Genomic DNA, 48,806 nt, shown 5'->3' with positions numbered 1-48,806 from the left:
GGGCTTCGATGATCTGAAGCTACTCGCTGTCGAAACCTACATAACTCTTTGTTTACCAAGGAGTTTTCCGTTTCGACTGCGCCGGAAGTGGGGCGAATTATAGACTTCCAGAATCTGCCGTCAACACCTTTTTTCACAATACTGTCATATCGGTCAAAAAAGCCCTGAAAAGCAAAGGCCGGCCCCAAGGGGCCGGCCTTCTACTTACCGAACCTACAAGCTAGGAAAGGCAAACTGCGACGCCTCATGACTGGCCCGTTGCGGCCAGCGCTGGGTAATCGCCTTGCGACGCGTATAGAACCGCACCCCATCCGGCCCATAGGCATGCAAGTCGCCAAACAGCGAGCGCTTCCAGCCACCAAAGCTGTGATAAGCCACCGGCACCGGCAACGGCACGTTGACGCCAACCATACCCACTTCAATTTCGTCACAGAACAACCGCGCCGCCTCACCGTCACGGGTGAAGATACAGGTGCCGTTGCCGTACTCGTGATCGTTGATCAACTGCATGGCCGCTTCCAGGCTGTTCACCCGAACCACACACAGCACCGGCCCGAAGATCTCTTCTTTATAGATGCGCATCTGCGGGGTCACGCGGTCGAACAAACTGCCCCCCAGGAAGAAGCCATCTTCATTACCGGCAATACTCAGGCCACGACCATCGACGACCAACTCAGCACCCGAAGAAACGCCGTCCTCTATATAGCCACTGACTTTATCGCGCGCCTGGCCAGTGACCAGCGGCCCCATGTCCAATCCACACGTGGTGCCCGCACCAATCTTCAGCGCCTTGATCTGCGGCACCAGCTTGGCGACCAATGCGTCAGCCACCTGGTCGCCGACACACACGGCAACAGAGATCGCCATGCAACGCTCACCGCACGAACCATACGCCGCGCCCATCAAGGCACTGACAGCGTTATCGAGATCCGCATCCGGCATCAGCACCGCATGGTTCTTCGCCCCGCCCAACGCCTGTACACGCTTGCCGCGCTTGGTGGCTTCGGAATAGATGTACTCGGCGATCGGCGTCGAGCCGACAAAGCTCAACGCCTTGACTTCCGGCGCTTCGATCAACGCATCCACCGCGCCTTTATCGCCATGCACCACACTCAGCACGCCTTTAGGCAAGCCAGCTTCCTGCAACAGTTGTGCAATCAGCAGCGTCGAGCTTGGATCACGCTCCGACGGCTTGAGGATGAAGCAGTTACCGCAGACGATCGCCAGCGGATACATCCACAACGGCACCATCGCCGGGAAGTTGAACGGCGTAATACCGGCCACCACACCCAACGGCTGGAAGTCAGACCAGGCATCGATATTCGGGCCAACGTTACGGCTGTACTCGCCCTTGAGGATTTCCGGCGCCGAGCACGCGTACTCCACGTTCTCGATCCCGCGCTTGAGCTCACCGGCCGCATCTTCCAGGGTCTTGCCATGCTCTTCGCTGATCAGCTGGGAGATACGCGCTTCGTTCTGCTCAAGCAATTGCTTGAAACGAAACATCACCTGGGCACGCTTGGCCGGTGGCGTGTTACGCCAGGCCGGGAAAGCTGCCTTGGCCGAATCGATGGCGCTTTGAATGGTTTCACGGCTGGCCAACGGCACCTGGTGAATCACCTGGCCAGTCGACGGGTTGTACACGTCGGCAGTGCGACCGTTTTCGGTGACCAATTGGCCGTTGATCAAATGCTGGATGAGGCTCATGCAGGGCTCCTGAAAAGTTGTTCTATATAGAAGGAGGAATCAGTCGATCTTGTTCAGCACTTCGCCGACCGCATCGAACAAGCGATCCAGGTCCTGCGGCTTGCTGTTGAAGGTTGGGCCGAACTGCAGGGTGTCGCCGCCAAAGCGCACGTAGAAGCCGGCTTTCCACAAGGCCATGCCCGCTTCGAACGGACGCACGATGGCATCACCATCACGCGGGGCAATCTGGATCGCACCGGCCAGGCCATAGTTACGAATGTCGATCACGTTCTTGCTGCCCTTCAGGCCGTGCAGGGCATTCTCGAAATGCGGTGCGACTTCGGCCACGCTCTGCACCAGGTTTTCCTCCTGCAGCAGGTCGAGTGCCGCCAAGCCAGCCGCGCAGGCAACCGGGTGGGCCGAGTAGGTGTAGCCGTGTGGGAATTCCACCGCGTACTCAGGCGTCGCCTGATTCATGAACGTCTGATAAATCTCGGTGCTGGCAATCACCGCGCCCATCGGGATCGCGCCGTTGGTGACTTGCTTGGCAATGCACATCAGGTCCGGGGTCACACCGAAGCTGTCAGCACCAAACATCGAACCGGTACGACCGAAGCCGGTGATCACTTCATCGAACACCAACAGGATGTTGTGCTGATCGCAGATCTCACGCAGACGCTTCAGGTAACCCTGCGGCGGAACCAGCACGCCGGCAGAGCCCGCCATCGGTTCAACAAACACCGCAGCGATGTTCGACGCATCGTGCAACTCGATCAGCTTGAGCAGCTCGTCCGCCAAGGCAATCCCGCCCAGCTCCGGCATGCCACGGGAGAACGCATTGCTCGCCAGCAGGGTGTGAGGCAGATGGTCAACATCCATCAGCCCCTGACCAAAAATCTTACGGTTACCGTTCACGCCGCCCAGGCTGGTACCTGCGATGTTCACGCCGTGATAACCACGGGCACGGCCGATCATCTTGGTCTTGGTCGCCTGGCCTTTCAGGCGCCAGTACGCACGCACCATCTTCACCGCGGTATCGGCACACTCGGAGCCGGAGTCGGTGAAGAACACATGGTTCAGGTTACCCGGGGTCAGGTCGGTAATCTTTTCTGCCAGCTGGAACGACAACGGATGACCGTATTGGAAGCCCGGCGAGTAGTCCAACGTACCCAACTGCTTGGAGACCGCTTCCTGGATTTCCTTACGGGTGTGCCCGGCGCCGCAGGTCCACAGACCCGACAGCGAGTCATACACCTTGCGCCCCTTGTCATCGGTCAACCAGCTGCCTTCGGCCGCCACGATCAGGCGCGGGTCACGATGGAAGTTACGGTTGGCGGTGTACGGCATCCAGTGCGCGTCCAGCTTCAGTTGGCTGGCCAGGGTGGACGGAGCGTTTTCGGGCATGTTCATGAGCAAAACCTCGCAAGGCAAAAGGCAGCGTCGGGATTGAAAAGCGTTGTTGCAGCTAAATTGCCACGGGGATAAAGTCGGTGAAATCCAACTCTTCTAACCTTCAGTCAGGCCTTCACTAAACTATGAGCAGCCGTCGACCCGACCCTCTGGCCCAAGTCAGCGACTTCGATATCCGACTGTTGCGCATCTTTCGCAGCGTGGTGGAGTGCGGTGGCTTCTCGGCGGCGGAAACCGTACTGGGGATTGGCCGCTCGGCCATCAGCCAGCAAATGAGTGATCTTGAACAGCGCCTTGGCCTGCGCCTGTGCCAACGCGGGCGGGCGGGGTTTTCCCTGACCGAGGAGGGACGCGAGGTGTACCAGTCGGCGTTGCAGCTGCTCAGCGCCCTGGAAAGTTTTCGCACCGAGGTCAACGGCCTGCACCAACACTTGCGCGGCGAACTGATCATCGGCCTGACCGACAACCTGGTCACCCTGCCCCACATGCGTATCACCCACGCCCTGGCACAGTTGAAGGAACGCGGCCCGGACGTACAGATCCAGATCCGCATGATCGCCCCCAATGAAGTCGAACAAGGGGTGCTCGACGGCCGCCTGCATGTCGGCGTAGTCCCCCAGGCCAGCGCCTTGTCGGGACTTGAATACCAGCCGCTGTACAGCGAACGCTCGCTGCTCTATTGCGCAGTGGGCCACCCGCTGTTTTACGCCGACGACAAGCAACTGGACGACGACCGCGTCAACAGCCAGGACGCCATCGCCCCAACCTTCCGCCTGCCCGCGGATATCCAGGCGCACTACCAGGCACTCAATTGCACCGCCAGCGCCTCGGACCGCGAAGGCATGGCCTTCCTGATCCTCACCGGCCGCTACATCGGCTACCTGCCCGACCACTACGCCAGCCTGTGGGTACAACAAGGCCGACTGCGCGCGCTGAAACCGGCTACACGTTTTTACGATTTGAGCCTCGCTTCGGTCACGCGCAAGGGCCGTCGCCCTCATTTGGTGCTGGAAAGCTTCCTCGAAAGCCTGGCCGCAACGCGCTAACACGGGCCTTACAGAAAAACCTGAGCAACTGGACAGCTTTTTGCAAGACAAGGGGATCTCGAACCGTCAGCCATGAGTTCCCCGCCATGCCGCCAGAATCCAACACCTCCAGCGACCTGATCTACGGCCTCAACGATAGGCCCAAACCTTTGCCTGCATTGCTTGCCGCGTTGCAGCATGTGTTGGCTGCCTTCGTCGGCATCATCACCCCGCCGCTGATCATCGGCTCTACCCTGGGCCTGACCGCCCACCTGCCCTACCTGATCAGCATGGCATTGATGGTTTCCGGTGTGGGCACCTTCATCCAGGCGCGCAGGCCGTTTGGCATTGGCGCCGGGATGATCTGCCTGCAGGGCACCAGCTTCGCGTTTCTCGGCGCCGTATTGTCGGCCGGGTTTCTGGTCAAGCAACGCGGCGGCAGCCCGGAAGACATCCTGGCGATGATTTTCGGTATCTGCTTCTTCGGCGCCGCAGTGCAGGTCGTGTTGAGCCGTTTCATCGGTCAGCTCAAAAGGGTAATCACGCCGCTGGTGACCGGCATCGTCATCACACTGATCGGCATCAGCCTGATCAAGGTCGGCATCACTGACCTTGGAGGCGGCTTCAATGCCCCGGACTTCGGCGCGCCAACCAACCTGGCACTCGGCCTGTTCGTGGTACTGACCATCATCCTGCTCAACCGCTCGAACACACCATGGGTACGGCTCTCCGCCATCATCATCGGCCTCGCACTGGGCAGCCTCGCCGCCTGGTTCAGCGGCAAGTTGGTGCCCCAAGCCTTGCCTGATTTGCCATTGATCAGCCTGCCTACACCGTTCCACTTCGGTTTCAATTTCGATTGGAGCGCTTTCCTGCCGGTAGCGCTGATTTATCTGATCAGCACCATCGAAACCGTCGGCGACCTCACTGCCAATTGCATGATCGCCCGCCAGCCCATCAGCGGCCCTTCCTATATAAGCCGACTCAAGGGTGGCGTACTGGGAGATGGCATCAGTTGCATGATCGCCGCCACCTTCAGTGCCTTTCCCAACACCACATTCGCCCAGAACAACGGCGTGATCCAGCTGACCGGCGTGGCCAGCCGTTACGTCGGCTTGTACATCGGCGCGGTACTGTTTTGCCTCGGGCTGTTTCCGTTGATTGGTGCGGTGCTGCAGCAAATCCCCAAGCCGGTGCTGGGCGGCGCAACCCTGGTGATGTTCGGCAGCGTAGCGGCGGCCGGCGTGCGCATTCTCGCCCAGGCCCCGCTGGATCGGCGCAGCATGCTGATCATCGCCACCTCGTTCGGCGTCGGCCTGGGGATCGCGGCGCAACCGAACCTGCTGCACCTGATGCCAACCCTGGTGCAGAACCTGTTCGACTCGGCCATCACCAGCGGCGGCCTGACCGCCATCGTATTGTGCCTGCTGCTACCTGAAGCCAAGGCTCCCGTGGATGCCGCAAACCGGACCCTGGAAAGCGACACTCTGGAGCCGCTTTAAGGGTTTTATCGTATCGGGACTTGTCTGGGGCTTGAGGGTGGGTTATCTGTGCACACGTCGCATTCATCGATCTGCACGGAAACCTCCATGAGCCTCGAAGTTCCTGCCCACAGCAACCACGCCGGAAAACCTGCAAGCCGCATTCGCCAAAAGAACGAACAAGCGATTTTGCAGGCCGCCGAAGACGAGTTCGCCCGTCATGGCTACAAAGGCACCAGCATGAACACCATCGCGGCGAGTGCCGGGTTGCCGAAAGCCAACTTGCACTACTACTTCACCAACAAGCTGGGCCTGTACATCGCGGTGCTCAGCAACATCCTCGAATTGTGGGACAGCACCTTCAACACCCTGACCGCCGAGGATGACCCGGCGGCCGCCCTGACCCGCTATATCCGCACCAAGATGGAATTCTCCCGGCGCCAGCCACAAGCCTCGCGGATCTTCGCGATGGAGATCATCAGCGGCGGTGAGTGCCTGACCGAATATTTCAGCCAGGACTACCGCGCCTGGTTCAGCGGCCGTGCGGCGGTATTCCAGGCCTGGATCGACGCCGGCAAGATGGACCCTATCGACCCGGTGCACCTGATCTTCCTGCTGTGGGGCAGCACCCAGCATTACGCCGACTTTGCCACCCAGATCTGCCGCGTGACCGGGCGCACCAAGCTGACCAAGCAGGACATGGAAGACGCCGGCACCAACCTTATCCACATCATTCTCAAAGGCTGTGGCATCAAGCCGGCCCTCTAAACGAAGTTACCCATGCCTTTCACGCTTACCGGCCTTTGCGAGTTTCGCGAAGAAATTCGCAAAAGCCGCTTCATTACCCTCGCCGCCCCGATCAGCAGCCCCCAGGACGCCCAGGCCTTCATCGACCAGCACAGCGACCTGAACGCCACGCACAACTGCTGGGCCTGGAAACTCGGCGATCAATACCGCAGCAACGACGACGGCGAACCCGGCGGGACGGCCGGGCGCCCGATCCTGGCCGCGATCGAAGCGCAGGATTGCGACCAGGTCGTGGTGCTGGTGATCCGCTGGTACGGCGGCATCCAACTGGGCACCGGCGGCCTGGCCCGCGCCTATGGCGGCGGCGCGAACAAATGCCTGCAAGCCGCCGAACGCGTTGAGCTGATCAAACGGGTGCCGCTGAGCTGCTCCTGTGGTTTTGCCGAGCTGCAGTTGGTGAAGCTGCGAGTGGCCGAACTGGGTGGGCTGGTGATGGAAGAAACCTTCACCGCCAATGGCGTCGACCTACAGCTGGCCCTCGGCGAGGCACATATCGACACCCTGCAAGCGCAGCTCGCCGACCTGAGTCGCGGGCGCATTCTGCTGGAGCGCTGAAACTGCCCACATCTACTGTGCACCTGCCTGTGGATAACCTGAGCACACTCGCCTGTAACCCTTCTGTCACAAGGGTTTCAGACGGTTGTACAGTTTTTGTTCAAGGCACTGCACGAAAGTATTAATCCAGCTCAAAAACAGTCAGTTAGGCGGGTTATGTCCTTTAGAACAAAGGGCCACAGCGCTTATATCCACCGGTCACGCTTGCGCACAATTACTGTGGAGCAACCTGTGGATAACCCGTGCAAGAGTGACCCCGCAGCAGAGCCTGCAACGTTCCGGCACAACTGAGCATTTTTTGATCAACTTGTTACTCGGCGCACCGGTATCAACTGAGCCACCGCCCACAGCACTTCAAACACCACGACAATCACCAATACAGTACTGGCACCATGGGCCAGCGCGTAGATCTGCCAGGTGGCAAACAGCACTCGGCCGGCGGCGTCGTAGCGGCCAAAGATCGCTTGTGGGTCGCGGATTCGTAGCACCGACCACACGCAGACAATCGAGCCCATCAGGTTCGCCATCAACATATGCACAGGCGCGAACGGCGGCAGCTCGCCGGGCAGGTTCAACGCCACCAGGGCGTTATGCAGCAGGACAAACGTCCAGGGTGTGACCAGTGCGGCGGTGACGATCAGGTCGTACCAACCGCTGGCCCGAACCAGTCGACGGTATTGGTGTGCGGTCCACATAGCCGTAAGCTCCTTAAATTCAAGAAGCCAGCAGGCTAAAGCCTGGAGTATGCTCCAGGGTCAAGCCCCCTTGAGCCCTCTACATGCGTATCGGCGAATTAGCCCAGGCCAGCCAGGTCAGTCGCGACACCCTGCGTTTCTACGAGCAACGCGGGCTGATTGCCGCGCAACGCAGTGCCAACGGTTACCGTGACTACCCCGCCGACATGGTGCAACTGGTGCTGTACATCAAGACCGCCCAGCGCCTGGGCTTCAGCCTGGGTGAAATCGGCAACAGCGTCGGCGCATTATGGCAAGCTCCAGACCCCGACAGCGCCGTGACCCAGCTCCTGCAAGACAAGCTCAACCTGATCGAAACCCGCATCGCCGAACTCGACCAACTGCGCCAAGAGTTGCAGCAAAGGCTCGGCCAGCGTTGTCCACTGAACCCGTGAACCTCCACCGTCAAAGGAAGCCATTCATGTCCACTTCAAAAACCGCACTGATTATCGGCGCCTCCCGGGGCCTGGGCCTTGGCCTGGCCAAGCAACTGCTGGCGGACGGCTGGGAGGTGACCGCCACCGTGCGCGACCCGCAAAAGGCCGATGCCTTGAAGGCCTTGGGCGAGGTGCAAATCGAAAAGCTCGACATGGATGACCAGCAGGCGGTAATCGCCCTCAGCCAGCGCCTCAAGGAAAAAACCTTCGACCTGCTGTTCGTCAACGCAGGTGTCAAAGGCCCGGCCAACCAGGAACCGGGCCACGCCACCCTGGCTGAAGTCGGCCAACTGTTTTTCACCAACGCCGTGGCGCCGATCAACCTGGCCCAGCGTTTTGTCGGGCAGATCCGCCCAGGCACCGGCGTGCTGGCCTTCATGAGTTCGATCCTGGGCAGTGTCACCATTCCCGACGGCTCGGACCTGGCGCTGTACAAGGCCAGCAAGGCCGCCCTCAACTCCATGACCAACAGCTTCGTCACCCAATTGGGCGATCAGAAACTGACCGTGCTGTCGTTGCACCCGGGCTGGGTGAAGACCGACATGGGTGGCGAAAACGCCCACATCGACGTGCCCACCAGCGTGCGCGGCCTGGTTGACCAGGTGAATGCCTACACCGGCAAGGGCGGCCATCACTTTGTGGACTACAAGGGCGACACCATCGCCTGGTAAAAAAACCGGGATCGTTATCGGCCGATTGCCGTCGATAACGATCCACACGTAAACTGCGCACCTCGCCCTCCCCGGCGACCCTGGATCAGCAGACAGGGCAACACTGAGCTGGCAAACCTGAACCCATCATTCAGAGGAGCCGGCCAATGCCTGCGACCCGTATCTGGTTAAAAAACCCCCTCGCGATTTTCACTGCCAATGGCCTCGACGCCCGTGGCGGCCTGGTGCTGCAAGACGGTGTGATCACCGAAGTGCTGGGCTGGGGCCAAGAACCCGCCGTGCCCTGTGGACAAGTATTCGATGCCCGTGAGCATGTCGTCCTTCCTGGACTCATCAACACCCACCATCACTTCTATCAAACCCTGACCCGCGCCTGGGCGCCGGTGGTCAACCAGCCGCTGTTTCCCTGGTTGAAAACCCTGTATCCGGTCTGGGCCCGACTCACCCCGGAAAAACTCGCCCTGGCGAGCAAAGTGGCCCTGGCCGAACTGCTGCTCTCGGGCTGCACCACGGCGGCAGACCACCACTACCTGTTCCCGGACGGCCTGGAACAGGCGATCGACGTGCAAGTCGACAGCGTGCGCGATCTGGGCATGCGCGCCATGCTCACCCGCGGCTCCATGAGCCTGGGCGAGGCCGACGGAGGGCTGCCACCGCAACAAACCGTGCAGCAAGGCGAAGTGATTCTGGAAGACAGCCGCCGCCTGATCCGCCAGTACCACGAGCGCGGTGACGGCGCACAAATCCAGATCGCCCTGGCGCCCTGCTCGCCGTTTTCCGTCACCCCGGAAATCATGGAAGCCAGCGCCGAGCTGGCCAACAACCTCGACGTGCGCCTGCATACCCACCTGGCGGAAACCCTCGACGAAGAAGACTTCTGCCTGCAGCGTTTCGGCCTGCGCACCGTGGATTACCTCGACAGCGTCGGCTGGCTAGGCCCGCGCACGTGGCTGGCCCACGGGATTCACTTCAACCCTGAAGAAATCGCACGCCTCGGAGCTGCCGGTACCGGTATCTGCCATTGCCCGAGCTCGAACATGCGCCTGGCTTCCGGGATATGCCCAACGCTGGACCTGCTGGCCGCCGGTGCACCGATTGGCCTGGGGGTGGACGGTTCGGCGTCCAATGATGCGTCGAACATGATCCTCGAAACGCGCCAGGCCCTGTACATCCAGCGCCTGCGTTACGGGGCAGAGAAGATCACCCCGGAACGGGTGTTGGGTTGGGCGACAAAAGGTTCGGCGCAGTTACTCGGTCGCAGCGACATCGGCGAACTGGCCGTAGGCAAACAGGCCGACCTTGCGTTGTTCAAGCTCGATGAACTGCGCTTCTCCGGCAGCCATGACCCGATCTCGGCGCTGCTGCTGTGTGGCGCCGACCGAGCGGACCGGGTGATGGTCGGCGGCAAATGGCGGGTGATCGACGGGCAGGTCGAGGGCCTGGACCTGAAAGGCTTGATTGCCGATCACAGCCAGGCGGCGCGGGAACTGATCAACCGGACTTAACTGAAGAAACACTTTTCAAATGTGGGAGCGGGCTTGCTCGCGAATGCGTTGGGTCAGTCAACATATCTGGCGACTGACACTCCGTATTCGCGAGCAAGCCCGCTCCCACACAAGCCCGGTTTCCACAATTATTTCTGCGGTGTTTTCAGGATTGGTTACAGTCCAAGCAGCGACAGCATGATAAACGTCGCAAACAACACAAAATGGGTCATCCCTTCGATGGCGTTGGTTTCGCCATCGTTGAGGTTGATCGCACTGACAATCAGCGTGATAAACACCATCACGGTCTGCACCGGCGTCATCGCCATCTGAAACGGCTGGCCGGTGTACAAGGCCATGGCTTCCATCACCGGCACGGTCAAAATCACCGTCGACAGAGAAGCCCCCAGCGCGATGTTCACCACCGACTGCATGCGGTTGGCCAGCGCTGCGCGCAACGCGGTCAAAATCTCCGGGGCGGCGGAAATCGCGGCCACGATGATCGCCGTGATTACCGGTGGAGCGCCCGTGCCTTCCAGGCCCAGGTCGAGGGTCTTGGACATCACCTCAGCCAACGCGCCAATCACGATCACGCCAAACACCAACGTCCCGATGGAAAACGCCAGGTTGATCGGCGGCGACTCTTCTTCCGGCTGTTTCTTGCGGCGTTTTTCCGGGTAGCTGTAGCTGAAGAAATAACTGTGGGGCCCCACCTGCATCCGCAGGAACAACGTGTACAGCACCACCATCGCGCCAATGGTGAAGGCCGAGTAAATTTTCCAGTCGGCCTCGGGGATAAATTCCGGCACCACCATCGACACACCCATGGCGGTAAGGATCATCACGCTGTAGGTGCGCGCCGAATCGTCGTTGTAGGACTGTTCACCATGCTTGATGCCGCCCATCAGCGCGGCCAGGCCGAGGATGCCGTTGATGTCGAGCATCACCGCCGAATAAATGGTGTCGCGCACCAGGGTCGGCGAGGGCTCGTTGCTCATCATGATCGCCAGGATCACTACTTCCACCAGCACGGCGGCGAGGGTCAGGATCATGGTGCCGTAGGGGTCGCCGACCTTTTCCGCCAGTTGCTCGGCGTGATGGGCCACGCGCATCGAGGCCACGACGATAAAGCCGATCAGCGCTATGCCAGCCAACAGCGCCACCATCTGCCCGCTGTGCAGCATCCAGTGTTCCAGCGGGTAGGCAGCGATGGCGGCAATCAGCGCCAGCAGCATGAATTTTTCTTGCTTGATAGATGTGAGCATTGCAGGCCTTTTGAACGCGGCGAATCCGTCATTGATGGGGTACAGACTGCACCGCGCCGCTAACGTTTCGTTACACCTTAGTTCATGCACTGCTTGCACGGTGCCTGTGGATGCTCACCGCTTGGTCAGGTTTTGCCGATTATTTCGGCGTGCGCCTGTAGAATGCCGCCATTGCACCTGATGAGAATTTATAAATGTACGATTGGCTCAACGCCCTGCCCAAGGCTGAATTGCACCTGCACCTGGAAGGCTCGCTGGAGCCTGAGCTGCTGTTCGCCCTGGCCGAACGCAACAAGATCGCGCTGCCGTGGAACGACGTCGAAACCCTGCGCAAGGCCTACGCCTTCAACAACCTGCAAGAGTTTCTCGACCTCTACTACAAGGGCGCCGATGTACTGCGCACTTCCCAGGATTTCTACGACCTGACCTGGGCCTACCTGCTGCGCTGCAAGGCGCAGAACGTGATCCACACCGAACCGTTCTTCGACCCACAGACCCACACCGACCGTGGCGTACCGTTCGAAGTGGTGCTCAACGGCATTGCCGCCGCCTTGAAAGACGGCGAGCAACAACTGGGCATCACCAGCGGTTTGATCTTGAGCTTCCTGCGCCACTTGAGCGAAGAAGAGGCCGAAAAAACCCTCGACCAGGCACTGCCATTCCGTGATGCGTTTGTTGCCGTGGGCCTGGACAGCTCGGAAATGGGCCACCCACCGAGCAAGTTCCAGCGCGTGTTTGATCGTGCCCGTCACGAAGGTTTCCTGACCGTCGCCCACGCCGGTGAAGAAGGCCCGCCGGAGTACATCTGGGAAGCCATCGACCTGCTGAAGATCCAGCGTATCGACCATGGCGTACGCGCCATTGAAGACGAGCGCCTGATGCAGCGGATCATCGACGAACAGATCCCGCTGACGGTGTGCCCGTTGTCCAACACCAAGCTCTGCGTGTTCGACGACATGTCCCAGCACAACATCCTCGACATGCTTGAGCGTGGGGTGAAAGTGACGGTGAACTCGGACGATCCGGCGTACTTCGGCGGTTATGTCACCGAGAACTTCCATGCGCTGTACACCTCGCTGGGCATGACCCAGGACCAGGCCAAACGCCTGGCGCAAAACAGCCTGGATGCACGGTTGGTCAAGCCTTAATCACCGACCGGTCTGGCGAGCCGGGCAATTTCCAGTTGCCCGGCTTCACTGACCTGCAACGCCTGGGACTCATTGATCACGCTGACCCAGTTCGACTGCAGGCACAACTGCAACAACGCGGCCCCCAACGCACCGCCCAGGTGTGGCTGTTGTTCGCTCCAATCAAAACAATCGCACACGATCGGTTGAGCCAGTGCCTGGGTAAAAATCCCCAGCGCTGCGAGTTTGCGCGCACCTGACGGCGTCACGTCCGTACGCTGTTCCGCGCGCTCGATCCACGCGGCCGCCATCATCCGTTGATACAAACCCGCTGCCAGCTCGCCCCCCAGGTGACCATGGCACAGCCGCGCTCGCCGTAAAGCCGCAGGCGCAGTCAATGACCGCGAATGAATGGGCGTGCTGCGGGCGACGCTGGCCATCGTGGTGCAGGCCAATGCATCCACGGCGGCCGCCACATCGGCGGCGGCCACCCGGAAAAAGCGTTTGCCGCTGCGGGCTTCGACACGCAGCAGGCCACCGGCCGTCAATCGCGTCAGATGCGCATTCGCCGAGGCCGATGACAGCCCGGCAAGTGCCGCCAACTCATCGGAGGGTTTGGCCGAGCCGTCCATCAATGCCCACACCATCGCGGTGCGTTTCGGGTCGGCCAGCAAGGTGGCGATCTGACTGATGCAAGGTGCCTGTTCCATGTGCTCATTCACTCCCTGTTGAATCATTTGTCTGCTGCGTCTGGCGGAAAAGTATAAGCGTGAAAACGCCGGGTTCCGTGCCGTCTTACAGCGCAACCAAGGACAGAAGCTGAAGGAAATTTCCCGATATCCCCGGGGTTATGGTGTAGAGGCTGATCGCTCCGGCAATTGCGCAGTCAATGTCGCACAACGGGCAACGAGCATTTCCCGCAGAAGATTGATCGGCTTGCTCAGTTGCGCGCGATGGGCACACAACAGATTGAGCGGCGTACGTTCGCCCCGCAGCTCCGGCAGGATCAGCCGCAGGCGCCCCGCCAGCACATCGGAGCTGACATCCAGCCAGGACTTGTAGGCGATACCCACCCCCGCCACCGCCCAGCGTCGCACCACATCGGCATCATCACTGAAGCGGTCGCCGGTCACCGTCAGGCCGACATCACGCTTGCCATCGTTAAACCCCCAATGGTCATGCACCCGGCTGCCGAGCATGTACAGCAGGCAATTGTGCTGGGTCAGTTGCTCCAGGTGGCGCGGCTCGCCGTGCCGCGCCAGATAGCTGGGAGCAGCGCAGAGCACGCGGCAGTTGTCCGGGGCGATGGGCAACGCGATCAGGCTGGAGTCTTCGGGTTCGCCGTAGCGCAGGGCGATATCCACCGGCTGGCGGAACAGGTCGGCAATCCGGTCGCCCAACAACAGGCGTACGCTCAGGTCGGGGTATTCGCGCTGGAACTCATCGAGCCAGGGCAACAACTGGTTACGGCCAAAGTCCGACGGCGCCGAGAGTTGAAGCACCCCGCTGACCTGATCCTGGCCGCTGGCCAACAACCGCCGGCCTTCATCCAGGCTGCTCAAGGCGGCCCGGGCGTACTCCAGGAAGCCTTCGCCCTCGGCCGTGAGGCGCAGGCTGCGGGTGGAACGCGCCAACAACCGTGCGCCCAACTGCTGCTCGATGCGCTTCAACGCCGCGCTGGCCACCGCCGCCGACATGTCCATCACCCGTGCTGCCGCCGAAAGGCTGCCCAGGTCTGCCGCACGCACAAACAACTGCAAGTCATCAAAACGCAGCACGCCGACCGCCCATTATCAAAAAAGCATTGAAAGAGACTGCTCTTTTAGCGGGTTTTATCTTCCAGAGAAATAGCCAATCATCTGTCCATCCCGTTCATCACGTGTCTGGAGTCGAATATGTCTGCTGCCTTTAACGTCATCGCCACGCTGATCGCCAAACCCGGCCAACAGGCCACCCTGGAAACCCTGCTGCGCGAGCTGCTGGAACCGACCCGCATCGAAGCCGGCTGCCAGCAGTACGACCTGCACCAAGACCTGCAACACCCCGAGACCTTCTACATGCTCGAACGCTGGAGTGACGACGCCGCGCTGGCCGACCACGACCAGAGCGCGCATATCCAGAATTTCCGCACCAAGGCTGCCGACGTGCTTGAGCATTTCGAACTCAAGCGCCTGAAGTTTATTGCCTGATCAACCGCCCCCTTTTTTGGAAACCATCATGAAAGCCATCGCCTACTACGCCGCACTGCCGATCAACGATCCAAAATCCCTGCAAGACATCGAACTGCCCGAACCGGTCGCCGGCCCCCGCGACCTGCTGGTGGAAGTCAAAGCCATCTCGGTGAACCCGGTGGACACCAAGGTGCGCCAGAACGTCGCCCCGGAAAACGGCGCGGCCAAAGTGCTGGGCTGGGACGTGGCCGGTGTGGTCAAGGCCGTGGGCAGCGAAGTCAGCCTGTTCAAGGTCGGCGACAAGGTGTTCTACGCCGGCTCCCTGGTACGCCCCGGCGGCAACAGCGAACTGCACACTGTCGATGAGCGCATCGTCGGCCATATGCCGAAAACCCTGGGTTTTGCCGACGCTGCTGCACTGCCGCTGACCGCCATCACCGCCTGGGAATTGCTCTTCGAACGCCTGCAAGTGCGTGAAGGCAAGGCCGATGAAGGCCAGAGCCTGCTGATTGTCGGTGCTTCGGGTGGTGTGGGATCGATCCTGACCCAACTGGCGAAACAGCTCACCGGCCTGAAAGTCATCGGCACCGCCTCCCGTCCTGAAACCCAGGCATGGGCCAAGGACCTGGGCGCCGACCTGGTGATCGACCACAGCAAACCGTTGAGCGAAGAGCTGAAAAACGCCGGCCATCCGCAGGTGAACTACGTCGCCAGCCTGACCCAGACCGACCAGCACCTGGACCAACTGGTGGAAGCGCTGATTCCCCAGGGCAAACTGGCGCTGATCGACGATCCAAAGGCATTGGACGTAAGCAAGCTCAAGCGCAAGAGCCTGTCGCTGCATTGGGAGTTCATGTACACCCGTTCGATGTTCGAGACCAGCGACTTGATCGAGCAGCACAACCTGCTCAATCGCGTCGCCGAACTGATCGACGCCGGTACTCTGAAAACCACCGTGGGCGAGCACTTTGGCGTGATCAACGCGGCCAACCTGCGCCGCGCCCACGAACTGCTGGAAAGCGGCAAGGCCAAGGGCAAGATCGTGCTGGAAGGGTTCTAACGAAAGGTTCTGTCAGTGTCGTCTGTTATTCATGTGAGTAATGGACGACACCGCTAGTCAGAGACTTGATCCTTGTCATATTTGTGAGCGTATTCGGGTTTATATTGGCCGCCTTTGCCACGCAATTTACGTGAGGAAGTCAGCAATGAAGATCCTGATAAAAGCGCTAGCAAGATCCGAAGGCAACAAATGGCAGGTCCGTCTCGACCAGAACGCCTTTACCTTCCGCAGTGAGGCCGAGGCCCGCGCGTTTGCCGACACCCTGCAAACCCGTATCCAGGCGCCTCACCGATTCCCCGAAAGCCAGCAGCGTTCTGCTGGCTGATCCTGATCAGTCCGCCGCTTGCAGTGCCCGTTGGCGCTGCAGGCGCCGGGTCAGCATCGCGAACGTTACGGCCAATACGCCACACAAGCTGATGACCATTGCCATCGGCATCGCCGTGCCGTCGTGCAGCACGCCGACCAACGACGCTGCGCCTGCGGCCACACCAAACTGAATGCAGCCGAGCAACGCCGACGCGCTGCCCGCCCGAGCGCCCTGCCCGCTCATGGCGCAGGCCGAGGTATTGGGCAAAATGCAGCCCAGGCTGGCGATGCAGATAAACAGCGGTACCAGCAGTGGCCACAAAGCGTCCGTGCGCAGCGCAGTAATTGCCAGCAACGACAGACCCGCCGCCAGGTAAACCCACACCGTGCGCGACAGCAAAAATGCCGGGCCACGCGAAGCGAGCAAACGCGCATTGACCTGTGCCACCAGGATAAAGCCCGCGGCATTCGAGCCGAATACCCAGCCATAGTGTTCGGCGGGCACGCCATAGAGCTTGATAAAGACGAAGGGCGAGCCCGCGATGTAGGCAAACATACCGGCAATCGAGATGCCGCCGGTCAAGGCATAGCCCAGGTACACCCGGTCCGACAGCAACCGGCCGTACTGGCGCAGTGCGCCTGACAGCGGCTGGCGCGGTTGATGGGCCGGGAAGCTTTCCGGCAGCCCGACTGCTACCGCAATGGCCGCCATCACACTGAACGCCGTCAGCGCCAGGAAGATCGACTGCCAGCCCCACACCCCAACCATCACCCCGCCCGCCAGCGGCGCGAGGATCGGCGCCAGCCCGGTGACCAGCATCAGTTGGGAAAACACCTTGGCCGAGCCCACCGCGTCGCATTTATCGCTGACCACCGCCCGCGAGATCACCATGCCCGCACAGCCGCCCAGGGCCTGGACGAAACGCGCGCCGATCAGCCATTCCAGGGACGGCGCGTACGCACAGGCGAAGGACGCCAGGGTAAACAGGGTGACGCCGCTGAGCAGCGGCCCGCGCCGGCCAAAACGGTCTGCCAGCGGTCCATAGATCAACTGGCCGATCGCCAGGCCCGTGAAGTACACGGCCAAGGTCAGCTGAATATGTTTTTCGTCGGTGCCGAATGCCACGGCCATGGCCGGGAAACCCGGCAGGTAGAAGTCGATGGCCAGCGGCGCGAACGCGCTCAAGGCCCCCAAGATCAGGATTATACGAAGGTTCATCAGGCACCCAGGTGAGTCGGCAGCCCGACAGTCTAGCCGGGCGCGGGTGCCTTGAACATTAAGTTAGCTCGCTAACTATCAGAAAATCAGGCGAGCTTGACACTGTAGCCTTCCTCGCTGATCAGGTTGATCACCTCTGCCGGCGACAGCAGGCTGCCTTCCACCCTGACTTCCTTTGCCGCGAGGTCAACGAGCACGCTGGCCGCCGGGTCCTTATCCTGCACCGCCTGGGTTACCGAGCGGACACAGTGGCCGCAGGTCATTCCTTCAACGCTGAATACTTGCATGACATGACTCCCTTAATGAGGTTGCCCGCAGTGTTGACCTTGCCATGATGGCAAGGTCAAGTTCTGAAAACATCGGCCGGGCTGGCATTCATTCGCGCCCTCGGCCAAGCTGCACTTATCCACGATGTGAACCTCGGAGAATTCGCCATGCGCTGGTCATTTTTTGGCCTTGTCAGCCTGATGGGCTTGTTTGCTGCTGTGCCACCGGCCAGCGCAGATGAAGATTATGCGGTGCTGATCATTTCCCGGGAGCGCCTGGAAGTGCCGACCAACTGCGAGATTGGCTTGTACATCCAGGACCAGTTGGCCGGGCGGCTGTTCCAGGAGCAGGCCACCTCCTTCAACTTGCCGGCCGGGAATGTGTCGTTGCGCCTGAAGTTGTTGCCGGGGCAATCCCAGGGTTGCTTGCCGGGCATGCTCGCGCCACCGGCGCAAAACATTACGTTGAAGGCGGGTGACGTGCGCAAGTTGCGTATCGCGCAAGGGCCGGACGGCATGTACCTGAAACCGGCCGCACTGGAATACTGAAACATTGATCTAACGCCTTGACCTTCCCCACAGGTCAAGGTTGATCCTAGGGGCAATCTCTCCTGGAGTACTGCCCATGAACGGATCCACCACCTTCGACCTGCCGATCAGCGGCATGACCTGCGCCAGCTGCGCCGGGCGGGTTGAACGGGCACTGGGCAAAGTGCCCGGGGTGCAAAGTGTCAGCGTCAACCTGGCCAACGAACGCGCACACATTGAAGTGCTCGGCCAGATGGACCCCGGCGTCCTGATCGCCGCCGTCGACAAGGCCGGCTACACCGCCACCCTGCCCCAAAGCGAAACCGCCACCCAGGCCAGCCAGGAACAACGCCTGAGCCATGAACGCTGGTCGCTGCTGCTGGCAATCCTGCTCGCCGCGCCGTTGGTGCTGCCGATGCTGGTGCAACCGTTCGGGCTGCACTGGATGCTCCCGGCCTGGGTGCAATTTGCCCTGGCCACCCCGGTGCAATTCATCTTCGGTGCGCGCTTCTATATCGCGGCCTGGAAAGCCGTGCGCGCCGGAGCGGGCAATATGGACCTGCTGGTCGCCATCGGCACCAGCGCCGGTTACGGCCTGAGTATCTATGAATGGCTCACGGCGTCCGCCGGCACAATGCCCCACCTGTATTTCGAAGCCTCGGCGGTGGTGATCGCCCTGGTGCTGCTGGGCAAATATTTGGAAAGCCGCGCCAAGCGCCAGACCGCCAGTGCCATCCGCGCTCTGGAAGCCTTGCGTCCGGAACGGGCGATTCAGGTGATCGACGGCCGCGAGCAGGACGTCGCCATCACCGCCCTCAAGCTGAATGACCTGGTGCTGGTCAAACCCGGCGAACGCTTCCCGGTGGACGGCGAAGTGGTCGAAGGCCAAAGCCACGCCGACGAAGCCTTGATCAGCGGTGAAAGCCTGCCGGTGCCGAAGCAGCCTGGCGACGCAGTCACCGGCGGCGCCATCAATGGCGAAGGCCGGCTGCTGGTGCGTACCCTGGCCCTCGGCGCGGAAAGCGTGCTGGCGCGGATCATCCGCCTGGTGGAAGACGCCCAGGCCGCCAAGGCACCGATCCAGAAACTGGTGGATAAAGTCAGCCAGGTGTTCGTGCCGGTGGTGCTGGTGCTGGCCTTGGCCACGCTGGTCGGCTGGTGGCTGTATGGCGCACCGCTGGAGGTCGCGCTGATCAATGCGGTGACCGTATTGGTGATCGCCTGCCCTTGCGCCCTTGGCCTGGCCACACCTACCGCCATCATGGCCGGTACCGGCGTTGCCGCCCGCCACGGCATCCTGATCAAGGACGCCGAAGCCCTGGAGCGCGCCCATGAAGTCAGCGCCGTGGTGTTCGACAAGACCGGCACCCTGACCTCCGGCGCACCAAAGATTGCGCACCTGGCCGCCATTGACGGCAATCAAGGGGCGCTGCTGCAACAGGCCGGCGCGCTGCAGCGCGGCAGTGAACACCCATTGGCCAAGGCGGTGCTGGATGCCTGTGCCGAACAAGGTTTGAACGTCGCGGATGTCAGCGCCAGCCAATCCCTTACCGGGCGTGGCATTGCAGGCACCCTAGATGGCCGGCAACTGGCGCTGGGCAACCGTCGCCTGCTGGAAGAAACCGGCTTGAGCACCGGTGATCTCGCCGACTCGGCCAGTGCGTGGGAGGCCGAAGGCCGCACCTTGTCCTGGCTGATCGAGCAAGGCCCGCAGCCCCGCGTGCTGGGTTTGTTTGCCTTCGGTGACACGCTTAAACCGGGCGCCCTGCAGGCGATACAGGCACTCAAGGCTCGGCATATCAGCAGCCACCTGCTGACCGGCGATAACCGTGGCAGCGCCCGCGTGGTCGCCGAAGCCCTGGGCATCGATGACGTGCACGCCGAGGTGTTGCCTGCGGACAAGGCGGCTACCGTCGCCGAGCTGAAAAAGACCGGCGTGGTGGCAATGGTCGGCGACGGCATCAACGACGCACCGGCCCTGGCCGCGGCCGACATCGGCATCGCCATGGGCGGCGGTACCGACGTGGCGATGCACGCGGCAGGTATTACCCTGATGCGCGGCGACCCACGGCTGGTGCCGGCAGCCCTGGAAATCAGCCGCAAGACCTATGCGAAAATTCGACAGAATCTGTTCTGGGCCTTTGTGTATAACTTGATCGGCATTCCGCTGGCGGCGTTCGGCCTGCTCAACCCGGTGATGGCTGGCGCGGCCATGGCCCTGTCCAGTGTCAGCGTGGTGAGCAACGCACTGCTGTTGAAAACCTGGAAACCCAAGGACCTGGAGGACGAGCGTCCATGAACATCGGCCAAGCAGCACGCCAAAGCGGCCTGAGCGCGAAGATGATTCGTTACTACGAGTCCATCGGCTTGTTGAAAGCCGCCCATCGCACCGACAGCGGCTACCGCATTTATGGCGCCGATGACTTGCACACCCTGGCGTTTATCAAGCGCTCGCGGGACCTGGGGTTTTCCCTGGAAGAGGTCGGCAAATTGCTGACGCTGTGGCAGGACCGGGGACGCGCGAGTGCCGACGTCAAGGCGCTGGCCCGCCAGCATATCGATGAGCTGAACCAGAAGATCCTCGAGCTGGGGCAATTGCGCGATACGTTGCAGGACCTGGTGGAACACTGCCAGGGCGATCATCGGCCGGATTGCCCGATTCTCAAGGAGTTGGCGTCGGGCAGTTGTTGCACCTGAGCAAGTTTAACCAGGCATGCACGGAACCTAATGTGGGAGCGGGCTTGTTCGCGAATGCGGAGTGTCAGTCAATACATCAGTTGACTGAACCAGCGCTTTCGCGAGCAAGCCCGCTCCCACATTTGGATATCCACTCGCCGTTGGATCACTGCATCCAGGGCGGCGGTGGCGGCTCTTCCGACGCTTTGCTCGGTGGCGCATCGTCTGCCGCACGAGTTGCTGACCCTCTGGCAGGACCGGGGCCGTGCGAGTGCCGACCTGAAGGCGCTAGCCCGCAAGCATATCGATGAGCTGAACCAGAAGATCCGCGAGTTGGGGCAATTGCGCGATACGTTGCAGGACCTGGTGGAACACTGCCAGGGTGATCACCGGCCGGATTGCCCGATTCTCAGGGAGTTGGCGTCGGGCAGTTGTTGCACCTGAGCAAGTTTAACCAGGCATGCACGGAACCTAATGTGGGAGCAGGCTTGCTCGCGAATGCGGAGTGTCAGTCAATACATCAGTTGACTGAACCAGCGCTTTCGCGAGCAAGCCCGCTCCCACATTTGGATATCCACTCGCCGTTGGATCACTGCATCCAAGGCGGCGGTGGCGGCTCTTCCGACGCCTTGCTCGGTGGCGCATCGTCTGCCGCGCGAATCGCCTGGCGACGCTCTTCATCGAGCCGCGCCGCTTCGATCTCGCGGATAACACCGCCCACGTCAGCCAGCTCTTCCGGTTCGTCGAACTCGCCGGTCAACACACTGGCCGGGTGCAGAGTGCCGGCTTCATACAGCGCCCACATCTCCTTGGCGTACTTGGTCTTCTTCAATTCCGGGGCAAAGCGCCCGAAGTAGGAAGCCATGTTGCCCACATCCCGTTCCAGCATGCTGAACGCGTGGTTGTTGCCCGCGGCATCCACCGCCTGAGGCAGGTCGATGATCACCGGGCCCGTCGGCGTCAGCAGCACGTTGAACTCGGAAAGGTCACCGTGCACCAGGCCGGTACACAACATCAGCACGATCTGGGTAATCAGGAAGGCGTGGTATTCGCGGGCCTGGTCCGGCTCCAGCGTCACGTCGTTCAAACGTGGCGCCGCGTCGCCGTATTCATCGGCCACCAGCTCCATCAGCAGCACGCCTTCGAGGAAGTCGTACGGCTTGGGCACGCGAACACCCGCACCGGCCAGGCGAAACAGCGCCGCTACCTCAGCGTTCTGCCAGGCGTCTTCGGTTTCTTTCTTGCCGAACTTGGAGCCCTTGGCCATGGCCCGGGCCTGACGGCTGTTGCGGACCTTGCGGCCTTCCTGGTATTCGGACGCCTGACGAAAACTTCGTTTATTCGCCTCCTTGTAGACCTTGGCGCAACGTAACTCGTTGCCGCAGCGCACCACGTAAACAGCTGCTTCTTTACCACTCATGAGTGGGCGCAGCACCTCGTCGACCAGACCGTCCTCGATCAGGGGTTCAATGCGTTTAGGAGTCTTCATCAGCTTTTATTGTGGGTCCTTTATTACCAAACACGCGTATGGCACTCGTTATACGGCAATCCTCTCGCCGCGGGGAGAGGGTACCGACCTTTGACCGCTTAAGAATGCATCCAATATGCCAAATTGACCGGCGGCCCGATCATAGCCGAGATCAGCGCTCAATAATCGCGGTGACGCCCTGGCCCCCGGCGGCGCAGATCGAGATCAGGCCCCGGCCCTTGCCGGCTGCGTCCAGCAGCTTGGCCAGGTTGGCGACGATACGCCCGCCCGTGGCAGCAAACGGATGGCCGGCGGCCAATGAGCTGCCCTTGACGTTCAAGCGGCTGCGGTCGATAGAGCCCAGCGGTGCGTCCAGCCCCAGGCGGGTCTTGCAGTAATCCGGATCTTCCCAGGCTTTCAGCGTGCACAACACTTGGGCAGCGAAGGCTTCGTGAATCTCGTAGTAATCGAAGTCCTGCAGGGTCAGGCCATTCCTCGCCAGCAGGCGCGGCACGGCGTACACCGGCGCCATCAGCAGGCCTTCGGCGCCGTTGACGAAATCCACCGCCGCCGCTTCGCCATCGCGCAGGTAGGCGAGAATCGGCAAGCCGCGCTCCTTGGCCCAGGCTTCACTGCCCAGCAGCACCAACGAGGCGCCATCGGTCAGCGGCGTCGAGTTACCGGCGGTGAGGGTGCCCTTTTCACTGCGCTCGAAGGCGGGCTTGAGGCTGGCGAGTTTTTCCAGGGTCAGGTCGGGGCGCAGGTTGTTGTCGCGGGTCAGGCCAAGAAAGGGCGTGAGCAAATCGTTTTGCCAGCCTTCGGCGTAGGACGCGGCCATTTTCTGATGGCTTTCCAGCGCCAACTGATCCTGCTCGGCGCGGGGGATCTGCCAGGTCTGCGCCATCAACTCGCAATGCTGGCCCATGGACAACCCGGTGCGCGGTTCGCCGTTGCGCGGCAGCTCCGGCTTGAGGTGATGGGGACGAAGTTGTAACAAGACTTTAAGTTTATCCGCCATGGATTTGCTGCGATTGGCTTGCAGCAGGATTTTGCGCAGGCCCTCATTCACCCCGATAGGCGCGTCGGACGTGGTGTCGACGCCGCCGGCAATCCCGCTTTCGATCTGCCCCAGCGCAATCTTGTTCGCCACCAGCAACGCGGCTTCCAGCCCCGTGCCACAGGCCTGCTGAATATCGTAGGCCGGGGTTTGCGGCGACAGGCGCGAGCCCAGCACGCACTCGCGGGTCAGGTTGAAGTCGCGGGAATGCTTGAGCACCGCCCCGGCGGCCACCTCGCCAATACGCAGGCCGTGCAGGTTGTAGCGTTCGATCAGGCCTTCGAGGGCGGCGGTCAACATCGCCTGGTTGCTCGCCGTGGCGTAAGGGCCGTTGGAGCGGGCGAAGGGGATGCGGTTACCGCCAATGATCGCTACACGGCGCAATTGAGTCATGGAAAGCTCCCTTGAGGTTATGGGGTGAATCTCTGAGCCTAGCCTAGGCTCAATCGAACGACTTTCACCTATTGATGGTCCACCGTTTGAACCCCAGCACTCGGAGAGCGTTCCATGTCTGACCGTTATATCGACTTCGCCAACTCCAGCCTCGGCCATCGCCTGGTCGCCGCCATTGGCCTGCCGTCACCGGTACGCCTGGAACGCTGGCAGGCCGGACGCCTGCGCCCGGTGGAGGGTGCACTGCTGATCGGCGGCGGCCCGCTGGCGACAAAAATCCTGCCGTTCGCCAACAAGCTGACCGACGCTATCTATAGCTACGGCACCGAACCGTCGGCGGCAACCACCTGGATTCCCGGCCACGGGCCCAAGCTCAAGGCCGTGGTATTTGACGCCAGCCAGTTGCAGCACACCGATCAACTCAAGCAGTTGCGGGAATTCTTTCAGCCGTTGATGAAGAACCTCGACCACAGCGCGCACCTGGTGATCCTTGGCCGCGCCCCGGAAAGCCTCGGCGACCCGTTTGCCGCCAGTGCCCAACGGGCCCTTGAAGGCTTCAGCCGGTCGCTGGCCAAAGAGCTGCGCAGCGGCGGCGTCCTGCAATTGCTGTACGTGGGCGACGGGGCCGAGGATCAATTGGAGGGTGCGTTGCGGTTCTTCCTCTCGCCGAAAAGTGCCTATATCTCCGGCCAGGTCATTCGCTTGAACCCTTGCGCGACCCAGGTCGCGGACTGGACGCGCCCGCTCGCCGGGCACAAGGCCCTGGTGACCGGCGCCGCCCGCGGCATCGGTGCCTCGATCGCCGAAACCCTGGCCCGCGACGGTGCCGAGGTGATCCTGCTGGACGTGCCACAAGCCAAGGCCGACCTCGATGCCCTGGCCGCGCGCCTGGGCGCCCGCAGCATCGCCCTGGATATCTGCGCCGAAGACGCCGCCACCCAACTGATCGAACACCTGCCGGACGGCATCGACATCGTGGTGCACAACGCCGGCATCACCCGCGATAAAACCCTGGCCAACATGACGCCGGAATATTGGGACGCAGTCTTGGCAGTCAATCTCAACGCGCCGCAAGTGCTGACCAAGGCGCTGCTGGACAGCGGCACCCTGCACGACAACGGTCGCGTGGTGCTGCTGGCATCCATCAGCGGCATCGCCGGCAACCGCGGGCAAACCAACTACGCCGCGAGCAAGGCCGGGCTGATTGGCCTGGCCCAGGCCTGGGCGCCGTTGCTCGGTGAGCGCGGGATCAGCATCAATGCCGTGGCCCCAGGCTTTATCGAAACCCAGATGACCGCACACATTCCCTTCGCCCTGCGTGAGGCCGGGCGCCGCATGAGTTCGCTGGGCCAGGGCGGCTTGCCCCAGGACGTCGCCGAGGCGGTGGCCTGGCTCGGCCAGCCGGGGTCGGGCGCGGTCAGCGGGCAGGCACTTCGGGTGTGCGGGCAAAGTCTATTGGGAGCGTAAGCATGGAGTGGCACACATTAGGCAGCACCCCGTTCCTGCCGCCGCTGTATTGGCGCGCGGCACTCAAGCGCAAGATCACCGGCACCAGGCTGCCCGAGCAAGGGTTGCGCTGCCGGGTCAGTGTGAACCCCAGGGAAGTCGCGGCCTATCGCAAGGTCTGCGGGTTTGCCGACAGCCCGGTCTTGCCGGCCACCTATCCGCATATCCTGGCATTCGGCCTGCAGATGCAATTGCTCACCGACAAGGCATTTCCTTTCCCGCTGCTGGGATTGATCCACCTGAGCAACCGGATCCGCATCCTGCGCCCGTTGGGCGGTGTGAGTGACTTGACGGTCGGCGTTTACGCGCAGAATTTGCAGCCCCATGCCAAGGGCGCGACATTCGATATTGTGACCACGGTCGAGGATTCACTGGGGCTACTGTGGGAAGCGCAAAGCCGGATGCTCTGTCGCGGTGTGAAACTCGATGGCGCAGCAACGGACAACCCGCTGCAACCCCCTGCCGCCGTCGCCGAACTGACCCGCTGGAAAGCCCCCGCCGATGTTGGCCGCCGCTACGCCCGGGTGTCCGGCGACTACAACCCGATTCACTTGAGCGCCCTCACTGCCAGGTTATTCGGCTTTCCCCAGGCCATCGCCCATGGGCTGTGGAACAAGGCCCGCACACTGGCGGCACTGAGTGAGCATTTGCCAGCCGCCAATCTCGAGATAGATGTCGAGTTTAAAAAGCCGGTGCGCTTGCCCAGTGAGGTAACGTTGTTCACCAGCGCCCCCGGCTCCAGCGGTGAGCTGCAACTTAAAGGCGCCGGGGACATTGAACACATGGTCGGCCGCTGGCGGCCCATCGCCTGATAAATTGTATATATACATCCTAAGTTATAGCGAGCTATCGATAGCTCGCTACTCTTATCAACTCATTGATTTTAATAAACTTACAACTTAAACACCGCCGCCTTCTACACCCTTGGTATTAGTCGTTAAGCAAACTAACTCTTCGTGTATATAAATCGTTAATACCAAGTTGAGCGTTGCGAGAGCGCGCACCCGGGACTGTTATAGCCATAACGGACGAATGTATCGCTGCCCCTAGAAACAGCGAACTTCGAAAACAACAAAGGCTGTACCAGGTGCAAGGAACTCAATCATGAAAACTCAAGTCGTGTTGTGGAAAGCAAGTACCGCGCTGGCCCTGATTCTGGCAGTAAGCCTCGGAGGCTGCAGCAGCGGTGGTGGTGGTCATCACAGTAGCGTCGCAGCCTCCTCTCCGGATGCTGGCGGCGGTACTGGCGGTGGAACAGGTGGAGGCACCGGCGGCGGTACCGGTGGTGGCACTGGCGGCGGCACTGATGGAGGTACCGGTGGTGGCACCGGCGGCGGCACTGGTGGAGGTACCGGTGGTGGCACCGGCGGTGGCACTGGTGGAGGTACCGGTGGAGGTACCGGTGGAGGCACCGGCGGCGGTACTGGTGGAGGTACTGGTGGAGGTACCGGTGGTGGCACCGGCGGCGGCACTGGTGGAGGTACCGGCGGTGGTACCGGTGGCGGCACTGGCGGTGGTACTGGCGGCGGCACCGGCTCGACCACTCCCCTGGTCACCGGCCAGGTAGTAGGCGCTGTGGGCGGTGTCGTCGGTAATGTCGGCACCACGGTAGGTAACCTGGGCACAACCCTGACCACGGTTCCCATTGTCGGCACCACTGCCGGCGGGCTGGTCACCGCGACAGGCACCGCCGTCAACAGTATCGGCGGCGGCTTGAGCAACGGCCTGGGCACGCTGGGTACCAATAGCAACTCCGTGGGCACAACCGTTGCCGGTGTGGCCGATGGCGTTGCCGACCTGGGCACCGGCGTTTCCAACACCGGCAAATCCCTGGGCACCACCCTTGGCGGCATTCCCGTCGTCGGCGGCTTGACCGGTGGCGTTGGCGGTGCGGCAGGTGGCGTGGTTGATCAGGTCGGCCAGGCCGTCACCATGCTCGGCGATACCTTGAGCACTGCCAGCACCACCGGGCCATTGGGCAGCGTGACCAATACGGTGGGTAAAAGCGTATTGGTACCGGTGGTCTCCCTGGTGGAAAACACCACCGGCAACCTGGGCAATAAAACAGGCCTGGGCAACCCGGTCGGCGGCGTACTGGATAAAGTCGGCTCCACTGTCACCGGCCTTGGCGGCCAGGTGGCCAGCGCCGGCGGCGCAGGCAACCCTGTCGGGACACTCGTCGGTGGCGTGTTGACTGGCGTTGGCACCACCCTTGATAAGTCGAGCGGTTACGTCAACCCGGCTACCACGACCCCTCAATCGGGCCTGCCTGAACTCGTCGGCGGTCTTGTCGCCAACGTCGGCAACGGCCTGAATGCCGGCAACACCAACGGCACTGTCAGTGCAGCCGGTGTAACCGGTGGCCAAGTGGGTAACACCGTCGCGTCGCTCGGCACCCTGATCGGTGGCAATGGCGTGGCCAACACTGCAGCCACGGCTCCTGTTGCAGGCCTGGCGACCAATGTCGGCACCGCACTCAACCCAGTGACCTCGGGTGTTGCCAACCTGACGCAAAACATCGGCACCAGCACCGGGATCGGCGCACCGGTGAATGGTCTGGTTACCCAGGTCGGCGGCGCAGTCAGCAGCCTGGGCACCAACCTGACGGCGGCGAATGCCAATCCGGTGACTAACGCTGTGGGCGGTACCCTGAATGCCGTCGGCAATACCGTCGGCTCGGTGGGTGGCCTGGTAACCGGCGGCACCAGCAGTAACGGTGGCGGTCTGCTCGGTGGCTTGAACGTGGGTGCCGGTGCCACCGCTACGGGCACTGCCAATGCAAATGCAAACACAGGCGGCGGCCTGGGAGGTCTGCTCGGTGGGCTGACCGGCAAAAAATAGAATTGCACCTGGCCATTAGACGGCCTCCCCTACAGCGCCTACGCTTGGTTGAGACGAGAGATTCCAACGAGTCTCTCGTCTTTTTTATTGGCCAATGAATGGCTTTGCGAACCGTGTCCCAGAACCCGGCGGGCCTAGCGAAAACGCTGCAGCAGTTTTGACCATGGAGTGTCCTATGCGCGCCTTGACGCCTTTGTTTCTGCTCACCCTCATTGCTGCCAGCGTCCATGCCGAGACCCTGCCCAGCTACCTCAACAGCAACGACACCATTCGCAACCTGCCGGTACCCAACCTCCCCGCCGATGCCTATCGCCCGGTCACCCCACAGACCCAACTGCCCGAGCCGGCGGCAACCCAGGGCCAGCCATTGTTGATGGACACCAAAGTGACCATCCGCAAGCTGCAAATCGACGGTGGGACGATCTACCCGCTCCAGGATGTGGCCAAGGTTTTCGAACCGCTGATTGGCCATGAAACCAACCTGGCACAACTGATCGAAGCCACCCGCGGCATCACCCGCCGCTACCAGCAGGACGGCTATCTGTTGTCCTACGCGTACCTGCCCGACCAGCGCTTCGAAAACGGCCTGGTGCGCGTGGTGCTGGTGGAGGGCTACATCAAGGATTACAACGTGCAGGGCGACATTGGCTCGGTCTCGACCTACGTCGACAAACTGGCGGCCAAGCTGCTGGCCGAGCGCCCGCTGACCCGCAAGACCTTCGAACGCTACACCACCTTGATGGGCCGCATTCCAGGTGTAACGCTGCAGGCGCAAGTACCGCCGCCGGGCACCACCGATGGCGGCACGCGCATGCAGATCCAGGCCTCGCGCAAACCCTTCACCAGCAGCATGAGCATGACGGACGACAGCCGTGGCGGCCTGCAAGCCCTGATCACCGGCACCAGCAATTCCCAGACATCCATGGGCGAACAACTGAGCGTCAGCGGCCTGTTCCCGCCCGGCGAGGACAAGGAGCACTACTACCGCCTGGGCTACAGCCAGTTCGTGAATGCCGAGGGCACTCAACTGGTGGTCAACGCCGAGCGCTACCGCGCCGACCCGCGCAGCAATGTGCAGCTGGACGGCGGTTTTGAACTCAAGCCACACCAGGAGGTTGACCGCTACTCCGTCGGCCTCAGCCATCCGCTGATTGCCTCCCCCACCGAGTCATTGACCCTGGGCACGCGACTCTATGCCGTGGACCAGACCACCCGCTATCAACTGGTGGGTTTCCCGCAACGTTTCGACCTGGAAACCAACCTGCGCGCCCTGGCGTTCGAAGGTGACTGGCGCAAATCCGACACGCGCCAACTGCGCATTGTCAGCGCCGGCCTGTACCAGGGCATCGACGGCCTCGGCGCCAGCACCCGGAGTGACTTCGAGGGCATAAAACCCGACATCGACTTCTTCCGCCTGCGCGTCTCGGGCGTACAGAGCGACAAGTTCTTCGACAACTGGCAAGGCGTGGCATCGGGTGCCTTCTACTGGAGCAACGACACCCTGCCCGACAGCGAACGCGCGACGTTCGGCGGGCAGAATTTCGGGCGTGGCTACCCGGATGACCAGGGCTCGGGCGACAAGGGCTGGGGCGTGGCGTATGAGGTCAACTACAGCTTCAACCGCAGTGGCGAGTGGGTAAAAATCCTGCAGCCGTACGTGGTGCTCGACAAGGCCAAGACCTGGTTCAACGAACTGCCGGCCAAGGGCAACAACATGTCATCGGCAGCGGTGGGCCTGCGCTTCGGGGATAACAAGTACTACAACATCGCGCTGGAAGCGGCCAAGCCAATGTCGGATATCGCCCTGGACAGCTTCAATCGGCGGCCACGGTATACCCTGAGTTTCAGCTACCAACTCTGAACCCTGTGGGAGCGAGCTTGCTCGCGAAGAACGTCCAGACAACGCGGGGAACCAGACTGCCCGCGTTATCGTTGACGTTTTTCGCGAGCAAGCCCGCTCCCACACAAGCTCGCTCCTACATCAGCCTGATTTTGGGGATGGGGAAGAGGTTGTTGAGGGTATCGATCAAGCGCACCAGGTAGATCGGCTTGCGGAACAGGTCCAACACCTGCAGGCGCAGCATGTCACTGACATCATCCATCTCGGCGTGGCCGGACATGACGATCACCGGCAAGTGCTGGCGAGCGGTGTGTTCGCGCAGACGCTTGATCAAGGAAATACCGCTTTCCTCGGGCATGCGCAGGTCGGTAATCACCAGTGCGATATCGGGGTGCAGGGTCAGCTCCTGCAAGGCAAAGGTGACCGAGGTCGCGGTAAAACAGACAAAGCCTTCATTCTCCAGCGACTCGGCCAGTTCAATAAGGGCGTCCTCTTCGTCATCCACCAAAAGGATTTGTTGCCGGGGAGCCGAAGAGGAGTTCATGTGGAAATGCCTGATACGCAATAGATCATTCAGCGGAACCTGCACGTTTAGGCGAGTACCGGGGTCAGGTATGAATGCCGGCCTGTATCGAGTTGAAGACGCCGGTTATGGCCGTCCGGATAGGTGTAATAAAAGCAGCCAGCGCCACAGCGACCATCGCCGCAACCAGTGCGTATTCGATACCCGATGCGCCCTCTTTGGAATAGAAAAAAATCTGGACTTTGATGAAACCCATGCGAATAAGATCAAGGAACATAATGACTTCTCCTTTGCGCCCACGGCGCTGGTATCGCGGCATCACAAAAATGATTTCGGTGTGCCACTAGAGCATTGTCAACAAACCCCAGACCAACAACTGTAAGAACTGATTAATCACAAAGTATTAGTCGGCCGGCTGACGCCAAAAATCCAACTTTCGCAGAGGTTTCTGGAGATATTTTTCGCCCGGTAATGGCGTTTTGTCTTAGCTGAACTACCTTCAAATAGCGAAATAGTTAGAAGCTTGAAGCGATTCGGATACGCAAGCATTAGTGGGAACAGCAGTGGATGCAGCAGGAAAGGGAGAGCCTTCATGAACAGTCGGATTAGCTTGATCCTCGCCGGGCTGCTGTTGGTAGGTGCACTGATTGCAGGCTACTGGGGCCTGGTACTCAGCCGCCCTGCCCCTGTCGCACCGCCCGTGCCTCAATCACCTGAAGTCGTGCAACCCGTAGCCGAAGACCAGACCCGCCAACCCGTGGTGGTGCTGGCCCATGACGTTGCACCTTTTGTTGCGCTCACCGCCGCCGACCTGACCCTGGAAAAACTGCGCACGGTTCCCGCCGGCAGCCTCACCAGCCTCGACCAGGCCGTGGGCAAGATCCCGTGGCGGCCGCTGTCGGCCGGGACCTGGCTGACCGAGGAGAGCTTCAACTCCGGCGGCACCGTGGCGCGAATGATCCGCCCTAACGAACGCGCGCTTGCCGTCGCCGTGGATGAAGTGATCGGCGCCAGCGGGCAACTCTCCCCGGGGGACTATGTGGACGTCCTGCTCTTCCTGCGCCAGGAAGCCAGCAACCCGCAGCAGTCCGCACAAATCGTGGTGCCCGCCTTGCGCCTGCTGGGCGTCGGCGATCAACTGGGGCTGACCAACGACGGCACGCCCGGCTCCGTGCCACCGACCACCCCCGACGAAAAACTCAAGGCGCAGCAGAGTCGCGCCAGCGCACGTACGGTACTCCTCGCGGTACCGGAGGAGCTCCTGAGCCGGCTGATGCTCGCAGCCCAGTCCGGCGTACTGCGCCTGGCTGTGCGCAGTGCCGACGAACAACTGCTGAGCCAATACTGGGCCGGTGAAACGGAGTCCGCGACCCACCTGGAAAACACCCGGCGCGAGCTCTACCAGTTCAACCAGCTGGCCTTCAGCACAGCGCCGGTCAACGGCCTTAGTCCCGCTGGCAATGGTGCGCCAAGGCGTTCAGGCGTCGAAGTAATACGTGGCAATCAGGTTACCCAACAAACGCCCTGAAAGAGCTAAGGATGCCTTGAATGAGCAGTCGTTTCGTGTGGTCTTTTTCGCGAATTTTCTGGGCACTTCTCACCCTGAGCCTGCCTGTCGGCGTTGCACTGGCAGCACCCGGCAACTGCACGGGCCTGGGCCAGCTGCCGGCGGTGCTGGAGGTGGGTGAAGGCGCTCAACAGGCTATCCAGTCGCCGGTGCCGATTACGCGGCTGGCCATTGGCGATCCGAAAGTGGCCGATGTGCAGGTCAACGGCAACCAGGCGTTCCTGCTCACCGGCATCGCCTCGGGCACCACCAGCCTGATGGTCTGGACGGCCTGCTCCAGCAGCCCGCGCCAAAGCATGGTGTTCGTCAAGGGCAAGGCCACGTCAGCCCTGACCAGCCTGGCCCTGGCGCCGTCCGATGACCCGACGCTGCCCAGCCAGGTGCAAACCGACATCCGCTTTGTAGAAGTGAGCCGCACCAAACTCAAGGAGGCCAGTACCTCGATCTTTGGCCGGGGCGGCAACTTTCTGTTCGGCGCCCCGAACAATGTTGCCAACCCCGCGGCCACAGGATTCCGTGGGCTCCCGGTGAACAACGACACCTTCAACATCGGCTTTGGCGGCGGCCGTGTCTCGGCCATGATCAACGCCCTGGAAAGCAGCGGCTTTGCCTACACCCTGGCCCGGCCGAGCCTGGTGGCGCTCAGTGGACAAAGTGCGACCTTCCTCGCCGGTGGTGAAGTACCGATCCCGGTGCCCAGCAGCGGCAGCAACACCATCTCCATCGAATACAAAGAGTTCGGTATTCGCCTGACCCTGACCCCGACCGTCATCGACCATGGGCGAATTTCCCTGAAGGTCGCGCCAGAGGTCAGTGAGCTGGACTACACCAACGCGGTCAACATCCAGGGTATCTCCGTGCCGGCGCTGACCATCCGGCGTACCGACACCAGCATCTCCCTGGCCGACGGCGAAAGCTTCGTGATCAGCGGCCTGATCAGCACCAACAACACCTCCAGCGTCAGCAAATTCCCGGGCCTGGGTGACATCCCGATCCTCGGTGCATTCTTTCGCGACTCCAGCATCAATCGCCAGGAAAAAGAGCTGCTGATGATCGTCACCCCGCACCTCGTGCAGCCCTTGGCGGCCAACGCCCAACTGCCTTCGTTGCCAGGGGAAAAGCTGCGCAATTACGACCCTAACTGGTACCGCCTGTATTTCCTCGAAAACGGCAATTTCGACCGCCGCAGTGGACTGTCCGAATGAGTGAGAGCCTGAGCCAGACCTTTTTGGCAATTACCCGCAACACCACGGATCTGGAATGGCTTCAGGGCGCACTCGCGCCCCTGGGGCAAGTGGTCAGCGCCGGTGCCGGCAGCCTCGACGAACTGTTGGCACTGGTAGACGTGACGTTCGCCAACCTGGTGTTCATCGGCCTGGACCGGGAACACGTCACCACCCAGTGCGCCCTGATCGAAGGTGCCCTGGAAGCCAAGCCGATGCTTGCCATTGTGGCCTTGGGCGATGGCATGGACAACCAGCTTGTACTGAACGCGATGCGCGCCGGCGCACGGGATTTCGTGGCCTACGGCTCGCGCTCCAGTGAGGTTGCCGGCCTGGTTCGGCGCCTGAGCAAACGCTTGCCGGCGGTCACCCCGAATACCCATTTGGGCGGGCTGACCGTGCTCTACGGCACCCAAGGCAATGCCGACGGCGCGCTGATCGCCAGCCACCTGGCGCTGGTGGTGCAAAAAAGCGGGCAGCAAACGCTGTTGCTCGACCTGGGCCTGCCACTCGCTGACAGCCTCGCACTGCTGGGGCTGGAGAGTTCTTTTCATTTCGGCGACGCCCTGCGTCACTTGCGGCGCCTGGACTCAACCCTGATCAACAGCGCCTTCACCACCGCCGAAGCCGGTCTGCGCATCCTCGCCTACCACAACAACGACGAGCCCCTGGAACGGACCAGCGCGGCCGAGCTGTACATGTTGCTCAGCGCCCTGCGCCAGCACTTCCAGCACATCGTGGTGAACCTGACCGGCCAACCCGACAGCGAAGCCTTGCGCACCTTTGTCAGCCATTGCGACAAACTGCTGTGGTGCACCGACCAAAGCGTGCCGGACTGCCGCCGCAACCTGGCCGTACTCAACCTGTGGCGGGAAAAAGGCATGAAACTCGACCATGCCCGCCTGCTGGTAGACCGCTACCTAAAGGGGGCCGCCCCGGACTCGGAGGCACTGGGCAAGAGCTTCGGGCTGGAGGTAATCGCCGTCCTGCCCTGGAGCCCGGAAGTGCGCCTGAGTGCCAAGAACCAGGCCCAGACCCTGTTCGCCCTGGCCCCACGGGAAGCCCTGACACAGACGTTGCGCGGCTTGGGTGAGCGCCTGGCAAAACGCTCCGAGGGCCTGGAAAAACCCTCCACCAATTGGCTCAACCGCCTTCTGAGGACCAAATGAACGGCGAGAAGCTGTTTGGCGTCGCCCCGCGCGGCAACGTCGGCAACACTGATCACGACGGCCTGAAGCTGGTGCTGCATCGCTACATCATCGATGCCATCGAGGATTCGGGAAAAAACCTGCTGGAAGGCACACGCCAGTCCCTGGCGCAGTTTGTGATCGACAAGGTGGCCGAATACATCACACGTATGCACCTGGCGATTTCCCGCTATGAGATGGAGCGCCTGGCCGAAGAGATCGTCGATGAGCTGACCGGTTTCGGCCCGCTGGAAGTGCTGCTGCGCGACCCGACCGTCACCGAGATCCTGGTCAACGGCCCGCACCGGGTATTCGTCGAACGCGATGGCCTGCTGCAACAAAGTGACTTGCGCTTCATTGACGACCACCATGTCGAGCGGGTCATGCAGCGCATCCTCGCGCCCCTGGGACGCCGGCTGGATGAGTCGTCACCGATGGTCGATGCGCGCCTGCCCGATGGCAGCCGGGTCAATGCGATCATTCCGCCGATTGCCCTGGACGGGCCGTGCCTGTCGATTCGAAAGTTTCGCAAGGACATGCTTAAAAGCAGCGACCTGGTGGCCATGCAAACCATCGACCAGGCCATTTTCGACTTTTTCAAGGAAGCCGTCGGCAAGCGCTGCAACATCCTGATCAGCGGCGGTACCGGCACCGGTAAAACCACACTGCTGAACATTCTCAGCCAGTTGATCAACCCCCGCGAGCGCCTGGTCACCATCGAAGACGTGGCCGAGTTGCAACTGGGCCATCCCCACGTTGTGCGCCTGGAAACCCGCCCGCCCAATGCCGAGGGGCATGGGGAAGTGAAGGCCAGTGACTTGATCCGCAACGCCCTGCGGATGCGCCCCGACCGCATCATCCTCGGCGAGATCCGGGGCGTGGAAGTCATCGATGTGTTGACCGCCATGAACACCGGCCACGACGGCTCGATGAGTACCGTGCACGCCAACAACGCCCAGGACGCCTTGCTGCGCCTGGAAACCCTGGTGGGCCTGACCGGCCGGGTCGTCGCGGAAAAAACCCTGCGGCAAATGATCTGCGCGGCGCTGGATGTGGTGATCCAGCTGACGCGCCTGCCCGATGGCCGCCGCTGTGTCAGCGAAGTGGTGGAAGTGGTGGGCATCCGCGAAGACGTGTACGTCACCAACACCCTGTTTCGCCACGACAAGCGCACCGGCTTTGGCTTCCTGCGCGAAGCGGTCAACCCGGCCGGTGACAAGTTGCGTCACGAAGGTCACCTGCCGGTGTAGGAGGCAACCCGATGATCGGTCCGATTCTGCTCGCCCTGCTCGCCGTGGCCCTTCTGGTGCTGGGGATAAGCCTGATGCGCAACGGTTTGCGCAAGGCCCAGACCGACCGGGTATTGGAACGCCTGGCCGAAGGGCAACCCCAGGCCATGAAAGACAACGCGGTGACCACCAGCCTGGAACGCACGTTTATCCGTGCAGGCCTCGGCCGGCCAACCGAGCGCCTCGGCCTGTGGCTGACCCTGTGGGCCTTTGGCGCCCTGCTGGGGGGGCTCGTGGGCCAGTGGATAGGCTTGTTTGTGATGGTGGCGGCACCGCCCTTGGCACTGCGCCTGTACATCGCCGTACGCTACCAGCGGCGGCTGCGCCGGATGATCGAACAACTCCCGCAATTGCTCGATCACGCCGTACGCAGCCTGAAATCCGGACGCACCCTGGCGGACGCCATCCTGAGCGGAATCGATGCCAGTGACGACCCGTTGAAAAAGTCCATGGGCCGTATCAAGCGCAATGTGCAATTGGGTGTCAGCCTGCCGGAGGCCGCTCATGACTATGCCGAGTTTTATGAACAGGATGAATTGCGCCTGTTTGCCCTGGGCCTCAAGGTCAACCACCGCTACGGCGGCAACGCCAGTGAGCTGCTGGAAAACCTGATCAAGATGATCCGCGAGCGCGACCAGGGCGCACGGCAATTACGCGCCATGACCGGTGAAACCCGGGTGACCGCGCTGGTGCTGGCGGTACTGCCGGTGAGTGTCGCGGGCTACTTCCTGCTCGTTAATCCGACGTACCTGATGGCCATGTGGGATGACCACAGCGGCCAACGCCTGATGCTCGGTGCGTTCGCCTTGCAAGTCATCGGATGCGTGGCGCTGTGGCGCATGTTGCGGAGTATCTGAGATGGCGATACTGATCAGTGCCGTATTGTTTCTTGCCGCATTATCACTGCTGCTGGCGAATATCCTGAGCAGTCGTCGTCAACAACGCGTGGTCGCCCAGCGGCTGCAGGGCGAGCCAAGCCGCAATGACAAAATGAGTGAGTGGTTGCACCAGTTGGGCAGCACCCGGATCGGCCAGCGCACCATCAGCCTCGATAACGAAACCCAAATCCTGCTCAACCGCATGGGCTGGAGAAAAACCAGCCAACGCTCGATGTTCGCCGCTTGCCAGATCGGTTCACCGATAGTTTTGCTGGGGCTGACCGCGATGACACTGGAGCTGTTCTTTCCCGGCACCGAGCATGAGTTTGTGATCTCCCTGCTGGGCCTGATCATCGGCTACCTGCTGCCCAAGCGAATACTGGTGGCACTCGCCAAAAGGCGCCAGGGGAAAATCTCCCGGGAAGTAGCGACCTTCATCCCCCTGGTGCGCATTCTGTTTGAGTCAGGCATGGCCGTGGAGCAGGCGCTGCGGGTCATGGCCTACGACGCGCAAAAGTTGCTGCCGGTACTGACCGCCGAACTGCGCCTGGTGCTGGCACGCGTCGATTCCGGGCTGGAGTTGGGGGAGGAATTGAACAAGGCCAGCCAGATGCTGGACGTCGATGAACTCAGCGACACGTGCCTGATCCTCCAGCAGCTTCTGCATCAGGGCGGCGGGGCGATGAAGTCGCTGCAATCGCTCAAGCAGTTGCTGGATGACCGGCGCCTGACCCGCCTGCAGGAATACATTTCCAAGATGTCCGCCAAAATGTCCGTGGTGATGATGCTGTTCCTGTTTCCCGCATTACTGATCGTATTGGCCGGCCCTGGCTTTATCGCCATCGCCAAAGCCTTCGTGCCTTGAGAGGACATGCAATGAAGACATTGATGGTCGCCTGCAGCCTGTTGTTGTTGAGTGGTTGCGCCAGTAACGGGCAACTGCCGTGGGCGAGTTTCAGCGCGCAGGGCAGTTGTGCCAAGCCCAACTCCGATCAGGAGTTATCGCTGAACCTGGCCGACGACATGGCCAACGAGGGCAAGCTGCACGCCAGCCTGGCCAACCTGCAAAACCTGCCGGACAACCTGCCCCAGGTGCGCCAGCGCCAGGCCAAGGTGTACCGCCTGCTGGGCCGCAGCGAAGCCGAACCGTTGTACCGCAGCCTGCTCGGTACCTGCATGGCTGCCGAAGGCGAGCACGGGCTCGGCCAGCTGGCAGCGGCCAGGGGAGACAACGGCCAGGCCATGGCGCACTTGCAACGCGCGGCCAGGATGTCGCCCACCGACGAGAAAATCCGCAACGACCTGGGCGTGGTGTACCTCAATCAACGGCGCGTGGAAGATGCACGCTTCGAATTCCTGACGGCCATGGAGCTCAAGCAGAGCGATCAACTGGCGGCGATCAATCTGGTGACGCTGATGATCTACCAGGACAACTGGGAACAAGCCGCACAAGTGGCCAGCCGCATGGGCCTGAGCCCGGAACAAGTGACGCAAGCCCAGGCCCGGGCGCAGCAACTCAAGGCGCCCGTCTCACCGACGACAGCGCCAAAAGATCAGGTCGCAACCGTAGGCGACGTGCTGCAAGCGCCGGTCAAATAGGTCTCTAAAGGGAGTACACACGATGAAATTCACACTGCTCGCCACGCTGCTGTTCGCCAGCCTGCCGCTGACGGTGCTGGCTATTGAGCCGGGGCCTTCTTCGCCACAGCAAAAACAGACCGAAGGCTGGCTGCAACTGCAGGTCAGTGGCGAACGCGCATCTCCCATCCGGCAGAAGGCCACGCCCGCTGAACGCGACCAGGCCATGCAACGCCTGCTGGACAGTTACAAATACCCTATTCCTGAGTACTACGACCAGAAACTGGGCGGCAACACCCCAGGCAGCAACAACTAATGCGCAGTGACGCGCTGGCGCGCCGCAGAATTGTTCGGCGATAACGCCAGCGCCAACTGGGTTCGGTTGTGCATATGGGTCAGGCGCAGCACTTGGGACACGTAGAGTTTCACGGTGTTTTCAGTGATGCCCAGCTCACAGGCAATCTGGTAGTTGGTCTGGCCCTTGCCTACCAGCCTTGCGACATCCAGTTGGCGGGGCGACAACTGATTGAAGATCGCCGGTATTTCAACCCGGTCAGTGTCGCTGACTTCACCCTCGGCTTCAGTCGACAGGCCGGATTGCGGACTGCTGCGCACCTTGTCGAGGTCATGATAAAGGTCATCGATGGACGCCGAGAGAAACTGCAGCTTCTGGTTCAGGTGCCCCAGGTCGAGATCTTTCTGCCGGTCCTGCAGCGCGACCACCTGGCGTTGCAACCCTTCGAGCAGCTCGCCCAAATTGATCGGCTTCTGGTAGTAATCGGCAATCCCGGCGCGCAAGGCCTTGATCACGTCCTGCTTGTCTGCACGCCCGGTCAGCATGATGGCCTCAAAGACCCGTTGCTTGCCGGCCAGGTGTTGCAGGGCCTGGACCAGTTCGATGCCATCCATCTCGGGCATATGCAGATCGCACAGCACCAGGCCGATCTCGGCATCGTCGCGAAAACGCTCGATGGCTTCCTGGCTGGATGCGCAAGGGACGCAACGGTAACCGTTGCTTTCAAGAAATTCGCAAAGCTCTTCCACGATCAAAGGCTGATCGTCCACCACGAGCACTTTCACTTGAGAGGTAAGCTTGTTCACGCGCTACTCCATGCCTGGCAAGCAAAAGGACCGATGTATCCATTCCGACCATTTTTCCCATACAACTTACCCATAAACGTAGACGTACTTTCCTACTATGTACATAGCGTTACCCTACGTGGCGACTAATGGGATCCAAAACCAGGACAGGCAAAAACCGATCAGTAAAAACGGCACGAACGGCTGCCTGGCCGAATGTGCCGGATCAAGGTACTGCAAGGTGTTCCTAAGCCCTTGATTCATCAGCGGCCACACCCTGGGCGCCAGCAACAGCCAGGCTGCGCTCGCGAGGCCGGCGCCGATAAAAGTGCCCAGTACGTAGAGGTAGTCGGTTGCCAGCCCCAATGCCGCGATCAGCTTCACGTCACCGGCGCCCAGGCGGCCCAGCGCGTACCCCGGCAGGGTGAACAACAACGCCAGGACAAAGGCCACACCGCCCTCGACAGCCGGTGCACCGAGCCAGGTCGTACCGCTCCAGAACAGGTAACCCAACGCCAGCAAGGCTGCGCCGAGGGTCAAACGGTTGGAGACCTGACGTAGACGGATATCTTGCACAGCGCACAGCGCGAGCCAAACGACCAGGACGAGGCTTTGAATCACGTAAAAAAAATCCCTTTTTGCTGAATGATTCTATGCTGATATCAGGTAGTAGTAGTCAGGGTAGACGAGTCATGAAAAAAGGCCTCGCTAAAAAGCAAAAAGGTGCCGCCGCGCTGGAGTTCGCGATGGTCTTCATGATTTTTTTTGCCATTTTTTATGGCCTGGTCAGCTACAGCTTGCCGTTATTGCTGATGCAGTCCTTTACCCAGGCCGCCGCCGAAGGCGTAAGACGTAGCGTCGCGCTGGACCCCGCCACGCCTGGCTACGTCACGGCACTGCCGCTGCAGGCGGTCAGTGCGGCGCAGGCACAACTGGCGTGGATCCCCTCCCAGTTCAAATTCCTTCCCGGGTACGTGACGGCCGTCTACAACTCGTCAGGCGTGTTGACGGTGTACATCAACTACCCGACGTCCAGCCTCCAAAGTGTGCTGCCGTTCCTGGTACTGCCAGGCATCGGTACCGTCCCCGCCCTGCCTCCCATGCTGTCCGCCCAGTCGAGCATGCAGTTTTGACCTCAGGCGATAAACTCTTCGGCCGCCTGCTCGGACGTGGCAACCAGCTGCCTTCTGACGCACCGGCAGCGATCCCGGCAACCGCCGCGTTGTTGTTCTACCTGGACGCCCAGGGCCGCGTAATGGATGTCCATGGCCCGCTTCGCCATCGACTCGAACACCCCGCGGCGCAACAGCAACAGGCACCCTCGCTGCTCGACTACCTCACTGCGGCGAGCCGCCTGGTGATCGAGGGCACGCCCAGCGACTGGCAGGGGCAAAGCCTGGACCTGGAGCTCAAGGGGCTCGCCGGGCAAACCCTGCATACCCGTGGCTGGGTTCAACCCGAAGGCAAGGGCTGGCTCCTGCAATTGCTGGACATTGGCGACCTGATTGCCCATCGCCAACTCACCCAGGTGCGCGAACACAATCAACGGGTGAGCGACCAGATCAGCGAGCAACTGCGGGTCTGCAGCCTGGTGCGCCTGCCCGAAGTACTGCAAGACACTCTGCAGGCTATTTCCCAGCACTGGCACATCCCCTGCGTCGCCATCGCCTTGCTGGATGAGCAGGGCCAGGCGTGGTGCATCGAGGGCTGTTACACCGCCCACGATGCGCCGGTACTCTGGAGCAACGGCCAAGCCCTGGGCTCCAGCCTCGACAGCCTGGGCGGCACGGCGCCAGTGAGCCTGGAGGTAAACCGTGGCCACAGCGAACACCCACGCCTGCAAGGCCTGTTTGGCAATACCGATGGTTTTCTGGTGCCCTACCGCGACGGACTGGGCGTGGGCGCATGGCTGCTGTGCGGGGTGTATCACCGCCAGGAACACACCAGCGACCGTGACTGGTTGCAACTGACCGCCGCCCTCGCGGCACCGCTGCTCGGCCGCCTGCGCGAACTGCGCCATCAACAGCAGCTGGAACGCCTCGACGCGCTGCAAGGATTGCTCGGCACCGGCTGGTGGGAGCTGTCCCCACACACTGAAGACCTCGAACTCGCCCCACCGCTGCTGCACACCCTGAGCCAAGGCGAGGCCATCACACAGCTGTCGCTACCCATGTGGCTCAAGCTGATTCACCCTGCCGACCGGGAAGAACTCGCCAGCCGCCTGCAAGACCTGAAGACCCTGGGCAAACCGCTGTCCACCAGCGTGCGCCTGCAACGTGCCGACGCGGCGCTTAACCCCATCTGGTATCGCGTGCAGGGGCAAGCGTTGGGCTCGGGTGAGCATCGCCGCCTGGTGGGCTTCATGCTCGACATCAGCGACATAAAAAACCAGGAGCAACAGGCCGCCGCCGCCCACGCACGCCTGGATAACCTGATCGCCAGTTCCCCGGCTGTGATCTATGTGCAGCGCTACGTCGAGGGCACGCTGCAACCGGTGTTCTTCAGCGACAGTTTGCTGCCGCTGCTTGGCCGCACCCTGGCCGACTTCACCCCGGCGACGCTGAACCAGTGGATCCACCCCGAAGACCGCGACCTCTACTTCGACCGTACCCGCCAACTGCTGCGCGAAGGCAGCGTGCGCAGTCGCTACCGGGTGCTCGACACACAGGGCAATTACCACTGGCTGCTGGATGAAGCCCGGCTGCTGCGCGACGACCTCGGGTTGCCCGTGGAAGCCGTGGGCCTGTGGCTGGATGTGACCGAGACGACCCTGGCGGCGCAACGGGTCAAGGAAAGCGAGGAGCGCTATCGAATCCTCGTGGAAGACTCCCCGGCCATGATCTGCCGCTACCTTCCGGACCTGACCCTGACCTTCGGCAACACGCCCCTGGCCAACTACATGGAATGCCTGCCTGGACAGCTGCCGGGCATGAACCTCAGCCAATGGTTGTCGGACGAACAACACGAGGCGTTTGTACTGCGCATCCGCCAGCTCACCCCGGAATTCCCGGTGAGCACCGCCGAAATCAGCCTGCAACTGCCGGGGCGCACACATGCCTGGTGGGTGTGGTCGGACCGGGGCGTGTTCGACGAACAGGGCCAGTTGCAGGAAGTGCAGGCCGTGGGCCGCGACAACACTGAAGTGCGCCGCTCCCAGCAGCAACTGACCCAAAGCGCCAAAATGGCCACCCTCGGCGAAATGGCCACCGGCCTGGCCCACGAGATCAACCAGCCGTTGAATGTGATGCGCATGGCCATCGTCAACGTGCTCAAGCGCTTGAGCAACGGTGATGCACAAATCGACTACCTGACCGAAAAACTCCAGCGTATCGACTCCCAGGTCCAGCGCGCAGCCCGCGTGGTAGACCACATGCGGGTGTTCGGCCGCCGTTCGGAATTCGAACAGCAGCCCTTCAACCCGGCGCAGGCGGTGGAAGGCACCCTGTCGCTGCTCAGTGAAGGCATGCGCGGCAAAGGCGTGGACCTGCGCGTGGCACAGCTAGACGTGACGGTGCAGGTCAAAGGCTATGTCGACCAGCTGGAGCAGGTGCTGATCAACCTGATGGTCAACGCCCGCGATGCCCTGCTGAGCAAACGCGAGCACGACCGCGACCTGCAACCGTGGATCTCGGTGCAGATCGAGCAGGACAGCCGCCACGTACGCATCTGGGTCGAGGACAACGGCGGCGGGATTGACCCGCGGCTGCTGGAGCGGATTTTCGAGCCGTTCTTCACCACCAAGCCGATTGGCGTGGGCACCGGCCTGGGGTTGTCGGTGAGCTACGGCATTGTCGAGAACATGGGCGGCCGGTTGAGCGTCGCCAACAGCGAGCATGGGGCGAAGTTCTGTGTGGAGTTGCCGGTGGTTGAAGCCTAATTCACCAGGGCCGCTTGCCCATGGGGCCGGCAACTGAGATTGGCGCCCACTTCCACCGCGTTCAGGTTAACCCCAAGGTTCGACAACAGGCTGTTCACCACCGGGTCCAGAATAGGGCTGAGCACTCCGCCAATCACGGTGCCCAAGGTGCTGTTGAGCCCGTTGAGCACTGTGCCCGCCGTCGTCAATAACCCTCCCAGCAGATTGAACCCCGTTGGCTTGTAGACCTGGAACTGGATACCGCTCAACGCGTTACTGATCGCGCTGAGAAGGCTGGCTGTCGATGAGGCGTAGTACTGCGGCGGCAGGTTGATTTCCGGCGGTTGGGGGTACGTGTGGGAAGGCAAAGCACTCGTCGCAGCGCCCACCGAGCTATTGATGCTGAGGCCAATACCACCACCGTAAAACGGCTTGCGGGTCGCAGGGTCGCACGTCGTCGGGCCGAGCCCCAGCAAGGGCCTGAAACAGGTAATGGCCCCGATATCCACCACTGGTAAAGGCGGAATCGGATTGAGCACGGTGTTGCTGTTAAACGCGTTGATCAACTGCGGGCTCTGACCAATTTGTACGGTAACAATCGAGGCGTTGGTTTGGGTAGTCAGGGTCTTCGTCGCGTCGCTGACACAGGTAAACCCGGTGACATAGCTTTCCGCCGTACCCAGTTGAAGTACCACGTCTATTCTGGCAGCCGGTGGATTTGAGGAAGACGACAACACCTGCAAACTCGTCATCTGGCAATAGCCACCCAGCAGGCACAACACCGAATTGATTGTTCCGCCCAGGTTCAAGCTCAACAGGTTGTTCAATACGTCGGAAAGCGGTCCGACCAGGCCATTCAACGCGAGGTCCACCGCCGGAGAGCTCAGCACTGGCAGCCCCAGGGTCAGGCCCAGGCTTAGCTGGGCGGTTTTCACATAAATACGCGTCGCTGGAGTCTTGTCCTTGGCATAGGTAGGGTCACCGATCGCCGACAATTGTGGCGGCTGGATCACTTTCAACTGGACCCCGCCGTTAAGCAGGCCCGGGATATTCATGGGGATGGTAGCTACCGCGCCGTTCTTGGTGTTGGCCAGTTGTACAAAGGCTTCGGCCAGTTGAAATACGTTCAAACTGGTGTTCAGCCCCGCCGACACCGCCCCCGTTTGCAGCTGAAGCAGGCTGCCCAGGGTGACATCAAGGTTGCCGATTATCGCGTTGATACTGGTAAGACCGCTGACCGCCACGCTGGTCGTATTGCCTCCGGCACTGAGCACCGTAATGGCTGCGTCGACCAGTTGACTGATCTTGACCGTCTTGGTCAGCAGTTGATCGTAGGCTCCGGCCGTGACGCCCACGTTCAACGCCAGCTGGTTGAGGTAGCTGAGCAAGTTGATGTTGGTGTCTACCAGGCCCTGCCAGCCTGCCACGCTCAGGTTCAGCGAGCCGCCCAAGAGTTGGCCGAACAACAGGTTCAGTGCTGCTGATTTGCTCGAATCCACAGTGACCAGGGTCGATTTGATCGTCAGTTGCGCCTGAGGCGGCAGGATCTTCGGCGCCGCCACCGCGACGGCAGACAACTGGGTGTTGAAGTTGTAGCCGCTACCACTGAACAACGCCCAGACCCCCCCGGCAACGCTGGTCATGATCGGGCGCGAGGCAGTCACCTGGATGGCATCGGTCTTGGTCGCGTCTGCGGAGAACACCCGCTGGTTGGTGGCGCCGGTGGTCAGCACGCCGCATTTCACTATCAGGGCGTTTGCTGGCGGGATGACATAACCGTTGCGCACTGCGCTGGCACCGGCATAGGTGGGCGCGGTATTGGTGGCGGGCAGGCAATCCCCCTTACGCTGCACTGCCTCCAGTGCCGCCATATCGGCAATCCCCTGCAACTGGCGTTTTTCCAGGTACAAACGGCTGCTATCAACCACCAGCAACATGAATACCAGCACCATGCCCAGGGTCAAGACCGCCACCAAGCCAACCGCACCGCGCTGCCTTGCAGGCCCGGCGTGGTGACCGGAACGAAGTCGAAGAGACATCGAGCACTCCTTTGCCGGCACACTGCCGAGCGCTTACTCTCCTGTGTTGCTTGGGAGTGTAGTCAAGAGCGGCGGGGGCTGCAGGCCAGTCGCCATAGATCGACGACTGGCGGAGGGCTGATCACGCGATCAATGCGGCGGGTAGTTGGAAAGCACCTTGGTCACCGTGGCACGAATAGCGGCACTGCGGTCTTGGGGTTCAGGCGAGCTGGCGAGGATCTGCTCATCGCTGCCACGCCACACCAGCTTGCCGTCCTTGCCGTCGAGCAAGTCAATCTGGATGGTCGCGACCTTGTAGGTGATGTTGCGGGTTTCGTTATACATCGGCGCGCCCCAGTAACCATTCCACGGGCCGCCCCAGGCGCCGCCGTAATTGGTGGTGACTTGTTGCTGGCGGTCTTCGACGATCAGGTAGGTCTGTACATTCAGGTCAGCTTTGGTGCCCGGCGCCGCAGGGCGCAGGCCACGCTGGTCGAGCTGCTCGCCCACGGCCTGGCGGATGCGCTGTTCGGTGAGGTCACTCTTGATCCGCGGGTCATCCGGGCGGTATTGCAGCGCGGGTTCTTTCCAGCTCCAGCTGCGGTAGGCGCCAAAGTCCCGGCTGGCGTCGAAATCATGGTTGACCTGGCTGGTCTGGCAACCGCCCAGCAACACAACAACAGCAAGTGCAGCAATACGACGAAGCATGGTTTTTCTCCAAAAGACAATCCGGGCCTGAGATGAGAATAGCTGCTAACTGGGTGGGTAGGCAGTCATTGCCTTTTGCATCGCCTCACGCAGCGAGTCGGCGCGCTCGCTGAGGCTGCCCTGGCTCGTGGTTTCGGCGCTGGTGCTCCATACCGGCTGGCGGGTGCGCGCGTCGAACAGGCTGATGCGCGCCACGGCCACCGTCACTTCATAAGTGCGTACCACCGGCACCGTGTTGTACATGCCGTAGCCGTTGCCGTAGCGGTTATAACCGCCGTAACCATAGCCATAGTCGTCCTGGACCTGGCGCAGGCGTTTTTCCAGGCGCACGTCGGCGCTTACCAGCAGGTCGGGGGCGCGGTTGTCATGCAAGGGGCGCAGGCCGCGCTGGTCGAGGGCGCCGCTGACCGCCTCGGCAATCTGCGCCGAATCCGCCCAGGCCGAGCCCGCCGGCAGCTGGTTGTTGAGCCAGGCCCAACTGCGGTACGCGCCGTAGTCGCGCACCGGCGCCGGGTAGGCGCTGGCATCAAAGGTGTTGGCCGCCTGGGCAGGCGCCGGCGGCATCGGGGCAGATGCCGCCACATACGGGTTGGGGCTTTGGCAACCCGCCAGGCCCAGGCCCAGCAGGATCAGTCCAAGACAGCGCTTCATTTCGACCTCCGCAGACTGGGCCGCTTAAACCGGACGGCAGATCCAGTGCAAATAACGCCCAAGTCCGGCAAAGCTTGGGTGACGACGGTGTGCGAGCTCCATCTCCAACAAATCCTGCAACTCGGCGCGGGCCTGGAATTCCACCGGCATATAGTCGTGGAACACCCGCACGCCACTTTGGGTTTCGACCTGCCACAGGCCCTCTAGTTGCGTCGCCAACTCCCGTGGGTCCAGGGGTTGTTGCGGCGTAAGGCTCTGCTTTTCGCCGGCCATGTCGTTCTTGCGCATTTTGCGGAAGTGGCCTTTGAGCAGGTTGCGGTAAATCAAGGCGTCGCGGTTATAGAAAGCCAGCGACAGCCAGCCACCGGGCGCGGTCAACTGGTGCAGCACCGGCAGGATCGCATGGGGTTCGGCCAGCCATTCCAGCACGGCGTGGCACAGCACCAGGTCATAGGGTTCGGTGAGCTGGCCCAGCAGGTCCTGCCAGGGTGCCTGAATGAAGGTGGCTGTCTGCCCGGCTTCGGCGAAACGCTGGCGCGCGCCTTCGAGCATCGGCTCGGCGGGTTCGGCCAGGGTTACATCGTGGCCGCGCTCGGCCAGCCACAGCGACATATGGCCCAGCCCCGCGCCGATATCCAGTACCCGCAGCGGGCGTTCCGGCAGCGCTTCAATCAGGTCGGCCTGCAGCACCGCCAGGCGAATCGCGCCCTTGGCACCGCCATAGATCTTCTCGGCGAAACGGGTGGCCAACTGGTCGAAATGACGGTCGCTCATTTGGCAAACCGCCGTTCGCTGTCGGCCAGCTTGGCCTTTACCACTTGATCCATGTCCAACCCCAATTCACTGCACAACAGCAGCAGGTACAGCACGATGTCACCGACTTCCTGGCCGGCATGGGCGAGTTTGTCGGCGGGCAACTGGCGCGACTGGTCTTCGCTCAACCACTGGAATATCTCCACCAGCTCGGCCATTTCAACGCTGGCGGCCATGGCCAGGTTCTTGGGGCTGTGGAACTGCTTCCAGTCGTTGGTATCGCGGATGCGGTGCAGGCGTTCGGTGAGGTGATCGAGGTTCATGGGGGGCTCCTGAAGGTGTATAGCTTCGGGCGCAAGCCGCGCGAAGGCAAGTGAATCCCTGCGGCCCGTAAACCTCTATGCTAGAAGGGAACTAGCTTGGGCCAATAACGAACAAAGGCTCAGGTTCGGCAGCTACGCCCACCGTCTTATCAGGACACACACATGCAAACAGACTTTTTCGGATGGCTGGGTCTCAAGATCGGCCAGATCATCCACTTTATCGTCGAGTTGTTCAGCGGGCTGTTCAATACCCTGTCCCACGCGGGCGGCGACTTTGTCGACGGGCTGTCCAGATCCTTGGGGATGGACACCTCGATCATCAGCATCCTCATGCTGATTATCGGCTTGATGCTGCTGTACTCGGCGGTGCGCGCGTTTATGCGGGCTTCAATCATCATGGGGATTATCTGGTTGATGCTCGGGCTCTGGGTGCTCAGTTGGGTGGTGCATTAATAAAGGGCCAGCAGGGTAAATCCCTTTAATTTGAGGGACGTTTCCGAGACAATCTTTCGGCCTTGTGCCTGTTGGGATGGGTGGCTAGTCTTCGGCCCTTCACTGCATATCAGTGATCGGGTTTAGTCGCCCGGAATTAGTGAGCGCAAGTTGTCGCCATGCTTCATGGCGGCTGTGCGCAGGGCACCTTCGGGTGCGCCGGGTTCCACTAGCCGGTCGACTAACCTGCGTACAGCCGCCACCCTCGTTTAGTCGCGCGGGTGTCAGCTCCTTACCTACTAGTGGAGTTACACCATGCATAAGCTCGTCCCCGACCCACCCAGCGACCTCCTCAACGACCGCGCCGCCTTCAATCGCGCCCTCGAACATTACCTGCCATCCCAAGGCTTCCACACCATCAACGAAGACCTGAGCTTCGAAGATTCCCTGCTCTACACCGCCAGCCTGCTCAGCAGCGCCTCGGCGACTGCGCTTGATTGCGGCGAACTGCTGGAAAGCCCGCAGCGCGCGAAGATCCTGGCGGTGTGGCATCTGCTGGAAATTGCCAAGACCACCGTCGACCGCTCCATCGAATGCCTGCACCCGCGCAAAACCTGACACTACGCGGTCAAAAATGTGGGAGCGGGCTTGCTCGCGAAAGCGGTGGATCAGCCAATACATCCGGCGACTGACACACCGCTTTCGCGAGCAAGCCCGCTCCCACATT

At 61.5% G+C, this 48,806-nt stretch carries 49 protein-coding genes and 1 pseudogene; 31 read left to right on the top strand and 19 right to left on the bottom strand.

From position 1 onward, the window contains the following. Positions 1-213: 213 nt before the first annotated feature. Both HX869_RS24910 and HX869_RS24905 read right to left on the bottom strand, forming a co-directional pair. On the bottom strand, positions 214-1,707 hold the full coding sequence (locus tag HX869_RS24910; protein WP_003211182.1) for a CoA-acylating methylmalonate-semialdehyde dehydrogenase: 1,494 nt from the start codon (positions 1,705-1,707) through the stop codon (positions 214-216). 39 nt (positions 1,708-1,746) lie between these two features. After that, a complete protein-coding gene (locus tag HX869_RS24905; protein WP_178903798.1) occupies positions 1,747-3,096 on the bottom strand; it encodes an aspartate aminotransferase family protein in 1,350 nt (449 codons plus the stop codon). A 125-nt stretch (positions 3,097-3,221) separates the two neighbouring features. Between HX869_RS24905 and HX869_RS24900 the strand changes: the two genes are divergently transcribed. From HX869_RS24900 to HX869_RS24885, 4 genes are all read left to right on the top strand, one after another. Next, positions 3,222-4,142, top strand: a complete 921-nt coding sequence (locus tag HX869_RS24900; RefSeq protein WP_087693467.1) for a LysR family transcriptional regulator — start codon at positions 3,222-3,224, stop codon at positions 4,140-4,142. Positions 4,143-4,228: 86 nt separating this feature from the next. Beyond that, positions 4,229-5,623 (top strand): uracil-xanthine permease family protein, encoded by a 1,395-nt coding sequence (locus HX869_RS24895; RefSeq protein ID WP_134325677.1) that lies wholly within the window; start codon positions 4,229-4,231, stop codon positions 5,621-5,623. A gap of 87 nt (positions 5,624-5,710) precedes the next feature. Next, positions 5,711-6,370, top strand: a complete 660-nt coding sequence (locus HX869_RS24890) for a TetR/AcrR family transcriptional regulator (RefSeq protein WP_003211175.1) — start codon at positions 5,711-5,713, stop codon at positions 6,368-6,370. 12 nt (positions 6,371-6,382) lie between these two features. Next, the gene (locus tag HX869_RS24885; RefSeq protein ID WP_102368022.1) at positions 6,383-6,964 is read left to right on the top strand and encodes a YigZ family protein; all 582 of its coding nucleotides are present in this window, start codon (positions 6,383-6,385) and stop codon (positions 6,962-6,964) included. A gap of 302 nt (positions 6,965-7,266) precedes the next feature. Here the strand turns inward: HX869_RS24885 and HX869_RS24880 are convergent, their stop codons facing one another. Continuing rightward, a complete protein-coding gene (locus HX869_RS24880) occupies positions 7,267-7,659 on the bottom strand; it encodes a hypothetical protein (protein ID WP_102605233.1) in 393 nt (130 codons plus the stop codon). A gap of 83 nt (positions 7,660-7,742) precedes the next feature. Here HX869_RS24880 and HX869_RS24875 point away from each other — a divergent pair, with 83 nt between their 5' ends. From HX869_RS24875 to HX869_RS24865, 3 genes are all read left to right on the top strand, one after another. Beyond that, positions 7,743-8,093 (top strand): MerR family transcriptional regulator, encoded by a 351-nt coding sequence (locus HX869_RS24875; protein ID WP_003211171.1) that lies wholly within the window; start codon positions 7,743-7,745, stop codon positions 8,091-8,093. Positions 8,094-8,119: 26 nt separating this feature from the next. Next, the gene (locus HX869_RS24870) at positions 8,120-8,806 is read left to right on the top strand and encodes an SDR family oxidoreductase (protein ID WP_003211169.1); all 687 of its coding nucleotides are present in this window, start codon (positions 8,120-8,122) and stop codon (positions 8,804-8,806) included. Between the two features lie 146 nt (positions 8,807-8,952). Continuing rightward, positions 8,953-10,311 (top strand): 8-oxoguanine deaminase, encoded by a 1,359-nt coding sequence (locus tag HX869_RS24865; RefSeq protein ID WP_003211168.1) that lies wholly within the window; start codon positions 8,953-8,955, stop codon positions 10,309-10,311. A 155-nt stretch (positions 10,312-10,466) separates the two neighbouring features. Here the strand turns inward: HX869_RS24865 and HX869_RS24860 are convergent, their stop codons facing one another. Beyond that, positions 10,467-11,555 carry a calcium:proton antiporter gene (locus HX869_RS24860; RefSeq protein WP_003211166.1) on the bottom strand — a complete coding sequence of 363 codons (1,089 nt, stop codon included), beginning with the start codon at positions 11,553-11,555 and terminating at the stop codon, positions 10,467-10,469. A 194-nt stretch (positions 11,556-11,749) separates the two neighbouring features. Between HX869_RS24860 and HX869_RS24855 the strand changes: the two genes are divergently transcribed. Next, positions 11,750-12,703: an adenosine deaminase gene (locus tag HX869_RS24855; protein WP_008430770.1), complete on the top strand. Its 954-nt coding sequence runs from the start codon at positions 11,750-11,752 to the stop codon at positions 12,701-12,703. On the opposite strand, the gene HX869_RS24850 is transcribed toward HX869_RS24855, so the two are convergent. Both HX869_RS24850 and HX869_RS24845 read right to left on the bottom strand, forming a co-directional pair. Beyond that, a complete protein-coding gene (locus HX869_RS24850; RefSeq protein ID WP_178903797.1) occupies positions 12,700-13,392 on the bottom strand; it encodes a helix-turn-helix transcriptional regulator in 693 nt (230 codons plus the stop codon). The two genes, HX869_RS24855 and HX869_RS24850, sit on opposite strands and share 4 nt — an antisense overlap. Before the next feature lie 138 nt (positions 13,393-13,530). Continuing rightward, on the bottom strand, positions 13,531-14,460 hold the full coding sequence (locus HX869_RS24845) for a LysR family transcriptional regulator (RefSeq protein ID WP_087693475.1): 930 nt from the start codon (positions 14,458-14,460) through the stop codon (positions 13,531-13,533). Between the two features lie 117 nt (positions 14,461-14,577). On the opposite strand from HX869_RS24845, the gene HX869_RS24840 reads away from it, so the two are divergent. From HX869_RS24840 to HX869_RS24830, 3 genes are all read left to right on the top strand, one after another. Beyond that, on the top strand, positions 14,578-14,871 hold the full coding sequence (locus tag HX869_RS24840) for a putative quinol monooxygenase (protein ID WP_003211158.1): 294 nt from the start codon (positions 14,578-14,580) through the stop codon (positions 14,869-14,871). 28 nt (positions 14,872-14,899) lie between these two features. Next, positions 14,900-15,913, top strand: a complete 1,014-nt coding sequence (locus tag HX869_RS24835; RefSeq protein WP_178903796.1) for a zinc-binding alcohol dehydrogenase family protein — start codon at positions 14,900-14,902, stop codon at positions 15,911-15,913. A gap of 145 nt (positions 15,914-16,058) precedes the next feature. Continuing rightward, positions 16,059-16,238 carry a hypothetical protein gene (locus HX869_RS24830; RefSeq protein ID WP_003211153.1) on the top strand — a complete coding sequence of 60 codons (180 nt, stop codon included), beginning with the start codon at positions 16,059-16,061 and terminating at the stop codon, positions 16,236-16,238. A gap of 6 nt (positions 16,239-16,244) precedes the next feature. Here HX869_RS24830 and HX869_RS24825 read toward each other — a convergent pair whose 3' ends face one another. Continuing rightward, the gene (locus HX869_RS24825) at positions 16,245-17,438 is read right to left on the bottom strand and encodes a multidrug effflux MFS transporter (RefSeq protein ID WP_003211152.1); all 1,194 of its coding nucleotides are present in this window, start codon (positions 17,436-17,438) and stop codon (positions 16,245-16,247) included. 86 nt (positions 17,439-17,524) lie between these two features. After that, entirely contained in the window at positions 17,525-17,725 is a 201-nt protein-coding gene (locus HX869_RS24820; RefSeq protein ID WP_177020798.1) for a heavy-metal-associated domain-containing protein, read from the bottom strand. A 147-nt stretch (positions 17,726-17,872) separates the two neighbouring features. Between HX869_RS24820 and HX869_RS24815 the strand changes: the two genes are divergently transcribed. The 4 genes and pseudogenes from HX869_RS24815 to HX869_RS24800 form a co-directional block, all read left to right on the top strand. After that, on the top strand, positions 17,873-18,253 hold the full coding sequence (locus tag HX869_RS24815) for a hypothetical protein (protein WP_003211148.1): 381 nt from the start codon (positions 17,873-17,875) through the stop codon (positions 18,251-18,253). Positions 18,254-18,329: 76 nt separating this feature from the next. Then, positions 18,330-20,531: a cation-translocating P-type ATPase gene (locus tag HX869_RS24810; RefSeq protein WP_102368020.1), complete on the top strand. Its 2,202-nt coding sequence runs from the start codon at positions 18,330-18,332 to the stop codon at positions 20,529-20,531. Further along, a complete protein-coding gene (cueR, locus tag HX869_RS24805; RefSeq protein WP_008430758.1) occupies positions 20,528-20,929 on the top strand; it encodes a Cu(I)-responsive transcriptional regulator in 402 nt (133 codons plus the stop codon). The genes HX869_RS24810 and cueR overlap by 4 nt, the downstream gene beginning before the upstream one ends. A gap of 213 nt (positions 20,930-21,142) precedes the next feature. After that, positions 21,143-21,352: pseudogene (locus HX869_RS24800) on the top strand (MerR family DNA-binding protein); the annotation flags it as partial. A gap of 145 nt (positions 21,353-21,497) precedes the next feature. On the opposite strand, the gene HX869_RS24795 reads toward HX869_RS24800, so the two are convergent. Both HX869_RS24795 and HX869_RS24790 read right to left on the bottom strand, forming a co-directional pair. After that, complete coding sequence (locus HX869_RS24795) at positions 21,498-22,397, bottom strand: PA4780 family RIO1-like protein kinase (RefSeq protein ID WP_008438985.1); 900 nt, start codon at positions 22,395-22,397, stop codon at positions 21,498-21,500. Between the two features lie 151 nt (positions 22,398-22,548). Continuing rightward, a complete protein-coding gene (locus HX869_RS24790) occupies positions 22,549-23,826 on the bottom strand; it encodes an acetyl-CoA C-acetyltransferase (protein ID WP_008438987.1) in 1,278 nt (425 codons plus the stop codon). A gap of 114 nt (positions 23,827-23,940) precedes the next feature. Between HX869_RS24790 and HX869_RS24785 the strand changes: the two genes are divergently transcribed. The 4 genes from HX869_RS24785 (at position 23,941) to HX869_RS24765 (ending at position 30,034) form a co-directional block, all read left to right on the top strand. Beyond that, positions 23,941-25,293 (top strand): 3-oxoacyl-ACP reductase, encoded by a 1,353-nt coding sequence (locus HX869_RS24785; RefSeq protein WP_178903795.1) that lies wholly within the window; start codon positions 23,941-23,943, stop codon positions 25,291-25,293. 2 nt (positions 25,294-25,295) lie between these two features. Further along, a complete protein-coding gene (locus HX869_RS24780) occupies positions 25,296-26,144 on the top strand; it encodes a MaoC family dehydratase (protein ID WP_178903794.1) in 849 nt (282 codons plus the stop codon). A gap of 292 nt (positions 26,145-26,436) precedes the next feature. Further along, positions 26,437-28,173 (top strand): collagen-like triple helix repeat-containing protein, encoded by a 1,737-nt coding sequence (locus tag HX869_RS24770; RefSeq protein ID WP_256736785.1) that lies wholly within the window; start codon positions 26,437-26,439, stop codon positions 28,171-28,173. A 175-nt stretch (positions 28,174-28,348) separates the two neighbouring features. Next, entirely contained in the window at positions 28,349-30,034 is a 1,686-nt protein-coding gene (locus HX869_RS24765; RefSeq protein WP_178903792.1) for a ShlB/FhaC/HecB family hemolysin secretion/activation protein, read from the top strand. A 115-nt stretch (positions 30,035-30,149) separates the two neighbouring features. On the opposite strand, the gene HX869_RS24760 is transcribed toward HX869_RS24765, so the two are convergent. Next, on the bottom strand, positions 30,150-30,557 hold the full coding sequence (locus HX869_RS24760) for a response regulator (protein ID WP_003212897.1): 408 nt from the start codon (positions 30,555-30,557) through the stop codon (positions 30,150-30,152). Between the two features lie 64 nt (positions 30,558-30,621). Then, positions 30,622-30,813 carry a Flp family type IVb pilin gene (locus HX869_RS24755; RefSeq protein ID WP_008438993.1) on the bottom strand — a complete coding sequence of 64 codons (192 nt, stop codon included), beginning with the start codon at positions 30,811-30,813 and terminating at the stop codon, positions 30,622-30,624. Positions 30,814-31,128: 315 nt separating this feature from the next. Between HX869_RS24755 and cpaB the strand changes: the two genes are divergently transcribed. The 8 genes from cpaB to HX869_RS24715 are packed head-to-tail and all read left to right on the top strand — an operon-like array spanning position 31,129 to position 38,574. After that, positions 31,129-32,064, top strand: a complete 936-nt coding sequence (cpaB, locus tag HX869_RS24750) for a Flp pilus assembly protein CpaB (RefSeq protein WP_178903791.1) — start codon at positions 31,129-31,131, stop codon at positions 32,062-32,064. A 20-nt stretch (positions 32,065-32,084) separates the two neighbouring features. Further along, positions 32,085-33,308 carry a type II and III secretion system protein family protein gene (locus HX869_RS24745; RefSeq protein ID WP_087693097.1) on the top strand — a complete coding sequence of 408 codons (1,224 nt, stop codon included), beginning with the start codon at positions 32,085-32,087 and terminating at the stop codon, positions 33,306-33,308. Next, a complete protein-coding gene (locus HX869_RS24740) occupies positions 33,305-34,495 on the top strand; it encodes a pilus assembly protein (protein ID WP_177008345.1) in 1,191 nt (396 codons plus the stop codon). Before HX869_RS24745 ends, HX869_RS24740 begins: the two co-directional genes overlap by 4 nt. After that, positions 34,492-35,763 carry a CpaF family protein gene (locus tag HX869_RS24735; protein ID WP_008438997.1) on the top strand — a complete coding sequence of 424 codons (1,272 nt, stop codon included), beginning with the start codon at positions 34,492-34,494 and terminating at the stop codon, positions 35,761-35,763. Before HX869_RS24740 ends, HX869_RS24735 begins: the two co-directional genes overlap by 4 nt. An 11-nt stretch (positions 35,764-35,774) precedes the next feature. Beyond that, positions 35,775-36,659, top strand: a complete 885-nt coding sequence (locus HX869_RS24730) for a type II secretion system F family protein (RefSeq protein WP_177022461.1) — start codon at positions 35,775-35,777, stop codon at positions 36,657-36,659. Between the two features lies 1 nt (position 36,660). Then, positions 36,661-37,545 carry a type II secretion system F family protein gene (locus HX869_RS24725; protein WP_087693099.1) on the top strand — a complete coding sequence of 295 codons (885 nt, stop codon included), beginning with the start codon at positions 36,661-36,663 and terminating at the stop codon, positions 37,543-37,545. Between the two features lie 11 nt (positions 37,546-37,556). Next, positions 37,557-38,279, top strand: coding sequence for a tetratricopeptide repeat protein (locus tag HX869_RS24720; RefSeq protein WP_178903790.1), 723 nt, complete (start codon positions 37,557-37,559; stop codon positions 38,277-38,279). Positions 38,280-38,301: 22 nt separating this feature from the next. After that, the gene (locus HX869_RS24715) at positions 38,302-38,574 is read left to right on the top strand and encodes a DUF3613 domain-containing protein (RefSeq protein ID WP_177008343.1); all 273 of its coding nucleotides are present in this window, start codon (positions 38,302-38,304) and stop codon (positions 38,572-38,574) included. On the opposite strand, the gene HX869_RS24710 is transcribed toward HX869_RS24715, so the two are convergent. Together HX869_RS24710 and HX869_RS24705 are read right to left on the bottom strand one after the other, a co-directional pair. Next, positions 38,571-39,359 carry a response regulator transcription factor gene (locus HX869_RS24710; protein ID WP_003212915.1) on the bottom strand — a complete coding sequence of 263 codons (789 nt, stop codon included), beginning with the start codon at positions 39,357-39,359 and terminating at the stop codon, positions 38,571-38,573. The two genes, HX869_RS24715 and HX869_RS24710, sit on opposite strands and share 4 nt — an antisense overlap. A 114-nt stretch (positions 39,360-39,473) precedes the next feature. Beyond that, the gene (locus HX869_RS24705; protein WP_003212917.1) at positions 39,474-39,959 is read right to left on the bottom strand and encodes a prepilin peptidase; all 486 of its coding nucleotides are present in this window, start codon (positions 39,957-39,959) and stop codon (positions 39,474-39,476) included. 71 nt (positions 39,960-40,030) lie between these two features. On the opposite strand from HX869_RS24705, the gene HX869_RS24700 reads away from it, so the two are divergent. Further along, positions 40,031-40,471: a TadE/TadG family type IV pilus assembly protein gene (locus HX869_RS24700; RefSeq protein WP_003212919.1), complete on the top strand. Its 441-nt coding sequence runs from the start codon at positions 40,031-40,033 to the stop codon at positions 40,469-40,471. After that, a complete protein-coding gene (locus tag HX869_RS24695; protein WP_178903789.1) occupies positions 40,468-43,215 on the top strand; it encodes a PAS domain-containing sensor histidine kinase in 2,748 nt (915 codons plus the stop codon). Before HX869_RS24700 ends, HX869_RS24695 begins: the two co-directional genes overlap by 4 nt. Here the strand turns inward: HX869_RS24695 and HX869_RS24690 are convergent. From HX869_RS24690 to HX869_RS24670, 5 genes are all read right to left on the bottom strand, one after another. Continuing rightward, positions 43,212-45,233 (bottom strand): pilus assembly protein TadG-related protein, encoded by a 2,022-nt coding sequence (locus tag HX869_RS24690; protein ID WP_256344538.1) that lies wholly within the window; start codon positions 45,231-45,233, stop codon positions 43,212-43,214. The two genes, HX869_RS24695 and HX869_RS24690, sit on opposite strands and share 4 nt — an antisense overlap. A 129-nt stretch (positions 45,234-45,362) precedes the next feature. Beyond that, complete coding sequence (locus HX869_RS24685; protein ID WP_003212927.1) at positions 45,363-45,920, bottom strand: DUF4136 domain-containing protein; 558 nt, start codon at positions 45,918-45,920, stop codon at positions 45,363-45,365. 45 nt (positions 45,921-45,965) lie between these two features. Then, entirely contained in the window at positions 45,966-46,571 is a 606-nt protein-coding gene (locus tag HX869_RS24680; RefSeq protein ID WP_008439011.1) for a DUF4136 domain-containing protein, read from the bottom strand. A 24-nt stretch (positions 46,572-46,595) separates the two neighbouring features. Further along, entirely contained in the window at positions 46,596-47,345 is a 750-nt protein-coding gene (locus tag HX869_RS24675; protein ID WP_178903788.1) for a methyltransferase domain-containing protein, read from the bottom strand. Beyond that, the gene (locus HX869_RS24670) at positions 47,342-47,647 is read right to left on the bottom strand and encodes a MazG-like family protein (RefSeq protein ID WP_087693104.1); all 306 of its coding nucleotides are present in this window, start codon (positions 47,645-47,647) and stop codon (positions 47,342-47,344) included. The genes HX869_RS24675 and HX869_RS24670 overlap by 4 nt, the downstream gene beginning before the upstream one ends. Positions 47,648-47,809: 162 nt before the next feature. Here HX869_RS24670 and HX869_RS24665 point away from each other — a divergent pair, with 162 nt between their 5' ends. Together HX869_RS24665 and HX869_RS24660 are read left to right on the top strand one after the other, a co-directional pair. Beyond that, the gene (locus HX869_RS24665) at positions 47,810-48,100 is read left to right on the top strand and encodes a hypothetical protein (protein ID WP_003212934.1); all 291 of its coding nucleotides are present in this window, start codon (positions 47,810-47,812) and stop codon (positions 48,098-48,100) included. Between the two features lie 294 nt (positions 48,101-48,394). After that, a complete protein-coding gene (locus tag HX869_RS24660; RefSeq protein ID WP_023659366.1) occupies positions 48,395-48,697 on the top strand; it encodes a DUF6124 family protein in 303 nt (100 codons plus the stop codon). Positions 48,698-48,806 lie beyond the last annotated feature (109 nt).

This window comes from Pseudomonas sp. P7779, from assembly GCF_013386315.1.
In the GTDB taxonomy this organism is placed as follows: domain Bacteria; phylum Pseudomonadota; class Gammaproteobacteria; order Pseudomonadales; family Pseudomonadaceae; genus Aquipseudomonas.
Note: the sequence above shows the minus strand (reverse complement) of the source record. Positions and strands in the feature narration are given on the sequence as shown.

Bases quoted from the DNA above. Each gene is read 5' to 3' on its own strand.
- HX869_RS24910 (WP_003211182.1), bottom strand. From the start codon at position 1,707: ATGAGCCTCATCCAGCATTTGATCAACGGCCAATTGGTCACCGAAAAC.
- HX869_RS24905 (WP_178903798.1), bottom strand. From the start codon at position 3,096: ATGAACATGCCCGAAAACGCTCCGTCCACCCTGGCCAGCCAACTGAAG.
- HX869_RS24900 (WP_087693467.1), top strand. From the start codon at position 3,222: ATGAGCAGCCGTCGACCCGACCCTCTGGCCCAAGTCAGCGACTTCGAT.
- HX869_RS24895 (WP_134325677.1), top strand. From the start codon at position 4,229: ATGCCGCCAGAATCCAACACCTCCAGCGACCTGATCTACGGCCTCAAC.
- HX869_RS24890 (WP_003211175.1), top strand. From the start codon at position 5,711: ATGAGCCTCGAAGTTCCTGCCCACAGCAACCACGCCGGAAAACCTGCA.
- HX869_RS24885 (WP_102368022.1), top strand. From the start codon at position 6,383: ATGCCTTTCACGCTTACCGGCCTTTGCGAGTTTCGCGAAGAAATTCGC.
- HX869_RS24880 (WP_102605233.1), bottom strand. From the start codon at position 7,659: ATGTGGACCGCACACCAATACCGTCGACTGGTTCGGGCCAGCGGTTGG.
- HX869_RS24875 (WP_003211171.1), top strand. From the start codon at position 7,743: ATGCGTATCGGCGAATTAGCCCAGGCCAGCCAGGTCAGTCGCGACACC.
- HX869_RS24870 (WP_003211169.1), top strand. From the start codon at position 8,120: ATGTCCACTTCAAAAACCGCACTGATTATCGGCGCCTCCCGGGGCCTG.
- HX869_RS24865 (WP_003211168.1), top strand. From the start codon at position 8,953: ATGCCTGCGACCCGTATCTGGTTAAAAAACCCCCTCGCGATTTTCACT.
- HX869_RS24860 (WP_003211166.1), bottom strand. From the start codon at position 11,555: ATGCTCACATCTATCAAGCAAGAAAAATTCATGCTGCTGGCGCTGATT.
- HX869_RS24855 (WP_008430770.1), top strand. From the start codon at position 11,750: ATGTACGATTGGCTCAACGCCCTGCCCAAGGCTGAATTGCACCTGCAC.
- HX869_RS24850 (WP_178903797.1), bottom strand. From the start codon at position 13,392: ATGGAACAGGCACCTTGCATCAGTCAGATCGCCACCTTGCTGGCCGAC.
- HX869_RS24840 (WP_003211158.1), top strand. From the start codon at position 14,578: ATGTCTGCTGCCTTTAACGTCATCGCCACGCTGATCGCCAAACCCGGC.
- HX869_RS24835 (WP_178903796.1), top strand. From the start codon at position 14,900: ATGAAAGCCATCGCCTACTACGCCGCACTGCCGATCAACGATCCAAAA.
- HX869_RS24830 (WP_003211153.1), top strand. From the start codon at position 16,059: ATGAAGATCCTGATAAAAGCGCTAGCAAGATCCGAAGGCAACAAATGG.
- HX869_RS24825 (WP_003211152.1), bottom strand. From the start codon at position 17,438: ATGAACCTTCGTATAATCCTGATCTTGGGGGCCTTGAGCGCGTTCGCG.
- HX869_RS24820 (WP_177020798.1), bottom strand. From the start codon at position 17,725: ATGCAAGTATTCAGCGTTGAAGGAATGACCTGCGGCCACTGTGTCCGC.
- HX869_RS24815 (WP_003211148.1), top strand. From the start codon at position 17,873: ATGCGCTGGTCATTTTTTGGCCTTGTCAGCCTGATGGGCTTGTTTGCT.
- HX869_RS24810 (WP_102368020.1), top strand. From the start codon at position 18,330: ATGAACGGATCCACCACCTTCGACCTGCCGATCAGCGGCATGACCTGC.
- cueR (WP_008430758.1), top strand. From the start codon at position 20,528: ATGAACATCGGCCAAGCAGCACGCCAAAGCGGCCTGAGCGCGAAGATG.
- HX869_RS24795 (WP_008438985.1), bottom strand. From the start codon at position 22,397: ATGAAGACTCCTAAACGCATTGAACCCCTGATCGAGGACGGTCTGGTC.
- HX869_RS24790 (WP_008438987.1), bottom strand. From the start codon at position 23,826: ATGACTCAATTGCGCCGTGTAGCGATCATTGGCGGTAACCGCATCCCC.
- HX869_RS24785 (WP_178903795.1), top strand. From the start codon at position 23,941: ATGTCTGACCGTTATATCGACTTCGCCAACTCCAGCCTCGGCCATCGC.
- HX869_RS24780 (WP_178903794.1), top strand. From the start codon at position 25,296: ATGGAGTGGCACACATTAGGCAGCACCCCGTTCCTGCCGCCGCTGTAT.
- HX869_RS24770 (WP_256736785.1), top strand. From the start codon at position 26,437: ATGAAAACTCAAGTCGTGTTGTGGAAAGCAAGTACCGCGCTGGCCCTG.
- HX869_RS24765 (WP_178903792.1), top strand. From the start codon at position 28,349: ATGCGCGCCTTGACGCCTTTGTTTCTGCTCACCCTCATTGCTGCCAGC.
- HX869_RS24760 (WP_003212897.1), bottom strand. From the start codon at position 30,557: ATGAACTCCTCTTCGGCTCCCCGGCAACAAATCCTTTTGGTGGATGAC.
- HX869_RS24755 (WP_008438993.1), bottom strand. From the start codon at position 30,813: ATGTTCCTTGATCTTATTCGCATGGGTTTCATCAAAGTCCAGATTTTT.
- cpaB (WP_178903791.1), top strand. From the start codon at position 31,129: ATGAACAGTCGGATTAGCTTGATCCTCGCCGGGCTGCTGTTGGTAGGT.
- HX869_RS24745 (WP_087693097.1), top strand. From the start codon at position 32,085: ATGAGCAGTCGTTTCGTGTGGTCTTTTTCGCGAATTTTCTGGGCACTT.
- HX869_RS24740 (WP_177008345.1), top strand. From the start codon at position 33,305: ATGAGTGAGAGCCTGAGCCAGACCTTTTTGGCAATTACCCGCAACACC.
- HX869_RS24735 (WP_008438997.1), top strand. From the start codon at position 34,492: ATGAACGGCGAGAAGCTGTTTGGCGTCGCCCCGCGCGGCAACGTCGGC.
- HX869_RS24730 (WP_177022461.1), top strand. From the start codon at position 35,775: ATGATCGGTCCGATTCTGCTCGCCCTGCTCGCCGTGGCCCTTCTGGTG.
- HX869_RS24725 (WP_087693099.1), top strand. From the start codon at position 36,661: ATGGCGATACTGATCAGTGCCGTATTGTTTCTTGCCGCATTATCACTG.
- HX869_RS24720 (WP_178903790.1), top strand. From the start codon at position 37,557: ATGAAGACATTGATGGTCGCCTGCAGCCTGTTGTTGTTGAGTGGTTGC.
- HX869_RS24715 (WP_177008343.1), top strand. From the start codon at position 38,302: ATGAAATTCACACTGCTCGCCACGCTGCTGTTCGCCAGCCTGCCGCTG.
- HX869_RS24700 (WP_003212919.1), top strand. From the start codon at position 40,031: ATGAAAAAAGGCCTCGCTAAAAAGCAAAAAGGTGCCGCCGCGCTGGAG.
- HX869_RS24690 (WP_256344538.1), bottom strand. From the start codon at position 45,233: ATGTCTCTTCGACTTCGTTCCGGTCACCACGCCGGGCCTGCAAGGCAG.
- HX869_RS24685 (WP_003212927.1), bottom strand. From the start codon at position 45,920: ATGCTTCGTCGTATTGCTGCACTTGCTGTTGTTGTGTTGCTGGGCGGT.
- HX869_RS24680 (WP_008439011.1), bottom strand. From the start codon at position 46,571: ATGAAGCGCTGTCTTGGACTGATCCTGCTGGGCCTGGGCCTGGCGGGT.
- HX869_RS24675 (WP_178903788.1), bottom strand. From the start codon at position 47,345: ATGAGCGACCGTCATTTCGACCAGTTGGCCACCCGTTTCGCCGAGAAG.
- HX869_RS24670 (WP_087693104.1), bottom strand. From the start codon at position 47,647: ATGAACCTCGATCACCTCACCGAACGCCTGCACCGCATCCGCGATACC.
- HX869_RS24665 (WP_003212934.1), top strand. From the start codon at position 47,810: ATGCAAACAGACTTTTTCGGATGGCTGGGTCTCAAGATCGGCCAGATC.
- HX869_RS24660 (WP_023659366.1), top strand. From the start codon at position 48,395: ATGCATAAGCTCGTCCCCGACCCACCCAGCGACCTCCTCAACGACCGC.